The sequence below is a fragment of the Vibrio sp. ABG19 genome, from assembly GCF_029962385.1.
Taxonomy (GTDB): Bacteria; Pseudomonadota; Gammaproteobacteria; order Enterobacterales; family Vibrionaceae; genus Vibrio; species Vibrio ostreae.
Map to the genome: position 1 here is coordinate 979,167 of NZ_CP071707.1, position 57,671 is coordinate 1,036,837.

The 57,671-nt window shown below is 50.5% G+C and carries 50 protein-coding genes and 1 tRNA gene (2 of these 51 cut by a window edge); 29 read left to right on the forward strand and 22 right to left on the reverse strand.

Features of this window, described 5'->3' with window-relative positions; genetic code table 11:
* On the reverse strand, window positions 1–1,533 hold the 5' portion of the coding sequence (locus tag J0X00_RS04390) for a VRR-NUC domain-containing protein (protein ID WP_282476420.1). Its footprint begins 78 nt before the window's first position; only the first 1,533 of its 1,611 coding nucleotides appear in the window; the start codon lies at window positions 1,531–1,533; the stop codon falls past the left edge of the window.
* A 383-nt stretch (window positions 1,534–1,916) separates the two neighbouring features.
* Between J0X00_RS04390 and J0X00_RS04395 the strand changes: the two genes are divergently transcribed.
* The 4 genes from J0X00_RS04395 (at window position 1,917) to J0X00_RS04410 (ending at window position 6,353) form a co-directional block, all read left to right on the forward strand.
* Window positions 1,917–1,991, forward strand: a tRNA-Gly gene (locus tag J0X00_RS04395).
* Between the two features lie 759 nt (window positions 1,992–2,750).
* A complete protein-coding gene (locus tag J0X00_RS04400) occupies window positions 2,751–3,296 on the forward strand; it encodes a sugar dehydrogenase complex small subunit (RefSeq protein ID WP_282476421.1) in 546 nt (181 codons plus the stop codon).
* A gap of 19 nt (window positions 3,297–3,315) precedes the next feature.
* Window positions 3,316–4,944, forward strand: a complete 1,629-nt coding sequence (locus J0X00_RS04405) for a GMC family oxidoreductase (RefSeq protein WP_282476422.1) — start codon at window positions 3,316–3,318, stop codon at window positions 4,942–4,944.
* A 2-nt stretch (window positions 4,945–4,946) separates the two neighbouring features.
* Complete coding sequence (locus tag J0X00_RS04410) at window positions 4,947–6,353, forward strand: cytochrome c (protein WP_282476423.1); 1,407 nt, start codon at window positions 4,947–4,949, stop codon at window positions 6,351–6,353.
* 483 nt (window positions 6,354–6,836) lie between these two features.
* Here the strand turns inward: J0X00_RS04410 and J0X00_RS04415 are convergent, their stop codons facing one another.
* Window positions 6,837–7,703, reverse strand: a complete 867-nt coding sequence (locus J0X00_RS04415; RefSeq protein ID WP_282476424.1) for a GHMP kinase — start codon at window positions 7,701–7,703, stop codon at window positions 6,837–6,839.
* Window positions 7,696–8,775, reverse strand: coding sequence for a threonine-phosphate decarboxylase CobD (cobD, locus tag J0X00_RS04420; RefSeq protein WP_282476425.1), 1,080 nt, complete (start codon window positions 8,773–8,775; stop codon window positions 7,696–7,698). Before cobD ends, J0X00_RS04415 begins: the two co-directional genes overlap by 8 nt.
* Before the next feature lie 320 nt (window positions 8,776–9,095).
* Here cobD and J0X00_RS04425 point away from each other — a divergent pair, with 320 nt between their 5' ends.
* Window positions 9,096–10,478, forward strand: coding sequence for a cobyrinate a,c-diamide synthase (locus J0X00_RS04425; protein WP_282476426.1), 1,383 nt, complete (start codon window positions 9,096–9,098; stop codon window positions 10,476–10,478).
* Complete coding sequence (gene cbiB, locus J0X00_RS04430) at window positions 10,475–11,425, forward strand: adenosylcobinamide-phosphate synthase CbiB (protein ID WP_282476427.1); 951 nt, start codon at window positions 10,475–10,477, stop codon at window positions 11,423–11,425. The genes J0X00_RS04425 and cbiB overlap by 4 nt, the downstream gene beginning before the upstream one ends.
* A gap of 238 nt (window positions 11,426–11,663) precedes the next feature.
* On the opposite strand, the gene J0X00_RS04435 is transcribed toward cbiB, so the two are convergent.
* The 7 genes from J0X00_RS04435 to J0X00_RS04465 all read right to left on the reverse strand — a co-directional run bounded on the left by J0X00_RS04435 (window position 11,664) and on the right by J0X00_RS04465 (window position 20,453).
* The gene (locus J0X00_RS04435) at window positions 11,664–12,143 is read right to left on the reverse strand and encodes a peptide-methionine (S)-S-oxide reductase (protein WP_282476428.1); all 480 of its coding nucleotides are present in this window, start codon (window positions 12,141–12,143) and stop codon (window positions 11,664–11,666) included.
* Between the two features lie 228 nt (window positions 12,144–12,371).
* Window positions 12,372–14,168 (reverse strand): ATP-binding cassette domain-containing protein, encoded by a 1,797-nt coding sequence (locus J0X00_RS04440; protein WP_282476429.1) that lies wholly within the window; start codon window positions 14,166–14,168, stop codon window positions 12,372–12,374.
* Entirely contained in the window at window positions 14,165–15,904 is a 1,740-nt protein-coding gene (locus tag J0X00_RS04445) for an ABC transporter transmembrane domain-containing protein (RefSeq protein WP_282476430.1), read from the reverse strand. Before J0X00_RS04445 ends, J0X00_RS04440 begins: the two co-directional genes overlap by 4 nt.
* Before the next feature lie 343 nt (window positions 15,905–16,247).
* Window positions 16,248–17,654, reverse strand: coding sequence for a nucleobase:cation symporter-2 family protein (locus J0X00_RS04450; protein WP_136485845.1), 1,407 nt, complete (start codon window positions 17,652–17,654; stop codon window positions 16,248–16,250).
* A gap of 441 nt (window positions 17,655–18,095) precedes the next feature.
* Entirely contained in the window at window positions 18,096–19,025 is a 930-nt protein-coding gene (puuE, locus tag J0X00_RS04455; protein WP_282476431.1) for an allantoinase PuuE, read from the reverse strand.
* Between the two features lie 21 nt (window positions 19,026–19,046).
* Window positions 19,047–19,778: an aspartate/glutamate racemase family protein gene (locus J0X00_RS04460; protein ID WP_282476432.1), complete on the reverse strand. Its 732-nt coding sequence runs from the start codon at window positions 19,776–19,778 to the stop codon at window positions 19,047–19,049.
* Between the two features lie 3 nt (window positions 19,779–19,781).
* Window positions 19,782–20,453 carry a GntR family transcriptional regulator gene (locus J0X00_RS04465; protein ID WP_282476433.1) on the reverse strand — a complete coding sequence of 224 codons (672 nt, stop codon included), beginning with the start codon at window positions 20,451–20,453 and terminating at the stop codon, window positions 19,782–19,784.
* Between the two features lie 279 nt (window positions 20,454–20,732).
* Here J0X00_RS04465 and J0X00_RS04470 point away from each other — a divergent pair, with 279 nt between their 5' ends.
* The 11 genes from J0X00_RS04470 (at window position 20,733) to J0X00_RS04520 (ending at window position 32,520) form a co-directional block, all read left to right on the forward strand.
* Window positions 20,733–22,172: an NCS1 family nucleobase:cation symporter-1 gene (locus J0X00_RS04470; RefSeq protein ID WP_136485837.1), complete on the forward strand. Its 1,440-nt coding sequence runs from the start codon at window positions 20,733–20,735 to the stop codon at window positions 22,170–22,172.
* 272 nt (window positions 22,173–22,444) lie between these two features.
* Window positions 22,445–23,236 carry a transporter substrate-binding domain-containing protein gene (locus tag J0X00_RS04475; RefSeq protein WP_136485834.1) on the forward strand — a complete coding sequence of 264 codons (792 nt, stop codon included), beginning with the start codon at window positions 22,445–22,447 and terminating at the stop codon, window positions 23,234–23,236.
* Window positions 23,237–23,269: 33 nt separating this feature from the next.
* Window positions 23,270–23,938 (forward strand): amino acid ABC transporter permease, encoded by a 669-nt coding sequence (locus J0X00_RS04480; RefSeq protein ID WP_282476434.1) that lies wholly within the window; start codon window positions 23,270–23,272, stop codon window positions 23,936–23,938.
* A gap of 12 nt (window positions 23,939–23,950) precedes the next feature.
* Window positions 23,951–24,601, forward strand: a complete 651-nt coding sequence (locus tag J0X00_RS04485) for an amino acid ABC transporter permease (protein WP_136485830.1) — start codon at window positions 23,951–23,953, stop codon at window positions 24,599–24,601.
* Window positions 24,588–25,316 carry an amino acid ABC transporter ATP-binding protein gene (locus J0X00_RS04490; protein ID WP_136485828.1) on the forward strand — a complete coding sequence of 243 codons (729 nt, stop codon included), beginning with the start codon at window positions 24,588–24,590 and terminating at the stop codon, window positions 25,314–25,316. The genes J0X00_RS04485 and J0X00_RS04490 overlap by 14 nt, the downstream gene beginning before the upstream one ends.
* A gap of 29 nt (window positions 25,317–25,345) precedes the next feature.
* Window positions 25,346–26,161: a MurR/RpiR family transcriptional regulator gene (locus J0X00_RS04495; protein ID WP_282476435.1), complete on the forward strand. Its 816-nt coding sequence runs from the start codon at window positions 25,346–25,348 to the stop codon at window positions 26,159–26,161.
* A 52-nt stretch (window positions 26,162–26,213) separates the two neighbouring features.
* Window positions 26,214–27,212: a bile acid:sodium symporter family protein gene (locus J0X00_RS04500; RefSeq protein WP_136485824.1), complete on the forward strand. Its 999-nt coding sequence runs from the start codon at window positions 26,214–26,216 to the stop codon at window positions 27,210–27,212.
* 67 nt (window positions 27,213–27,279) lie between these two features.
* The gene (locus J0X00_RS04505) at window positions 27,280–28,464 is read left to right on the forward strand and encodes an amidase (protein ID WP_282476436.1); all 1,185 of its coding nucleotides are present in this window, start codon (window positions 27,280–27,282) and stop codon (window positions 28,462–28,464) included.
* Window positions 28,461–30,026 (forward strand): gamma-glutamyltransferase family protein, encoded by a 1,566-nt coding sequence (locus J0X00_RS04510; RefSeq protein WP_282476437.1) that lies wholly within the window; start codon window positions 28,461–28,463, stop codon window positions 30,024–30,026. Before J0X00_RS04505 ends, J0X00_RS04510 begins: the two co-directional genes overlap by 4 nt.
* Window position 30,027: 1 nt before the next feature.
* A complete protein-coding gene (locus J0X00_RS04515; protein ID WP_282476438.1) occupies window positions 30,028–31,260 on the forward strand; it encodes an alanine--glyoxylate aminotransferase family protein in 1,233 nt (410 codons plus the stop codon).
* Window positions 31,261–31,305: 45 nt separating this feature from the next.
* Window positions 31,306–32,520 (forward strand): allantoate amidohydrolase, encoded by a 1,215-nt coding sequence (locus tag J0X00_RS04520; RefSeq protein ID WP_282476439.1) that lies wholly within the window; start codon window positions 31,306–31,308, stop codon window positions 32,518–32,520.
* 142 nt (window positions 32,521–32,662) lie between these two features.
* Here J0X00_RS04520 and J0X00_RS04525 read toward each other — a convergent pair whose 3' ends face one another.
* The 9 genes from J0X00_RS04525 to J0X00_RS04565 form a co-directional block, all read right to left on the reverse strand.
* The gene (locus tag J0X00_RS04525; protein ID WP_282476440.1) at window positions 32,663–32,941 is read right to left on the reverse strand and encodes an EF-hand domain-containing protein; all 279 of its coding nucleotides are present in this window, start codon (window positions 32,939–32,941) and stop codon (window positions 32,663–32,665) included.
* Between the two features lie 208 nt (window positions 32,942–33,149).
* Window positions 33,150–34,400, reverse strand: coding sequence for a urate hydroxylase PuuD (locus tag J0X00_RS04530; RefSeq protein ID WP_282476441.1), 1,251 nt, complete (start codon window positions 34,398–34,400; stop codon window positions 33,150–33,152).
* A 3-nt stretch (window positions 34,401–34,403) separates the two neighbouring features.
* On the reverse strand, window positions 34,404–35,714 hold the full coding sequence (gene guaD / locus J0X00_RS04535; protein WP_282476442.1) for a guanine deaminase: 1,311 nt from the start codon (window positions 35,712–35,714) through the stop codon (window positions 34,404–34,406).
* 1 nt (window position 35,715) lies between these two features.
* A complete protein-coding gene (gene uraH, locus J0X00_RS04540; protein ID WP_282476443.1) occupies window positions 35,716–36,063 on the reverse strand; it encodes a hydroxyisourate hydrolase in 348 nt (115 codons plus the stop codon).
* Window positions 36,060–36,569, reverse strand: a complete 510-nt coding sequence (locus tag J0X00_RS04545; RefSeq protein WP_136485806.1) for a 2-oxo-4-hydroxy-4-carboxy-5-ureidoimidazoline decarboxylase — start codon at window positions 36,567–36,569, stop codon at window positions 36,060–36,062. Before J0X00_RS04545 ends, uraH begins: the two co-directional genes overlap by 4 nt.
* A 13-nt stretch (window positions 36,570–36,582) precedes the next feature.
* Complete coding sequence (gene xdhC, locus J0X00_RS04550; protein WP_282476444.1) at window positions 36,583–37,446, reverse strand: xanthine dehydrogenase accessory protein XdhC; 864 nt, start codon at window positions 37,444–37,446, stop codon at window positions 36,583–36,585.
* Window positions 37,430–39,913 carry a xanthine dehydrogenase molybdopterin binding subunit gene (xdhB, locus tag J0X00_RS04555; RefSeq protein WP_282476445.1) on the reverse strand — a complete coding sequence of 828 codons (2,484 nt, stop codon included), beginning with the start codon at window positions 39,911–39,913 and terminating at the stop codon, window positions 37,430–37,432. Before xdhB ends, xdhC begins: the two co-directional genes overlap by 17 nt.
* Window positions 39,906–41,339, reverse strand: coding sequence for a xanthine dehydrogenase small subunit (gene xdhA, locus J0X00_RS04560; protein WP_282476446.1), 1,434 nt, complete (start codon window positions 41,337–41,339; stop codon window positions 39,906–39,908). Before xdhA ends, xdhB begins: the two co-directional genes overlap by 8 nt.
* Window positions 41,340–41,439: 100 nt before the next feature.
* Entirely contained in the window at window positions 41,440–41,661 is a 222-nt protein-coding gene (locus J0X00_RS04565) for a hypothetical protein (protein WP_240798184.1), read from the reverse strand.
* Between the two features lie 533 nt (window positions 41,662–42,194).
* Here J0X00_RS04565 and J0X00_RS04570 point away from each other — a divergent pair.
* A complete protein-coding gene (locus J0X00_RS04570; RefSeq protein ID WP_136485798.1) occupies window positions 42,195–42,836 on the forward strand; it encodes a TetR/AcrR family transcriptional regulator in 642 nt (213 codons plus the stop codon).
* 32 nt (window positions 42,837–42,868) lie between these two features.
* On the forward strand, window positions 42,869–43,720 hold the full coding sequence (locus J0X00_RS04575) for a DUF5718 family protein (RefSeq protein ID WP_136485796.1): 852 nt from the start codon (window positions 42,869–42,871) through the stop codon (window positions 43,718–43,720).
* Between the two features lie 127 nt (window positions 43,721–43,847).
* Here J0X00_RS04575 and J0X00_RS04580 read toward each other — a convergent pair whose 3' ends face one another.
* Complete coding sequence (locus J0X00_RS04580) at window positions 43,848–45,296, reverse strand: diguanylate cyclase (protein ID WP_282476447.1); 1,449 nt, start codon at window positions 45,294–45,296, stop codon at window positions 43,848–43,850.
* A 320-nt stretch (window positions 45,297–45,616) separates the two neighbouring features.
* Here J0X00_RS04580 and J0X00_RS04585 point away from each other — a divergent pair, with 320 nt between their 5' ends.
* Complete coding sequence (locus J0X00_RS04585; RefSeq protein ID WP_346762937.1) at window positions 45,617–46,504, forward strand: Solitary outer membrane autotransporter beta-barrel domain; 888 nt, start codon at window positions 45,617–45,619, stop codon at window positions 46,502–46,504.
* Here J0X00_RS04585 and J0X00_RS04590 read toward each other — a convergent pair.
* The gene (locus J0X00_RS04590; protein ID WP_282476449.1) at window positions 46,495–47,751 is read right to left on the reverse strand and encodes a GGDEF domain-containing protein; all 1,257 of its coding nucleotides are present in this window, start codon (window positions 47,749–47,751) and stop codon (window positions 46,495–46,497) included. The two genes, J0X00_RS04585 and J0X00_RS04590, sit on opposite strands and share 10 nt — an antisense overlap.
* Before the next feature lie 226 nt (window positions 47,752–47,977).
* Here J0X00_RS04590 and J0X00_RS04595 point away from each other — a divergent pair, with 226 nt between their 5' ends.
* The 9 genes from J0X00_RS04595 to J0X00_RS04635 all read left to right on the forward strand — a co-directional run bounded on the left by J0X00_RS04595 (window position 47,978) and on the right by J0X00_RS04635 (window position 56,577).
* A complete protein-coding gene (locus J0X00_RS04595; RefSeq protein ID WP_136485789.1) occupies window positions 47,978–48,349 on the forward strand; it encodes a late competence development ComFB family protein in 372 nt (123 codons plus the stop codon).
* 144 nt (window positions 48,350–48,493) lie between these two features.
* Window positions 48,494–48,772, forward strand: coding sequence for an HlyU family transcriptional regulator (locus J0X00_RS04600; protein ID WP_136485787.1), 279 nt, complete (start codon window positions 48,494–48,496; stop codon window positions 48,770–48,772).
* Between the two features lie 294 nt (window positions 48,773–49,066).
* Window positions 49,067–50,614, forward strand: a complete 1,548-nt coding sequence (locus tag J0X00_RS04605) for a Re/Si-specific NAD(P)(+) transhydrogenase subunit alpha (protein ID WP_136485785.1) — start codon at window positions 49,067–49,069, stop codon at window positions 50,612–50,614.
* A gap of 11 nt (window positions 50,615–50,625) precedes the next feature.
* Window positions 50,626–52,002 carry a Re/Si-specific NAD(P)(+) transhydrogenase subunit beta gene (pntB, locus tag J0X00_RS04610; RefSeq protein WP_218561927.1) on the forward strand — a complete coding sequence of 459 codons (1,377 nt, stop codon included), beginning with the start codon at window positions 50,626–50,628 and terminating at the stop codon, window positions 52,000–52,002.
* A 148-nt stretch (window positions 52,003–52,150) separates the two neighbouring features.
* The gene (gene vxrA, locus J0X00_RS04615) at window positions 52,151–53,626 is read left to right on the forward strand and encodes a sensor histidine kinase VxrA (protein ID WP_282476450.1); all 1,476 of its coding nucleotides are present in this window, start codon (window positions 52,151–52,153) and stop codon (window positions 53,624–53,626) included.
* Complete coding sequence (vxrB, locus tag J0X00_RS04620) at window positions 53,601–54,260, forward strand: response regulator transcription factor VxrB (RefSeq protein ID WP_136485779.1); 660 nt, start codon at window positions 53,601–53,603, stop codon at window positions 54,258–54,260. Before vxrA ends, vxrB begins: the two co-directional genes overlap by 26 nt.
* Window positions 54,261–54,262: 2 nt before the next feature.
* Window positions 54,263–55,141 carry a DUF2861 family protein gene (locus J0X00_RS04625; RefSeq protein WP_282476451.1) on the forward strand — a complete coding sequence of 293 codons (879 nt, stop codon included), beginning with the start codon at window positions 54,263–54,265 and terminating at the stop codon, window positions 55,139–55,141.
* Between the two features lie 61 nt (window positions 55,142–55,202).
* Window positions 55,203–56,372, forward strand: coding sequence for a conjugal transfer protein TraF (locus J0X00_RS04630; protein WP_282476452.1), 1,170 nt, complete (start codon window positions 55,203–55,205; stop codon window positions 56,370–56,372).
* Between the two features lie 43 nt (window positions 56,373–56,415).
* Entirely contained in the window at window positions 56,416–56,577 is a 162-nt protein-coding gene (locus tag J0X00_RS04635) for a YoaH family protein (RefSeq protein WP_282476453.1), read from the forward strand.
* Window positions 56,578–57,088: 511 nt separating this feature from the next.
* Here J0X00_RS04635 and J0X00_RS04640 read toward each other — a convergent pair.
* Window positions 57,089–57,671, reverse strand: the 3' portion of a protein-coding gene (locus J0X00_RS04640) for a hypothetical protein (protein ID WP_282476454.1). The gene runs 143 nt beyond the window's last position; 583 of the gene's 726 nt are visible here — the last part of the coding sequence; the start codon falls outside the window, past its right edge — the gene reads right to left on this strand; it ends in the stop codon at window positions 57,089–57,091.

Sequence of the window (57,671 nt, forward strand, 5' to 3'; positions counted from 1 at the left end):
CAATTTGTCGCCCGGGCCTTTCACTTCAATCCATTCAAACTGACCTTCTTTAAAGGCAATCAAGTCGGGCATGCCATTGCGATAGAGTTTTAAATCACTGAGCATTATCTCGAATAATCCGGCCAGGATGTCAGGTTCAATACACTGATCAGTAAGTTCAAACAAGGTCTTATCCCATCCGGCCCAAAACACAAATGGGTTAGCCAGCGAGAATTTAGTTTGCCAAAGCGCCCACAATGGCATGACGCCTTCATTACGCAGGCGGGTGATGGCCTGTTCTATCCAGAATTTACGTTTGCTGACAAAATCGCTGTGATAGAGATCGAGCGGGCGATATTGATAACGGTTGATGAAAGCGCCCTCTACAGGAGCAAATATCGCGTCCCAGAACGTGAGGCCAAACAGCGTATTCAGAAACTGGTTCTCCAGATAATAAACCTGATAACCTTCACTCTCTAATTGTTGCTTGACCGCTAATTCGACCCGTTGCTGTGTCAGGTCGAGTTGTAACTGGCGGGTAGGGTAGACAGGTTTACTTTCCCGCGCCACTTTATGGCCTTCGAGGCGCAGCAGGCGTTTGTGCAGTTTTAGAGCGATTTCGTATTCAGAGTAATTGAGCGGTTGTGCAAACATGGTTTCAACAACGTCGCGCATTGGCTGCGTTTGCTCAAGTTTTTCATAGATACGAGCCTGACGCTCACGTGATGGAATCACTTCGGTTTGCTGGTAAATGGCGAGTGCTTTATCCAGACATTGCTGACGTTCATAGTCGCGTGCGATCTGGTTTAACTGGTGCTGTCTGCGCCGCTCGATATAAGCATGTATACCAGGTTGAGGAAGTTGCGATAACAGCTTGTCTAACATCGTTTCATCGGGCTTGGGGTGTGCATCGTAATGTGCCTGGATACGGCGCAATACGAACAGGTGGTCTACCTGCTGACGGGTTTGAAAGAAGCAACGTTCTTTACTCAGCGGATAACTCTCAAAGTTGTTTAAACCCAGGTCATCGAGGACAAATTGCGCGAAGGTTTGTCGTGTATTGGCGAAAAACAAGATCAACAACAGCTCAATAATGTCACTCTGATTGAGATGGATAATGTCAAAGTTCAGTTCTGGTACATTTTCGATCGGCGCTACCTTCAAGGCTTCGATAAGCTGCGGCTTGCGTAATGATCTGCCCAGCTGTGGATAGAGCGTCACAATGTCCGCTTTAGTGAGGAGCTCCCGGGCGACCACCACGGCATCTAGCTCAGGATTGAGGCTGATAAAACCTGCCCGGGCAAGTTCATTCAGTGCATTTGCCTGGTGACTTATTTCTGCATAGTTGAGCTTATCGCTGCGAAACCACTGCCCCTTTCGAGATAGCAGGCGAACCAGCATGCACTGTGCGTCGTGGCTCAGACGGTGAAAGTCGTGACACCATTCAAGCTCTGCCGGTCGCAGTAAGTCCGCATACCACTCCAGCGCATGTGAGAGCAGCTTATGGAAGTTAGTCAGATAGTAATCGTCAGGCAGAACAGGTAAAGGTTGCATAATCAGTCAGGCAGTCAATGGGTAAATCTAGAGTAGCCCTATTTGTTAGCGATGAAAATATCTGGGGAAGCAGGAAGCAGGAAGCCGGAAGGGTATGCAGATGAAATATTAGGGTGACGATGAGCGAACACGTTTGTCTTCAGCGTTACGGAACCGCTCTCTGGAGTGGCAAAGAAAAGTGGCGACTCATCTGTATAGCGGTGATTAAGTTCTAAACCGGTAACTAAGCTTTAAATCAGTAATCTTAGAAAAACTGTGCGGTACGTCTAAAAGCTAACCAATTGATGTTTAATTGATTATTAACTATGCAAACAGTCTGGATTTGATAAAAAACGGTTTTCTTTTTCCATGGTTGTGGCATAGTAACTCCATCACTTCGATGCGCGGGCATCGTATAATGGCTATTACCTCAGCCTTCCAAGCTGATGATGCGGGTTCGATTCCCGCTGCCCGCTCCAAGCTTTTCCTTCTGTAATAAATTCCTGACTATTTTAAATAAAGCGCTTAATGGCGTGTTTTTGCGTTTGTCTTCCCCCGACTGACAAGTGGTCAAGCATCGTATAATCATATTATGCGCAGTAACAGGTTTAGATATCGCTATCCATCGGTAAGTTTGCCATCCAATTCCGCTGCACGTCATCTGTTTGATAAATTTATTGAAATAATGGGTATAAATCCATATGTTATATTTATATAAAATCTTCTTGCATCAAAATTTTACTCTGATTTTTAGAATGAAATATATGGATATTTTAGATAATTCTATTATTCTGTGTTTTTTTAGTATAATTAAAATAATTTTAATTTATTAATAGAATATACACCGCTATTTGGCTGCCTTATCTAAAGTAGCGAATATCCGTCAGTATTGCATAGTAAGTGGATGTCTCTTTAAGTCTATGCAGCCTTATAGGCAAGGAGTGACACTGATTGAACCCACGCTACTCTGCTTGTGATTCAAATAGCGATTTTATATTTTAATAATATCGTCATGGAATATACTTATTGCTATTAATCTATAATTTATTTGTATATGTTGTTGTGGTGTTTGCTTACGTAAATTTCAATAGTTACTATTAATAAATATCTCTATTGATTTTGATGTCTCACCAGATAGAATACGCCCCTGATATTCATTATTATTGACAGGATAATAATGAATGCTTTTCTCGCATCCTATTTTTATATCGTGCCAAGTAAACATTCAGGGAAATAACATGTTTCACTCCGACGATCTTTCCAAAGGGAAGGTCCAGTTCTCACGCCGGAAAGTCTTGCTTTCTGGTGCGGTGATTATTGCTGGTGGTGTTGTCACCTCCGCACTACCATCATTTGTGATGGCAGAGTCTAAGCCATCCAAAAGTTTTTCTCCTTTTATGCAGATTTCTCGCTTGTTGGTGAATCATCAACTTGATGAAGCTGTAGGGCAGCGTATGCTGGCTGTCCTGGAAAGCGAAGAGCAGGGGATATTGGAGAATATCTATCAGTTAATCGCAATTGCCCGCTCACGTAATGCTTCAATCGTAGAAGACTTCTTCCCTGCGATCCCGCAAGGCGAGTTACAGGATCTGGCTTACAAAATCATTTTTGGTTGGTATACCGGTAGCCTCACTCCGACGCGCACTGCCAAAACCTTCGCTTTCGAGCAGGCGCTCACCTGGCAAACCACGCTGGATGTGATCACGATTCCGTCTTACGGTATCAGTGGTCCGAACAACTGGCAGCGTGTAAACACTCCAATCCTTCCCGTACCTCAATTCTGAATCTGACAAGAAGAAATTTATGACAGCCCCAAATCAGTCTCCTGTAGTGATCGTCGGTACCGGCGTCGTCGGCGTGGTGATCGCAGAGCAACTGCTGGATGCCGGTGTACCAGTCCTTATGATTGAAGCCGGTCCGCGTGTGTCGCGCGCGGAGATCGTAGAGAACTATCGCAACCTGCCGCTGGCCTCCAAAGGTACGGCGATTGAATGTTATCCCTCGCGTGAGTGGGCGCCTCACCCGGAGCCAACTGGCCCTGGGCAGGACTACCTGCAACTGAGTGGTAAAGATGCCTATGCGCAAAGTTACGTGCGTTATGCCGGTGGTTCGACCTGGCACTGGGCCGGCACATGCTGGCGTATGACGCCGGATGATTTGCGCCTGCACAGCCTGTATGGCGTCGGCCGCGACTGGGCGTTCGATTACGACACGCTCGAACCTTACTATGTGCGCGCTGAGTATAAACTGGGGATCTGTGGACCGGATGATCCGGCGCTGCAATGGCCAGCGAAGCGCTCCAAGCCTTACCCGATGCCAGCGCTGCCATTTGGTCCCGGTGAAGAGCGTTTTACGTCAGTCGTGCGTGAAAAGCTCGGTCTGCATAACATCCCGACAGCTCAGGCGCGTAACAGCGGCACTTCTTATGATGACCGTCCGGCATGTTGTGCCAACAACAACTGCGTACCGGTCTGTCCGGTAGGTGCTAAATATGATGGTGCGACTGCGTTATCCCGTCTCGAAGCGAAAGGTGCGACGATTCTGTACAACTCGGTGGTGTGGCGCATTGAAACCAATGCCAAAAACAACATCGAAGCGGTGCATTACTATGACCAGCATAAGCAAACTCATCGGGTAAACGGTAATCTGTTTATCATTGCCTGTAACGGGCTGGAAACACCGAAGCTGCTGTTGATGTCGACCGATGCCCGTAACCCGAACGGCATTGCTAACAGCTCGGATCAGGTTGGCCGCAATATGATGGACCACCCGCAAATCACCATGACGGTGACACTTGACGAGCCTTACTGGGCAGGTGTCGGCCCTGTGGTTAACAGCGGCATCATGGAAACCTCGCAAGGGGACTTCCGATCGCAACACGCCGGTGCTTACTTCCGCTTTAATAACTTTGCCCGCAACCGTTTTGTCACCTTCGGTGCGTTGCAGAAAGGCTTAGTCGGTAAAGCGCTGGATGAAGAAATTCGTCGTATGACCGCCTGTACCGCCAATATCGTTATGGCGCATGAGATGTTGCCTGAAGCCAACAACCGCCTGACGCTATCGGATAAAAAAGACTGGCTTGGCCTGCCGAAACCGTCGGTAAATTACGATGTGGGTGACTATGTACGTCGTTCGTTCAACGAGTACTCGAAGCCGATTGCGGACAATATTGCAGAAGCGATGGGTGCCATTGATAAAACTTTCTCCAAGCAGTTTAATCCGAGTAAACACATTATGGGTGGCACGATTATGGGCCGTGATCCTGCGGCTTCGGTGGTGGATGAGGTCTGCCGTTCTCACGATCACCGCAACCTGTTCCTGCCTGGCGGTGGCGCGATGCCAAGCACCGCCTGTGGTAACAGTACCATTACCATGGTTGCGCTGGCATTCAAAGCCGCTGAAGCCATCGTCAAACAGGCGCAGGAGGCGTAATCATGCTCAAACTCAAATCAGGCGTTTTAGCACTTATGCTGGCGTTGGGCTGCGGCTCGGTTTATGCCGCTACTGATGTTGCTGCTCATGGTGCCGCTGACGATGCTCTGATCCAAAAAGGTCAGTATCTGGCGGTTGCGTCCGACTGCACCGCTTGTCACACGGCACATGGCGGACAGCCTTTTGCCGGTGGCAAAGTGATTTCATCGCCAGTGGGCGACATCATCGCGACGAATATCACGCCGTCGAACAAGGATGGGATTGGCAGCTACAGTGAACAGCAGTTTGCTGATGCTTTGCGTAAAGGCGTACGTGCCGACGGTGCCCAGTTGTATCCGGCAATGCCTTACACCGCTTATGCTACGTTGACTGACGAGGATATCCACGCCTTGTATACGTACTTTATGTCGGGTGTGCAAGCAGTGGATGAGCCGACGGCTGAAACCGAGTTGCCATTCCCGCTAAATATCCGCACGTCAATGATGGTCTGGAATGCATTGTTCCTTAAAGAGCCAGGCTATGAGGCGGATGCTTCACAAAGTGCGAGCTGGAACCGTGGCCGTTACCTGGTCGAAGGCGCTGCACACTGCAGTACCTGTCATACACCCCGCGGTTTCCTGATGCAGGAACAAACCGATGCCGCTATGACCGGAGCTCAGGTCGGCCCTTGGTTTGCACCGAATATCACCGCCGATCCGGTCAGCGGAATTGGTGAGTGGTCTCAGCAGGAACTGAAGACGTATCTGCGTACAGGTCGTTTAGAAGGTAAAGCGCAGGCAGCAGGCAGCATGGCTGAAGCGATTACCCATAGCTTCCGCTACTTGTCTGATGAGGATTTAAGTGCGATCGCTGAGTATATGGGCAGCATAGCGGATAATACTCAGGTGCCCTCTGGACCTTCGCGTTTTAATCATGGTAAACAGGGTCACAACCTGACTGCTATCCGTGGTGTTGGTTTTGAAGAGCCAGTCAGTGATGAAGGAGCAAGGTTGTATTCAGGCAACTGTTCTTCTTGCCATGGCAGCAGCGCGCAAGGGACTAAAGATGGTTTCTACCCAAGCCTGTTCCATAACAGCGCCACCGCAGAGCATAACCCATCTAATCTGATCGCCACGATTTTATATGGTGTTGAACGTGAAACTGCCGAGGGCGATGTGTTTATGCCACCTTTCGGCGCACAGCCAAACGCGCTTAATCATCTTGATGATCAGCAGGTTGCCAAATTATCAAACTGGATCCTGCAGCAGTACGGCAATCAAGAAGTGACCGTGTCACCAGAGCGGGTCGCTGAAATCCGCCGTGGCGGCCCGACGTCTCCGCTGGTATTACTGGCGCAACTCGGTGTGGCGGCTGGTGTGCTGGTGCTGCTGGCTCTGGTCGGCTGGTTGATCTGGCGGCGCAAGCGCTAAGCACTGAACCGGACATGATAAATCGGTAGCATTAAGCCTGCTGTGTTTAATAAAAAAGGCCAGATTGGTTATGACCAGTCTGGCCTTTTTACTTTCATTTATGCTCTCAAAAGCAGAACGTTTGCTGGGTTGTGCGATTTATATATACGAACAATAAGATATTTGTTCGAAAAAATGTCTGTTTGATAACTAACTTAATCGATGCAAAGCAAGTTTTAATTTTATTTGAAGCCCAAAATGGGCTATGTGCGTGTTTTGGGCAAGATAAGTAGACGCTAATTCAGAGGCAAACTTTGAAATTTAGTAATGATCTAACAGTGTTAGGTTGGTCAACGTTATTGAAATAAACACATCAGTCTAGAACAGGCCACTTTCTAAAGCGTCTCAGGAACTGGTTAATGTCATTTTGCAGATCGTCGGAGAAAATCGCAGTTTACTGCCGCGATCAGACTAAAATTTGCGAAGAAAATACAGGTTAGGCTGTTATCCGCCAATTCCCCCGGCGATCACCTGGCAAAGGTAATTGCAGGTGTAGGTCTGGCTGATTTGAGTCGCGTTGATGTCTGCTGTTACGGCTTTGATATCGTGTTTTGTACGGTCAAACAGCAAACCGGCCACTGTGCCGCTGTGGGCGAGATTGATGCCGTATAAACCGTGTTTTTCAACTAACTGCAGAAGCTGATTGAAATGGGGCTTCATCACAATATGTTGGCTTTCTATCGCGCTGGTGGTCGCGGCGTGGCCAAGCTGATAGAGATCCTGCGAGTGCAGTGCTTGTGCAAACTGCACGACGGAGTGTTGTAGCTGAGCGCCGGAGCGTTGCAGCTGGTTCTGGCGCGCGATTCGGTGATAGCTGGCGGTACACAACTGATGTGTGCTTTCCAGCACCAGAACATCAAGATTGTTTACCGTATCGAACTGTTCAGTCACGGCTCCGCGGTGATGATCAAACAGGGTGAAGCGGCTGAACATGGTGCTGTCGCTGGGCTCGATTTGCACGCACAGCGCGGCCAGTTCGGATTCGGATATGGCTTGGCGATAATGACGATAGGTGGCGGCGATGGTGGCGGCAATATCCGCCGTACTGCTTGCCATGCCTTTAGCGACAGGAATGGTGGAGTCGAATTCGATTTTAAGGCCATCACTCTCACTGGCCGGAATATCAAGAGATTGCAGGGCGAGCTCAAGCGCTTGTCTCATCCGCGGGCGCTGACGGCTGCTGGCGGCATTGCCTTGAGTGACGCTCACGGTACTAAACCAGTCAATTGGGCAGGAAATCAGTTTTTCGCTGCCACCAATCCAGCCTTGAATAAATTCACCGCACGACGCCGGGCAACGGGCTTCAGCCATGGGATAATACCTTCTGCAGCGCGTGAATCAGACGCTGGTTATCCGCATGGGATTTAATTGCAACGCGATAAAAAGCATCACTCAGGCCAATATAGTTGGCGCAACTGCGAATCAGAATGCCGTGGCGCATCAGGTCGTGCTGCAGTGACGAAGTAGGGTTTAGATGTTTGAAAAACAGGTAGTTGGCACTGGGCGCAAACAGTTGCAGCGGCTTAAACCGGGCCAGTTCCGTTTGCAGGTATTTCTGCTCTTGTGCCAGCCATTGATAGGTAGCCTGGCAATAGGTGTCATCTTCAAACAAGATCTCGCCAGCCAGAGCAGCCAAAGCGTTTATGGTCCACGGTTCACGTTCGTCCCTGATTTCAGCCAGCAAAGTTTGATCGGCAGAAAGCAGATAGCCAAGCCGCAGGCCTGGCAGCGCATAAAATTTGGTTAGCGAGCGCAGCACGTACAGGTGCGGATTATCTGCCAGACACTGGCTCAGGCTTGGTTGATTTGGCATGAAATCAATAAACGACTCGTCAACGAACAGGCGTATATTGAGCTGCCGGCAGCGGTCAACAATCGCGCTTAATAACTCACGATCGGGCATCAGCCCGGTCGGATTATTCGGCGTGCAAATGAACAGGCAGTCCAGTTCGCCGTGCAGCGCATCCAGCACGCGCTCAGTGACGGCAAAACCGTCCTCTTCACGTAAGACATAATTGTCGATCGCACAGCCAACCCGGCTCAGGGCGCGGCGATATTCGGCGAAGCTGGGTTCAATCAGCAGCGCTGTTTTAGGCTTGACGTATTGGGCCCAGAGAAAGATCAGTTCGGTCGCACCGTTACCGGGTAGCACCCAGGGAGCAGGGCAGTCATGGTGGGTTGCGAGTGACTGGTGTAGCTTGAGGTATTCGATGTCCGGATAATGCTGCAGGCAATCCAACTGGCTGACAATCGCGTCACGAACCTGCGGCGGTATACCGAGCGGATTGATATTTGCGCTAAAATCAATCACCTTCGTCGGGTCGAGATCAAATTGTTCTGCCATTTGCAGTACGTTACCACCATGTTGTCCACTTTTCGCCATACTTACCTTCAATCTTTATCTTATCCGTTGTCATGGATGTGGAGCTGTACCGGATAGCACAACCGGGATTCCACCAACGGCTCAATCCTGAGCGGCGTAGCGTACAACTGCCACTGGCGGAAGAAAAGAATTTATCGGCTTAAAGCGTGATATAGCGGACCAGAGATGAACAATGGTATTGATGTGATGCAGTTTCGCCCGCGGTACAGTATTTAAGATTGAACTCGTTACCTGAACTCTGTAGTTTAGCCACTTTCTGATGGCTTTATCGCTGATACGACAAGGCGTTAGCGGACAAGTAATGATCCTGGAACATAATTATGACAGCAATTTTAATTGCCGGAACCAACAGCGGCAGCGGCAAAACAACCACCACACTCGGTATCCTCAAAGCGTTATGTCTGCGCGGACTGAAAGTCCAGCCGTTTAAGGTCGGACCCGATTACATTGATACTGCGTGGCACAGTAAAGTGGTGGGAACGCAATCTCACAACCTGGATGAATTTATGCTGCCGCCGCGCGAATTGCGGGCTCTGTATCAGCAGCAAACGGTGGATAAAGACATTGCTGTTATCGAAGGTGTTATGGGCTTTTATGATGGCTTTGGCACTGATCCTTATTACTGCAGCAGTGCCGGTATGGCGCGTACTCTGGGCTGTCCGGTAATCCTGGTGCTGGACGGCAAAGCTATGTCGACTTCGGCTGCGGCGATTGTCAAAGGCTTTGAGTCGTTTGCTGAGGACATCAATATTGCTGGCGTCATCTTTAACCAGGTCAATACCGAAAACCACTACCAATTGCTGAAAAATGCGGTGGAGACTTATTGTAATGTGCGTGTATTGGGCCGTTTGCCGAAACTGGCGGAAGTCGAACTGCCTTCACGTCACCTTGGCCTGGTCACGGTACACGAATCACCGGACATGACGGAGATGTGGCACCGGCTGGCAGCGGCGGTGGAAGAGTACATCGACATGGATGCGTTGCTGGAAGTGGCGCAAACCGCGGCCACAGCGCAGTCGGATGAGGCGGGCACAGAGCCCGGTGTGCTGGCTAGTGTGGCAGGGATTGGTACGGGGCTGACTATCGCTATTGCGCGCGATCAGGCGTTCAACTTCTATTATCAATCCAATTTGGATCTGCTGGCACAAACCGGGGCCACGCTGTGTTATTTCAGCCCGATGCATGATGCGCAATTGCCTGAGTGCGACATGGTTTATCTGGGCGGCGGGTATCCGGAGTTGTATGCCGAAACGCTGGCTGCCAACGTGTCGATGCGTGAATCTATTTTACGTGCCCATCAGGCCAACGTGGCCATTTATGCCGAATGTGGCGGCCTGATGTATCTGGGCAGCAGCTTACGTGACAAAGAAGACAACGTGCACGCGATGGCTGGCGTACTGGATGGTCACAGCCATATGACGGCGAGGTTGCAGCGCTTCGGGTACTGCTGCGCTGCGGCGAAAACGGATACTTTACTATGTAAAGCCGGGCAGGAGTTACGCGGTCACGAGTTTCATTACTCCGACTTTGAATCGGACTTGCCAACAGCGTTTGTACTGAGTAAACGTCGCGAGGGTGAAATCTTATCTGAATGGCATGGCGGCTATCAGCAAGGCAATACATTAGCCATGTATTTGCATCTGCATTTTGCCCAGTCGCCCGATATTCTCAAACAGTGGATCGCGCGGGGTCGCAAGCAATGATTTCGCTGGCGGTCTGTATTGGCGCCTTTGTTCTGGATGTGCTGCTGGGCGATCCTGTCAACTGGCCGCATCCCATCCGCTGGATTGGCAACACCATCAGTCGCAGTGAGAAAATGCTGCGGCGTTGGTTTACCAGCCCGGCGCAACTCTATATAGCGGGTGGACTGCTGTGGATTATGGTGGTCGGAGCCAGTGCTGCGGTCACCTGGTTCGCCATCTGGGCAGCGTTTCAAATTCACTGGTTAGCGGGCAGCGCGCTGCAATTGTGGCTGGCGTTTACGGTATTAGCTGGCAAGTGTTTGCAGGACTGCGCACTGGATGTGCTCGAACCGTTACGGCGCGGTGATATCGCTGAAGCAAGAATAAAGCTTTCTTATATTGTGGGGCGTGATACGCGTTCGCTGGATAACGAACAAATGACCCGGGCCACAGTAGAAACCGTCGCGGAAAATACGGTAGACGGTATTATCGCACCGCTGTTTTACCTGTTTATCGGCGGCGTACCGCTGGCAATGGCTTACAAAGCAGTGAATACGCTGGATTCCATGGTCGGGTATAGAAATGAGCGTTATCGTGAATTGGGCTGCGTGTCGGCCCGGATTGACGATGTGGCCAATTTCATTCCGGCCCGACTAACCTGGCTGTTGTTCAGCGCTGCGGCCTGGTTACAGAAACAGGATTATAAAGCGGCGTTTGTCATTGGCTGGCGTGACCGTTATCAACATAAAAGCCCGAACTGCGCCTGGTCGGAAGCAACGGTTGCCGGTGCGCTCGGTATTCGTCTTGGTGGCCCGAATCAATATTTTGGTGAATGGGTCACTAAACCTTGGATAGGTGATGCCAAACGGGCCATTGAAGCTGAGGATATTGTACGGTCAATTCGTTTGATGAAAGCAGCGGCCTGGATTGCTTTGGTGCTGTTCAGCGCGTGTTATCTGCTGTGGTGATTTTTGCCAGTCAATAGACCTTTCATACGCTCGGTATGTGTGCAGAGAGGACTGTTTTCCGCGAACAGAAAACGGCAAAAAAAACGCCAGTGAAAACTGGCGTGTACCGAATATAGTGGTGTGGAAAAGGACATGGACCTTTAATGGAGTATGCGTAAACAAGACGAATGCTTAAGCGGTTTCCAATTTATCCTTGCTCTCTTACACAAATGTTACTGATTTAATAAGCTTTTATTGCTTAATCCGCTTTTCGGTATTTATGCAGCAGATCGAGCGGAATATGGCAGTAGTCACCAGGATGCAAGGTGAGACGATCCTGATGTTCCTCATCGCTCTTGACGAAGTTGGTCAGTGGCAGAATTTCAACCATAATCTTATCGGCATCCTCCCGTGCGGCGATGAACTCTGCCGCCTGCTCTAAATGCTGCGGATTGACACTGTATACGCCGGTACGATACTTTTCACCGACATCGATACCTTGTTTATTGACACTATAAGGGTCAATGATTTCAAAGAAATAGCCCATCAGCTGCGTGACTGATACTTGGGACGGGTCGAATTGGGTGCGCACGCACTCTGAATAACCGTCATACTCGCCGGCAGTATCGCTGGCGGCGCCGTTCGCACGACCGGCTTCGGTATGAATGACGCCCGGCAGGTGACGAATAAATTCCTGCACGCCCCACAGACAGCCGCCTGCGAAATAAATTTCTTCCATTGTTTAGATACACTGAGTCATGGATTTGGTCGACAGACTGTATCAAAAACTGGCACGGCCGCAATGGGGACAGCCCTTGAATGCGGTATTATTGTACAGGCAAGGGCTTGCTGAGGGAGTTGCGGCTGACCGAGCCTCTGAGGGTTGCGAGTGACTTGCTTTTACAGTGTAAAGCCGGGACATTTGTTCGTTGCCGCTGTTCGGTTTTGCCGGTCATCCATACATCATTCAGCCAGGGCAAGTCGCTTGTTCGGCCTGTGCCACACGCTGTTCCTGTTGCTGTAACTGGTACATCGCACGGTAACGGCCGTGTTCAATCTGCATCAGTTGCTGATGATTACCTTGCTCTATCAGGTGACCTTTATCCAGCACCATGATGCTGTCGGCGTGATGAATGGTAGACAGACGGTGCGCGACCACAATCATGCTGACCTGTCCGCGCAGTTCATTGAGCGCTCTTTGTACTACTTGCTCGGTTTCACTGTCGATGTTGGCTGTCGCTTCATCCAGCAGCAGGATTTTCGGCGAGCCGGCCAGAGCGCGGGCGATGATCAGCTGCTGACGCTGACCGGTGGAGAGTCTTAATCCGCCCTCACCGAGCTGAGTTTGGTAACCATCCTGCATTTCAATGATTACATCATGTAAGTGAGCTTGTTGTGCCGCGCGCTCGACGGCCTGCTGAGACAGACCGCGACCCATATCAATGTTATCGAACATAGTCGTCGCCAGCACGAACGGTTCTTGCGGAATGAAGCCGATACCCTGGCGCAACGCGTGCTGGTGATACTCTTCCAGCTCGTGGCCGTCAATCCGAATCGAACCTGATTGTGGCTGATAAAAGCTGAGCAGCAAATTGAGCAATGTCGATTTACCGCTGCCGGTATGGCCGACAATGGCATAAAACTCGCCCGATTTAATCGTGAAGTTTACATCATGCAGCACAGGTTTATCCTGCTGATAACTGAACACCAGTTGGTCTACACTCAGGTCACCTTTTGGTATTGCATCAAGATGGGCCTGTTGATGAGCGTGTGGCGGTTGCTGCAGCAATTCATAGACCCGATCACCTGCGACAATGGCTTGCTGATAGAGGCTGAAACGTTGGGTAATTTCCACCAGTGGTTCGGTAAAACGGCCAAGATAGTTGAGATAGGCGTACAGGACGCCGACTTCAGCCACACCTTCTACGACTTTGAGCCCAAAGAACCACACCACGCCGCCGAGGATCAGAATGCTCAGCAGGTTGATCGCCGGACGCAACAGCAGTGAGCCGACGGTGACCGTTTTCAGACGAGTGGTGTAATACGCATTATTGATGGCATGAAACTGCTGATATTTCGCCCCTTGCTGGTTGGTGGACTGAATCACCGCCATACCGCTGATGGACTCGTTCATATTGGCGTTGATGTCCGAGCGCAGCTGACGGCTGTCGGTCACCGCTTTCACACTAAACTTCTGATACAAGTAAATTAGAGTCACAACGGCCGGTATCAGCGTCAGGGCGACCAGCATCAGGTCAACGTCCAGAATCGCCATCGCGGTCAGGATGCCGAGCAGCATGATTAAGTTACCGAGAATGCTCGACAGAAACTGCACATAGATATCTTTGATCGATTCGGTGTCATTGGTGATCCGGCTGACCAGTTGGCCGGTGCGGGCATAGTCAAAAAACGCTACCGGCAGGGTCAGCACATGTTTGAACAGACGTTTGCGAATATCGAGTACCGCATTGAGGGCAATATCGAGAAAACGCAGCGTCTGTTTGTATTTCAGATAGGTGCTGGCCAGAACCGAGAAAATAAACAGGGCAATGACGCCAGCCACAGGTCCGGTAGGATAGTGGTTAGGCATAACAAATTCATCGATGAAGACTTTACTCAGCATCGGGCCGAGTACGTCGAAAGCCGTAGCGAGTACCACCAGAAGTAAAGTTTTGATAAACAGTGTTTTTTCTGCAAAAACATAACTCATCAGCATACGCAGAGAGCCGGAACTGGTGACGGATTTTTTATGGTCTGTGCTCATTTCAGATCATTCTCCAGCGCTTGTTCCATCTGTTGATAGGCCGCCATCCGAGCGTACCAGCCATCCTGTTCAAGCAGGCTGTGATGATTGCCGTGTTCGACAATTTCGCCATGCGCCATAACGACAATTTGGTCAGCTTGCTCGATAGCAGAAAGGCGATGGCTGACGATGATTAACGTCTGCTCACGGCGCTGCTGCAAGTGCTCAATAATGACCTTTTCAGTCTTGATATCGACGGCTGACAGTGCATCATCCAGTACCAGAATCGGCGCGTTGCTGATCAGCGCGCGTGCGATGGACAAACGCTGACGCTGACCACCGGAAAGGGTGACACCGCGTTCGCCGACCAGAGTCTGGTAGCCGTCGGGAAATTGCAGAATATCATCGTGAATGGCGGCCAGGCGCGCGGCCTGATACACGTCTTCATCGCTGGCGTCAGAGCGGCCAATACGAATATTCTCCAGGATGCTCATACTGAACAGGAAAGCATCCTGAGGGACGTAAGCATAGAGGCTGCGCAATTGGGTGAGGGGAATTGAATGAATCGCTGTGTGTCCGACTGCCAGTCTTCCCTCACCTGCTTCCCAGTAGCGCATCAGCAACTGTAACAGGGTTGATTTGCCTGACCCGGTCGAACCGGCAATGCCCAGTACCTGATTCTCCTTCACTTGCAGACAGATATTGTGCAGTGCAGGCTGAGTCGTATCCGGATATTGAAAGGTCATCTGATCGACGTGAATATCATATCCTGCGGCATCCTGCTTGCCCTGATCGCTGATGGAATCAGGCAGATTAAGTAACGCTTCCAGTCGGCCGACGGCGGCGTAACCACGTTGTAGAATATTCATCAGCCATCCAAAGGCGTACATCGGCCAAATCAGCTCGGACAGATAAAGGGTAAAGCTGGTCAACTGACCCACGCTGAGACGTTCCTGACTGATTTGCCAGCCGCCGACCAACAGCGCAATTAACAGTGCAGAGCCGAGGCTGAGCTGAATAATCGGATCAAACAGGGCTTCAGAGCGCTGCACTTTATAGGTCGTTTGTGCGGCCTGCTCGGCAATACTGGCGAATTTATCGTTCTCGATAGATTCGCGTCCCATGGATTTGATCATCCGGATGCCGGAAACCGACTGCTGTGCCTGATCGTTCAGGGTTGAGAATGAATCGAGAGTCTGCTTGAACTGATGGTGGATCCGATTCGACAAGCGGTAAAAACCGTAACCCATAAAGGGAAACGGAATAATGGCCAGGATAGCCAGTTGCCAGTCAATGAAGACAAACATCATGATTAGCACCAGGATGAAAGTCATCAGACCGTCGAACCCTGAAAGTATCCCTTCACCGGCGGCCATTTCAACCGCATCAATATCATTGGTAGCTCTTGCCATCAGATCGCCGGTGGAATGCAGGTTGTAAAAAGCTTGTCCCTGGCGCAGTAAACGCTGGTAAAAACGCTCGCGCAAAATATTACCAAGCTGATAAGACGTACCAAACAGCATACGACGCCAGCCATAGCGCAGCAGGTAGACCAGGATACTGACGCCAAGCAAAGCGAACAGGTAGAATTCTGTTTGTGAAAAATCTCTGGTTGCCAATAGTTTGTCTATTGCGTTGCCGATAAACCATGGAATGGCCATATTGAGAACGGCCACGATAAAGAGCATCAGCAAGGCAATAGAGTAAGTAAACTTATGCTGGCGGAAAAACCAGCTTAACTGTCTGAATAACTTCATGAAATACTGACCGGATAAGACATAGAAACGGATTAAATATGGCGGTCACCGAGTGATAACCAGCCGCAAAAGCGCAACAGGGCTGAGCGGTACTCAGACAGGGCTCAATGGGAGTGTGGCCGACCTGGCGGTTTATCCTGAACCCTGCTGATGATAATGCATCAAAGCGAATAATAGCAAAAAAGGCACACCCTGGTTGTGACGGAATCTGAAGAAGGAAAATGTTCGGTTACAAGCGAAGTGAGCGCTGATATCAAATCAGCGCAGATAGGAAACAAAGGATGCCCGAGGTCATCCTTTGTTTGTTGCGGCAGGGGAAGCATAAGCACGAGTCTTACTGTGTTTATGCAATGCTTTGTTTTTCCCGATGAGGCGTGCTGACTGTCGCCGCTGGATGTTGATTGGCGGTTGTCTGATCTTTGCCCTCCGGCAGCACCAGTGTCATGATGATGGCTGCAATACCACTGGTCGTGACGGGTGAACCAAACACGCTTTGCAGTAGTTTTGGCATCTCTTGCATCACTTCCGGAACCAGCATAACGCCGAGGCCAATACCAAAAGAGACGGCCAGAATCATCAGGTTACGACGATCCAGATGCTCGTTGGCAATGATTTTGATACCAGCTGCGGCCACAGTACCAAACATCACCAGAGTCGCACCGCCAATCACAGGTTTAGGAATGGTGGTCAGGATCCCGCCGATGATAGGAAACAATCCCAGCACGCACAGAATCAGCGCCACAAAGTAGCCGACATGTCGGCTGGCAATGCCCGTCAGGTGAATCACACTGTTGTTCTGGCTGAAAGTGGTATTAGGAAAAGTGTTGAACACGGCAGCAATCATAGAGTTCACTCCATCACCAAGGATCCCGGATTTAATCCGGTTCAGATACTTAGGCCCGGAAAGAGGCAGCTTGGTAATGATGCAGTTTGCGGTGATGTCTCCGGTTGATTCAATCGCGGTAATAGCGTAAATCACCGCGATTGGCAAAAAGGCGTACCAGTCAAAGTCAAACCCATATTTGAATGGCACCGGAATGCTCACCAGTGGTTGGTTAAACGCATTCTCTATATGCACCATACCCATACCGGCCGCGACGATGTAGCCCACTACCATACCAATCAGAATTGATGACAGACGTACCATCAGGTTGCGGGAGCGGTTCAGGGCAATAATGGTCACGAGGACGACAGCGCCCAACGCCAGGTTGTGCCACTGAGCAAAGTCGGGAGCTTTAACGCCACCGGCTAAGTCCGTCATACCGACTTTAATCAATGAGATACCAATCGTTGTGACGACAATACCGGTGACGATTGGGGTGATGATTTTGCCTAGTTTGCCAATAAACTGCGAGAGAATAATTTCGATGAAGGCACCAACAAAACAGACCCCAAAAATCATGGCAAGAATATCTTCAGGACCGCCGCCATTAGACTTGGCGATGAATCCGGCAGCCAGTACTGAGCTGAGAAACGCAAAGCTGGTTCCCTGCACACACACCATACCGGCACCGATAGGCCCGATGCGACGTGCCTGAATAAAGGTACCGATACCGGATACAATCAATGCCATGCTGATCAGATAAGGCACATGGTCTCCTAATCCGAGCACACCGCCAATGATCAGCGTTGGCGTGATGATGCCAACGAAACTGGCGAGCACGTGTTGCAGTCCCGCATAGAACGCAGCCCCCGGTGCTGGCTTGTCGTCCAAGCCATAAACGAGGTCATGGTTGTGTGGTTGAGACATACTGACTTCCTTGTATACATTATTGTTAACATTCTGATACAGACAATAGAGCAAACAGTGTGCCACTAATTTCCTGACTAAATAGTCAAGTTATTTCATTGGGTTATGAAACTACGCCTGAAAAATTAAAGCGTACGCTGTCCCCTGATGGTGCAAAAAGGTTAACTTTGGTGCATAGGCAAACCAGGACATATCGGCGTGCGAAAACGGATGTTGGCTTGAGAGACGGTGTTTTTTGTTAGGAAAGGCGCTTTTTTCTGAGGTGTTGTGTCTGACAATGCAGCGAGGCAACTTTGCTTGTTGCGCGGCGAACCATAAAAAAAGCCGCCGGGCTAGAAGGAATCCCGACGGCTTGTAACTAGTCAGTTCAATCAGTGGCAAATATGCTGTTAATCAGTCACTGTTTTGCGGCGTTGCTGCTGGCTTAATTGTGCCAGCCGCCTATTTTGGTGGATGATGTTCAATCCAGTGGCGGGCAATCTGCTCGCGAGTTGTGATCCAGACGCCTTCGTGCGATTGCACGTAATCAAGGAACTTTTTCAGTGCCATAAAGCGGCTTGGTTTACCTATGATGCGACAGTGCAGGCCGATATTCATCATTTTCGGCTTGTCCTGACCTTCTTCATACAGGCAGTCAAAGTTCTCTTTCAGGTACTGGAAGAATTCTTCACCGTGGCTGAAGCCGTAAGGTGAGGCAAAACGCATGTCATTGGTATCCAGTGTGTATGGGATCACCAGATGAGGGCGCTGTTGCCCCGGATTTTTCACATCGTTAACCGGCATCCAGAAAGGCAGGTCGTCACCGTAGTAATCGGAGTCGTACAGCAGACCGTCTTGCTCGGCAACCAGCTCACGGGTATTGGGAGAATCGCGGCCGGTATACCAGCCAATCGGGCGTTTACCGGTTAAGTTCTCGATAATATCCAGTGCTTCTACCATATGGGCACGCTCTTGCTCTGGTGACATATCCTGATAATGGATCCATTTCAGGCCGTGACAGGCAATTTCATGACCTTGTTCGATGATCGCTTTGGTGACTTCATGGTTACGCTGTAACGCGGTCGCAACGCCAAATACGGTGAGCGGTAGGTCACGTTTGTTAAATTCGTTCAGAATACGCCAGACACCCACTCGTGAACCATATTCATACAGGGATTCCATACTCATATGACGGGTCGGATACGGTGCAGCGCCGGCAATTTCCGACAAAAAGGTTTCAGCGTGCTCATCGCCGTGCAGAACACAGTTTTCACCGCCTTCTTCATAGTTCATCACAAATTGCAGGGCGATTTTCGCGCCGCCCGGCCATTTTGCATCCGGAACGTTGTGACGTCCGTAGCCAATGTAATCGCGTGGATTTGAGACTTCCATATCGGGTTCCTTAAAACAGAATTAACGGCTCCAGTGTTGATAACGGCCGTGGAATGCTTTACCAAACGGGGTCGCGTACTGGCCGCTTTTGGATGTAGTCAGGTTCAGGGCGTGCAGAGATTCAGCCAGTTTAACCGCCGCCACAACGCCATCAATGACCGGCACCTGCAGCTCGAAAGAAATTTCATTGGCCAGATCCGACATACCGGCACAACCGAGCACAATCGCTTCAGCGCCATCTTGTTCGATAGCGGCGCGGCATTCATCAACCAGTTGTTTGTATACGTCGGCTTGAATGTGTTCCAGATCCAGTACTGCAATATCGGTTGCACGTACGCCGGTGCACAGATGGTGGTAGCCGTAACGGTGTAACAGGTGATGAGCGGCAGGCAGGGTGCGGGACATAGTTGTTACCACGCCAAATTTATGCGAAACCAGGCTGGCCAGCTGGAATGCTGCACCCGCAATACCAATCACAGGCGCTTTGGCCAGTTCGCGCGCCGCATCGATGGCCGGATCACCAAAACAAGCCACGATATGCGCATTAACACCTTCCGCTTCACCTTGGGCAATCACATCCAGCATGGCGGCTGCTGCGATGGTTTCATCCACCGCACACTCAATACTTTCCGGGCCATGAGCAGGCGATCGGGCAATAATCTCTGTATCAGGTAAGCAGATAGTTTGGGCTGACACGGCAATTTTGTCAGTCATACCCTGGCAGGTATTTGGGTTTATTAACTGAATTTTCATCCATTAATCCATTTGGGCAAAAAGTGAATTGAAATCGATTTGCGCTTCTTGTTTTCCTGTCAGTGAAATCGACTGCTTAATATGTTGCAGGTGATGGCGCATCCATTGCTGGGCTTGCGCGACTTTGCGTTGATCGAGCAGATCAATCAGTTCGATGTGATCACCACAGTCACAGCTCACACTCTCCCGGGTACCGTAGGCAGCGATAACTAAAGAGGAGCGGTAGCAGAGTTGTTCTATAAATTCTGCCAGCACCCGATTGTTACCGATTCGGGCCAGTTCATAGTGGAATTGGGCGGTCAACTGAATGGAACGGGTCAGGTTATTGTCGCGTTCAGCCTGCTTTTCCTGAGCAACGATGTCACGAAAACGCTTAGACACTTTAAGGTTCCAGTTTTCGCTGACGTCTTGCATTAATAATGGTTCAAGGAGAATACGGCTATCGAGTACTTCCTCTGCTTCCTGGCGGCTGGGACGATTCACTTGCGCGCCTTTATTGGGCTGAATCACCACGAAACGTTCCAGTGCGAGGCGCTGAAGTACTTTACGAATGCCGGTGCGGCTGACGCCAAACACTTCTGAAAGTTTATCTTCAGGTAACCTTTCACCAGGCGGAAGTTGATGTTCAACGATGGCTTTAAGCATCTTTTGATAAATTTTTTCGTCGTTAGACATGAGCATTCTCTAAATAGTTGTATACAACTTACGGCTGCAATATGTATACCATGTTAATCGAATGAAGCAAGTTATAAACCGCGGGGCTTGGTGATTTTATTCACCAAAATCACCGCAAACTGTGCACTATCTTGTTGCGCCATGAACTATGATGGTGCGCCACCTAGTAAGTTCTCACCGGCTTAATGAGGCTGAAGTCAATAAAAACGGGGTTTTAACAAATTGGCACGCTACTTGTATTTGTGATTGTATACAATATAAGTGCAAGGAAGTTATACTATGAAAAAGGAATTGCCAATTAGCGACAAATTAGCCAATGCTGATTTGCTCCCTGAGAAAGAACAGAAGTGGGGTTGGTACAGCATTTTCGCGTTCTGGATGTCAGACGTACACAGCGTCGGTGGTTACGTCTTTGCGGCCAGTCTGTTTGCGTTAGGCCTGAACGGTATCCAGGTTTTCATCAGTTTGTTAGTGGGGATTTCCATTGTGCTGGTGTTTGCCAACCTGATGGGTAAACCGGGTCAGCAAGCTGGTGCACCATTCCCGGTTATCGCGCGTATGTCTTTTGGTGTCTTTGGTGCCAATATTCCAGCTGTGATCCGCGGTCTGATTGCGGTGGTTTGGTACGGTATTCAAACTTACCTGGCTTCCAGCTCATTTATTATTTTGCTGCTGTACTTTTTTCCGGGCATGGAAAGTCTGGCGGATGCAAGCTTCCTGGGCCTGTCTTACCTGGGTTGGGTTGGTTTTGTCTCAATGTGGATCCTGCAGGGTATCGTGTTCATGTTCGGCATGGATATGATTCGTAAGGTCATTGACTGGTCTGGTCCGGCCATTTACGTGGCGATGTTCGCGCTGTGTGTCTACATGGTTGATCTGGCGGGCTGGGATAACATCAGCTTTAATCTGAGCTCACAAAACCTGCAGGGCTGGGAAGTCGTAACGCAAATGGTGATCGCGATTGCTCTGGTTGCGGGTTACTTTGCTGGTCCGACGCTGAACTTTAGTGACTTCTCACGTTACTGTGGCAGTTACCAGAAACTGAAACTGGGTAACCTGCTGGGTCTGCCGCTGAATTTCCTGCTGTTCTCTGTGTTCAGCGTAGTGATTGTATCAGCTTCAATTCCGGTATTTGGTGAAATGATTACTGACCCGGTTGAAACGGTAAAACGTCTTGATTCCGGCATGATTACCGTGCTTGGTGCGATGACGTTTATCTTCGCGACCGTTGGTATCAACATTGTTGCGAACTTTGTGGCGCCTGCGTTTGACTTCTCTAACGTATCACCACAAAAAATCAGCTTCAAAATGGGTGGTTTTATCGCGGCGTTCGGTTCAGTGCTGCTGACACCTTGGAACCTGTTCAACAACCCGGAAGTCATTCATTACACGGTGGATGTACTGGCAGCGATGATTGGTCCTCTGTACGGCATTATTATCGTCGATTACTACATCATTAAGAAAGGTCATATCGATGTACCGTCACTGTACACCGAGTCAAAAGAGGGTCTGTACTGGTACCGTAATGGTTTCAACATGAACAGTATTTATGCCCTGGTTTTTGCCAGCCTGATTGCGATTGTGGCAACGTTCGTCGTGGCTGAACTCGCCAACTATGCACTTTTCATTGGTGGTCTGGTATCGGCGTTTGCTTACCGTTACATGATGGACAACTCATCATCGGTTGCAGCGTTGCGCCTGCGTGATGAAAAGGCATAAGCAAATCGTGGTTAGACGGGTCATCAGGATGGTGACCCGAATTTACCCGGTGTTTTTTAACCGTAGGCAGTAAAGGCTGAAACGATTGCACCACAAGTGATCGGTTGTGCACCAAAAGTTCCACTAGTTTCAGTATGAAGTCAGTTGTAAAAATCGCATTGATATCTAACTTGTTGTTATTAATGCGATTATATTTTTAATTAAAGTTGGCGCGATCGTTGCAAAGTGTAAGTCATATGTTTCAAGCGTTTCATTTTAAAAGGAGATTAACGATGAAATTATTTGGCCTTATGGCGAGTGTACTCGCATCTGCCAGCTTACTGGTTGGCGCAACGGCAGCGAAGGCTGACCAACTGGATTCGGTTCATCAGAAAGGTGTACTTAAAGTGGCGGTTCCTCAGGATTTCCCTCCGTTTGGTTCAATTGGTATCGACCTGAAACCGCAAGGTTACGACATTGATATGGCGGGTTATCTGGCGGACAAACTGGACGTGAAACTGGAGTTGGTGCCGGTAACCAGTGCTAACCGTATTCCTTACTTACAAACCGGTAAGGTGGATCTGGTGATTTCCAGCATGGGTAAAAACCCGGAACGTGCCAAAGTGATCGATTTCAGTGAAGCGTATGCACCTTTCTATCTGGGTGTATTCGGCTCTGAAGATGAAGCGGTCGGTGATGCGAAGGATCTGAGCGGTAAAACGATTGGTGTGACACGCGGCTCGGTTGAGGATCTTGAGCTGAGCAAGATTGCGCCGGCTGATACTGTGATTAAACGTTTTGAAGACAACAACGCAACCTTGTCGTCGTTCTTGTCGGGTCAGGTTAGCCTGATCGCAACCGGCAACCTGGTGGTGACTGAAATTGCAACCCGCTATCCGGCCAAAGCACCAAAGACCAAGTTCTTGCTGAAAAACTCGCCATGTTTTGTCGGCGTGATGAAAGGTGAAGAATCTCTGCTGAAAGAAGTCAATCGTCTGATTTCACAAGCAAAAGAAGAGGGTGTCCTGGAAGGTTTCTCGCAAAAATGGCTCAAAGCACCATTTCCTGCGGACCTGGGCGCATAAGCGGTTTCGAACCAAGAACTTTAAGGACGAAGCATGAGTTATCAGTTGGATTTTAGCGGTTTGACTCCTTACCTGCCACAGTTTGTGGCAGGGCTTGGAACGACCGTTGAACTGACGGTCATCTCAACCCTTGGCGGGTTACTGCTTGGCACTGTTTGCGCCGGTGCCAAAACCAGCCAGGTGAAATGGCTTAAGTTTGTCTGCACGTGTTATATCGAGGTGATTCGCAACACCCCGTTTATTGTGCAACTGTTTTTTATCTTTTTCGGCCTGCCTGCGCTGGGCATCAAGCTCAGTGCCTGGCAAGCCGGTTTGATTGCCATGGTCATCAACCTGGGGGCGTATTCAGCGGAGATCATTCGTGCCGGTATTGATGCCACACCGAAAGGACAGTGGGAAGCCGGCAAAACACTGGGCCTGACCCGAATGCAGATCTTTACCCGTATCGTGCTTCCACCGGCGTATCAGCGCGTTTACCCGGCGATTGTCAGCCAGTGCATTATTGTGATGCTCGGCTCCGCGGTGGTCTCGCAAATTTCGGTCGAAGATTTAACCTTTGCCGCTAACTTTGTGCAATCACGCAGTTTCCTGAGTTTTGAATCGTACATGCTGACCGCGGCGATTTATCTGGTACTGGCGATTGTGATGCGACAGATGTTTGCGTTAGTCAAACGCAAAACGTTCAAGAACCCATCGTTGTAGGAGAGCCGGAATATGATGCAATTTACCGATTGGGATATTTTTCGCAGCCTGCTGATGGCCGCGCGCTGGACGGTTGCTTTATCCCTGATTGCTTTTGTCGGTGGCGGACTGCTGGGTCTTATCATTACTTTATTACGCAGTACCCGCAGTCCGGTGATGACAGCTATCGTCAAACTGTATGTGGAACTGTTTCAGGGCACACCGCTGCTGATGCAGTTATTTCTGGCCTTCTTTGGTTTATCGCTGGTTGGCATTGAAGTCAGCCCGTGGACGGCGGCGATTTTGTCTCTGACACTATTTAGTAGTGCATTTTTCCATGATATCTGGCGCGGTTGTATTGAGTCGTTGCCAAAAGGGCAGTGGGAAGCGTGTCGCACGCTGGGGATGACCTATCTTCAGACCATGCGTCATGTTATTGCCCCGCAAGCGGCCCGTATGGCCATTGCACCAACAGTGGGCTTTTCCGTGCAGATTGTTAAAGGCACGGCACTGGCGTCCATCATTGGGTTTGTCGAGCTGACTAAAGCCGGCACCATGTTAAACAACGCGACCTTCCAGCCGTTCAAGGTGTTTGCGCTGGTTGCTGTACTGTACTTTGCTATTTGCTTTCCGCTTTCTGTGTTAGCCCGATACCTGGAGACTCGCAATCATGTCACTCGTTAGTGTTGAACAAGTTCATAAATATTATGGTGAAAACCACGTCCTGAAAGGCGTCGACCTGAAAATCAAACGTGGTGAAGTGGTCTCGATCATCGGTCGCAGTGGTTCAGGGAAAAGTACCTTACTGCGTTGTATGAATGGCCTGGAAGATTATCAGGAAGGTGCCATCATCGTTGACAGTCAGGCGGTGGAAAACGATGAATACAAACTGCGTCTGCTGAGCCGCAGCGTTGGTATGGTGTTTCAGAGCTTTAACCTGTTCCCGCACATGACCGTAGGCGAGAATGTGATGCTGGCACCCAAACTGGTGCTGAAAAAAGACAGCAAAGAGTGTGAAGCCCAGGCGCGTGAACTACTGGCTAAAGTCGGACTGGCAGATAAGTTTGAGGCGTATCCGAGCAATCTGTCCGGTGGTCAGCAGCAGCGCGTCGCGATTGCCCGCTCACTGGCGATGAATCCGAAAGTCCTGCTGTGTGATGAAATCACCTCGGCGCTGGATCCGGAACTGGTGGGTGAAGTGCTTAAAGTGCTGGAGCAGTTAAAAGCGGAAGGCATGACACTGATTCTGGTTACCCATGAGATGAACTTTGCCCGCGATGTGGGCGACCGCGTGGTGTTTATGAACCAGGGTAAAGTGTGGGAAACCGGTCCCAGCGAAGAAGTGTTTGCTGCGCCACAGACGCCAGAGCTGCAAAGCTTTTTGTCGGCAGTTCGCTAACAACAGCTAATCGAAACTAGGGAGTGCGAATGACCAATCACAACTCACTGAGCGAACGTATTACGCAGCAGTATTCGCGTTTAACGGAGAGCAGCCGCAGGGTGGCAGACTATCTGCAGCTCAATCCGGAGAAGATCCTCATGCTGTCGACCGCTGAAATTGCCGAGTCCTGTTCGGTGTCTAAAACCAGCGTGAGTCGTTTTATCAGACAGTTAGGTTATGACGATCATCTCGCGCTCCGTCAGGAGATGATGCAGGAACGCGATAAAGGTATCCCGGTTCTGACCTCTAACATCGATGATCCGGGCATTCAGAATGATATGCGTGCCCTGGAGCAGCTCTGGGCCCAGTTGGCAGCGATTGATGTGACTGGTTTGATTGATGCAATAGCGCGGGCAAAACGCGTTAAGATCATCGGCTATCGCAACAGTTATCCGTTAGCGATGCATTTTCGCCAGCAACTGATGCAGTGCCGCAGTGACGTCGAACTGCTGCCGCTGCCGGGACAAACGCTGGGCGAAGATCTGGTTTCGATAGGTGACGATGATTTTGTGATTGTGATTGGTATTCGCCGCCGTATCAGCCAGTTTGAAAAGATAATTCAGCATTTGAATGGCAAACCCTGTTTATTGATCACCGATCAATCGGGTCAGAAATACGCGTCTGAAGTAACGCATTTTCTGCTGTGTTATATGAATAATCAGGCACCTTTAGATAGCTATGCGGTGCCTATGAGCTTAATATCATACCTGGTCAACAAGGTGTACCGACACCTTGGTCAGAATGCGGCTCAATTAAGCCGGAATATTTCTCACAGCTATTCGCTGCTTAGTGAAGTGGAATAGTTGCGAGTTGGTCTTCGATATTAATAAAGCAACCAAGAGCAAAACTTACGATATGAATGTATTAGCAAAACTTAAAAAAGAGTGGTTTTTGGTCGGCATGGTCGCCGCCATCGTGCTGGCTTCCATGACGTCTGAAATCGGTCGTTCCGGTGGTGTGATTCATCTGGATCAAATCACGGGTATTGGTGTCGCCATTGTCTTCTTCCTGCACGGTCTGGGCCTGTCACCAAAAGCGATTAAAGCGGGTGTGACTAACTGGCGCCTGCATATTTATATTCAAATGGCCACGTTTGTGATTTACCCGCTGCTGTGGGTGATTTTTGGCGAAGCGTTCCTGGCTTACATGCCATCGGCTCTGGCGTTTGGTTTCTGTTACCTGCTGGTGCTGCCAAGTACGATTTCTTCTTCGGTTGCAATGACCAGTGTGGGCAAAGGTAACGTTCCGGGGGCGATTTTTAACGCTTCTCTGTCAAGCGTGCTGGGTGTATTTATTACGCCGCTGTTGATCCAACTGTTTATGGGCTTTGAAGGAGTACAACTGGATCTGATGGATTCGGTCACTTCGATTGCTAAGCTGCTACTGGTTCCGATGATAGTCGGTCAGTTGCTGCGTCCTTACCTGGTTTCTTTCGTGGACCGTCACAAGTCAGTGGTTAACAAAGTAGACAAATACGTCATCCTGCTGATCGTTTACAACGCGTTCTGTGATTCAGTGGTTAACGGTGTGTGGAGCGAATTCTCCGTTGGTCTGCTGGCGACGTCTATCGCGATTTGTGTGGTCACTCTGGTCATCATGGTGCACCTGATTCAGTGGGGCGCACGCCGGGTTAAATTTGCACTGCCGGATGAAGTGGCGGCGGTGTTCTGTGGCACCAAGAAAACACTGGCGGCGGGTATCCCGATGGCAAAAGTTATTTTCGGTGCCGATCCGACCCTGGGTATGATTCTGTTGCCAATCATGCTGTATCACCCGATTCAGATCTTCTACTGTGCCGTGCTGGCTAACCGTTATGCGCGCCAGAATGAAACCTTAAAAGCGGCAACCAACTGATAAAAGCCGCCACACTCTGAAAGCGTGGCGCTGAACGAACTAAAACGAATGCGACAAAGGAAATGCTATGAGTAGGGATGCTCGAGTTTACTGCCAACAAGGCCCGCAATTTTTGCCTGCCACTGCGCAGGGTGTACTGTCAGGTACACATTTTGTGTTCAAAGATCTGTTCGATGTAGCAGGTTTCGTGACCGGAGCGGGCAACCCGACCTGGCTGACCACCCATGAGAAAGCCACTCATACTTCACCTCTGATTAGTGCGTTGCTCGAAGCGGGTGCCGAGTGCAGCGGACGCGTGCAAACTGACGAACTGGCTTATAGCCTCAACGGCCAGAACGTCCATTACGGTACACCGGTTAACCCGGCGGCTGCGGATTGCATTCCGGGTGGATCTTCGAGCGGCAGTGCCGTGGCGGTAGCCAACGGTGACTGTGAGTTTTCTATCGGCACGGATACCGGTGGTTCGGTTCGCGTACCGGCCAGTTACTGTGGTCTGTACGGTCTGCGTCCGACCCTGGGCAGCCTGGATCTGTCGCATGCGTTTGAACTGGCAAAAAGTTTTGATACAGCGGGTATTTTTACCCGTGATCTCGGGCTGATGCGTCAGGTTTGGTCGATACTTTCCGGTCGCGACAAGTCGGGCGTAGAGTGCAAAACCCTTTATCTGGATGGTCAGTGTAAGGCGATCATGTCTGAGCCGCGTCTGGTACGTTTGCAACAGTGGTGTGAGCAAAATGGTTTCACGCTGTTGGAAGGCGATTTCCTTGCCGATCTGGGCTGGAGTCTGCCCGAACTGAGCCTTTTGTTCCGCACGATTCAGGGCTTCGACATTATCCGTGAACACGATGTATGGCTGAGTGAACACGTTAACAGTATCGATCCTGCGATTGGCGAGCGCGTGGCGTGGGCCCGCACCATTACTCGTGAGCAATATCATCACGCCAGAGAAGAACAAACCGGACTGATGCAAAAATTAGTCTGCCATCTGCAGCAAAATCAGTGTCTGTGGGCGATTCCGACCACGCCATCCGGTCCGCCGTCTCTGACCATGCCGGCCGATGAACTGGCGGTCTACCGTAGTCAGTTAATGGGGCTGACCAGTATTGCCGGTTTATCCGGTCTGCCTCAGCTTCATCTGCCGATGAACGAATTATTAGAAGGCCCGTGCGGCGTTTCCCTGATGGGACAGCCTGATCAGGAAGAAGATCTGCTGGCAACGGGTGATAAACTGAGCCAAGGAGAACGTGAATGAAGCATCAAACGGCGTTTACTGCCCCTCACTATAAGGCCGCCCAGGTAGGCCAGCAAATTCTCGATGCAGGCGGTACCGCCAGTGAAGCCATGGTGGCTGCGGCAGCGATGATTTCTGTGCAGTACCCGCATATGAATGGGATTGGCGGCGACAGCTTCTGGCTGATTGCCAAGAAAGGCCAGACTCCGGTTGCCATCGACGGCTGCGGCGCTGCGGCGCTCAATATCGACGTGGACGCATTCCGTGCCAAAGGCAGTGAGCTGCCGGAAGCGGGGGCTGATGCCTCAATTACCATGGCCGGTACGGTTGCAGCCTGGCAAAAAGCGCTGGAAATGGATGCCACCAATCTGCCGCTGATCCAACTGTTACAACCTGCGATTGACGCTGCGCGCTCGGGCATTGAAGTGACACAAAGTCTGGTCAATGCCAGTGAAAAAACTTACCAGCGGCTGGCTTCTTTACCAGCGTTTGCTGAGCGTTTCCTTAAACAGGGCAAAACACTGCAGGTGGGCGATACGCTGATTAACGAAGCGCTGGCCAACACCCTGACCCGTCTTGCCGAGTCTGGCCTGGATGATTTCTACCGTGGTGAGATTGCCGAATTGGCAGCGAAAGAGCTGCAACAGGCCGGCAGCCCGCTGGGCCTGAAAGATTTTCATGCCCATCAGGCTCGCGTGTTGGCACCGCTCAGCGTACAAACATCTAAAGGGCGTTTGTATAACTTTGGTGCGCCGACTCAGGGCGTGGCATCACTGCTGATCCTGGCGATTTATGATCGTCTGGCAGCGCAGGCGGAAAGTGAAATTGACCACATCCATCTGCTGGTTGAAGCCACCAAACAGGCCTTCATCATCCGTGACCGTGAAGTGTGCGACGAAGAGAATCTTACTCAGCCGCTGCAGGAGTGGCTGACTGAATCTGTGATTGATGAATGTGTTAGCAATGTGTCGTTGCAAAAAGCGCTGCCCTGGCCACACCAGGCGAAACCGGGTGACACCATCTGGATGGGCGCCTCGGATCAGTACGGCACCATGGTGAGCTTTATCCAGAGTGTGTACTGGGAGTTTGGCTCCGGTTTGTTCTTGCCTGAGACCGGTATTTTGTGGAATTGTCGCGGCAAGAGTTTCTCGCTCGATGCCAGCCATCACAACGTACTGGCTGCGGGCAAAAAACCGTTCCATACCCTTAACCCGGCCTATGCCGAGCTTAATGATGGCAGCCGCATGAGTTACGGCACCATGGGCGGAGAAGGCCAGCCACAGACTCAGGCTTGTCTGTTCAGCCGTTACCATTATCAGGGTGACACGCTGGCTGATGCGGTGGCGAAACCGCGCTGGCTGCTGGGGCGTACCTGGGGAAACAGTACCAACAACTTACGACTTGAACGTTCGCTGTATGACGCATACGGCGAGCAACTGATGCAACGCGGTCACGATGTGACTTACGTTGCCGATGTGAACGAATTAATGGGACATGCTGGCGCTATCGTATTGAATAGCGAAGGAAAAGCGTGCGCAACCAGCGATCCTCGTAGTGATGGACGCAGTATACTTGGAGAATGAGATGAAAGCCCAAAACGAACTATTTGAAACCCTGAACCCGCCACAACGTCTGTTGATGGGCCCGGGTCCGATCAATGCTTATCCACGTGTTCATCAGGCTATCTCTCAGTCACTGATTGGTCAGTACGATCCGGTGATGACTGGTTACATGAACCAGGTACAGTCACTGTACCGTGGTGTATTCCAGACTGACAATAAGCAAACCATGCTGGTGGATGGCACGGCGCGTTCCGGTATTGAAGCGGTACTGGTTTCTGTTCTGCAACCTGGTGACAAAGTCCTGATCCCTGTGATTGGCCGTTTTGGCCACCTGTTGTGTGAAATCGCGCAGCGTGTCGGTGCTGTGGTAAAAACCATCGATATCGAATGGGGTGAAGTGTGCCCGGCGGATAAAGTGGAAGCCGCGATCAAATCCTTCCAGCCTAAAATGCTGGCAACCGTACAGGGTGATACCTCAACCACAATGAATCAGCCTCTGGCTGAGATGGGCGACATCTGTCAGCGTTATGGGGTGTTGTTTTATTGTGACGCTACAGCGTCAATCGCAGGTAACGATCTGAAAGTTGATGAGTGGCATCTGGATGCGGTTTCTGCCGGTCTGCAGAAATGTCTGGGCGGCCCTTCAGGTTCGGCACCCATCACGCTGAGCGATCGCTGTGCAGAAGTGATCAACCGTCGCAAACACGTAGAGGCCGGTATCCGCGCCGATCACCACACGCAGGGTGAAGATGCGATGATCCAGTCGAATTACTTTGATCTGGCGATGATCATGGATTACTGGGGACCGGAACGGCTTAACCACCACACCGAAGCGACCAGCATGCTGTATGCAGCACGTGAATGCGCGCGCATCTTCCTGGAAGAAGGGGTTGATAATGTTGTCGCTCGTCATAAGCAAGCCGGTAATGCACTGGCGGTTGGTCTGCGTGCGATGGGTCTGGAACTGTTTGGTAACCAGGCTTACAAGATGAATAACGTCGTTGGTGTCTATATCCCGGCCAGCGTCAACGGCGATGCCATCCGTATGGAACTACTGAACCGTTTTGGTATCGAGATCGGTACCTCGTTTGGTCCGCTGCACGGTAAGATCTGGCGTATCGGTACCATGGGTTACAACGCGCGTCAGGAATGTGTGTTGTCTACTCTGGCTGCTCTGGAAGCGGTTCTTATCAAGCACAAGGCAGCAATCGTGCCTGGACAGGCAGTGGTGGCAGCAATGGAATACTTTGGTTAAGCAAACGGTTAAGGAGCGCCAATGGCTACGATGAATGGAATCACAATGGAAGATCGTGCAAAGCGCTTGATGGAACAAGCCGACGTGCTTGGCTCGTTTACCGAAACGCCCGGGCAAGTGACCCGGGCTTACCTCACGCCTGAGCACCGTCTGGCCCATGATCAACTGGCTGTGTGGATGCAGCAAGCCGGTCTCGAAACCTGGCAAGACAGTGTCGGTAACCAGTGGGGACGTAAGGTGTCGTTGAACCCGACTCAGCCAACCCTGATTCTGGGTTCGCACAGTGATACGGTGCGTAATGCCGGTAAGTATGATGGCAATCTGGGTGTGATCATGGCAATTGAAGCCCTGGCGGCTTTGTCTGAGCAGGAGTTTCCGTTTCATATTGATGTGGTCGCTTTTGCTGACGAAGAAGGCACCCGTTTTAATACCACGCTGATTGGTTCAAGTGGTGTAGCGGGCTGTTTTAATCCGGCCTGGCTGGATGTGAAAGATGCTGACGGCATCAGTATGGCGGAGGCGATGCGTACATTTGGTCTGGATCCGGAACAAGCGGGTCGCGATGCGCGCCGCGCTGAAGAGACGCTGGCTTACCTGGAAGCGCATATTGAGCAGGGTCCGGTGCTGGAAGCCGAAGATCTCGCGGTCGGTGTTGTTACCGGTATTGCCGGGGCAAAACGTTTTCAGTGTGGTGTTAAAGGGATGGCCGGTCATGCCGGTACGGTTCCGGTCAATCTGCGCAATGATGCCCTGTGCGGGACCGCTGAGATGATCACTTACATCGAGAAATTCGCCGCCGATAAAGGCATTGTAGCGACGGTCGGTAAGTGTGAAGTACTGCCAGGCGCAGTCAATGTGATTCCGGGTGAAACCCGCTTTACCATTGATATTCGCAGCTTATCGCAGGACACGCTGGAAGCGTGTACCACCCAGCTTCTGGCTCTGCTGAATAAGATCGCCGATAAACGCGGCCTGAAATTCAGTTCGCAGAACATCTATCAAGCGGCAGCCGTGCCGTGTCATGAATCACTGCAGCAAAAGTGGGCCTCAGTGGTGGAAACGGTCACTCAGACGAAACCGCGTTTTTTGCCCAGTGGCGCCGGTCATGATGCACTGGCAATGGCCACCATGACCGATGTCGGCATGCTGTTTATCCGCTGCGAGAAGGGCATCAGCCACAACCCGCGCGAGCAGGTGACCCCGTCAGATGTCGCAGTGGGCTTACACTGTTTTATCGAGATGCTGAAAAGCTTTGCCTGATAGTGTTTCGGTTTGTCCTGACTCAATTTTGTAATTCAAGCCCGGCCCGTTGAGCCGGGCTTTTTACTGTCCCCTTAAATTAGGCCGTAAGGTGTGGTGATTTGAGGCTCCTGAGAATCAATACCTCAGAGCCGATATTAAATCAGTCCTGTGGTTTTTGCGGTGGCTTGTGGCTGCGCATAAAGCTGTCAAGTTCCGGTTCAGTCACTTCGCCATCGCCATTACTGTCCATTTGTGAGAAATCACGCTGCATCGGCCCTTGCAGTTCATCCTGGGTCAGTATGCCATCACCATTGTTGTCTAGTTCTGCAAAGGAAGGTGGTCGCCCCATATCGTGATCGCCGGATGGCCCTGGCTGGGCGAACGAGTAAGAAGTAAGCAGTGCGCAGCTTACTGCCAGCGAGAGTGATATGTATTTCATTGGTAACCTCTTGGTGATTGAATTGACGCAGCATTGGAGCGTCTAATCATGAAGTGGTTCGGGCTTTTACATTACTTTACAAAGGGTTAAGAAACCGTGCCGCAATGGGCGACTGAAGATAAAAAAGCCACCAGCGGAGCCACTGGTGGCTTGAGTGCGTTGGGGGGAACGCAACTTTTATTATAAGCTCAGATTTAATTAACCGCGGTTAATGGGTTTGAGTTAATGCCTGCTTTAACAACTGACGTTCGGTGTCTGTCATGTCTGTTTTGTTCAGGAACGGCATGTCGGCACTTTCCACCGCGCGGGCCAGAATGCGTGCTTTCCAACGTTCAATATCCTGCCAGTTATCGAACACCGCTCCGCTTGGTGCAACCTTGAACACGTCGTCGGTCGGCGCGGAACTATGACACTGGCTACAACGATCTTTGATGATCTGCTGCGCGATATGCTGATCTTCATTCAGACCGACTAACTGAGCTGTTGGTTGGGCGGCGGCAGGCTGGGCGGCATTGTGCTGCGCCAGCTCTTTCTTGGCTTGCATCTGCGCTGTCGTTTGCCAGCTGATCGCCACAGCCAGCAGGAACATGGCAGCGGCGCCGATAAACATGACCGCTGGCTTTTGCTGGCCGGTATGTTTCAGGTTAAAGTAGTGACGAATGTAGGCACTGATCACCATGATCAGCAGACCGATCAGCCAGCTGTTGGCGTGCTGGTAAATCATCGGGTAGTGATTACTGATCATCAGAAAGATCACCGGCAGGGTGAAGTAGTTGTTGTGAATCGAGCGGCGCTTGCCTTCCAGGCCCGGCGCCGGATCGACCGGCTCACCGGCAGCCACCTGGGCCACCATTTTACGCTGACCAGGAATGATCTTATGGAACACATTGTTGACCATGATCGAGCCAATTAGCGCGCCCATATGAATAAAGGCACCGCGGCCGCTGAACAGATGAGTAAAGCCATAGAAGAACAGGGCGCCGAATAGCACAACTGCGCCACTAAACAAGACGGTGTTGCGGCTCAGTGGTGAGCGCATCAGAATTTCATACACCACCACACCAAGCACAACGCCGCCGACACCCAGACCGACCGCCTGCAGCGAGGTCAGCTCCATCACACGCGGGTCAATCAGATAGGCCTGGGCGTTGAAGTAATACATCCAGATAAGCAGGGCTGAGCCGGTCAGCCAGGTGGTATAGGCTTCCCATTTAAACCAGTGCAGTTTTTCCGGCATTTTTTCCGGGCCGACCTGGTACTTAGCTACTTCATAAAAGCCGCCGCCGTGTACGGCCCAAAGGTCACCTTTGATGCCTTTGTCTTTTTTCCATTTGGGTGGGGTTTCCAGGCTGTTATCCAGCCAGGTGAAATAAAAGCTGGCGCCAATCCATGCGATACCGCAGATGACATGAAACCATTTGATAAACAGTGCTAACCATTCGTACAGTTGAGGCCACATAAGTTATATATCCTTTTGATAGACTAATTTTCCATGAACATAAGTTCGCTCGATCGTACGCTCGTCGCCCAGGGTCATCAGGGCGAAAAGCTGCTCGGCTAAATCATTGCAACGCAGAAAACGCTGCTTGAGCATCGGGAATGCAGCAAGATCGAGTTCGACAAAATCGGCTTCAGTGCCGATATTAAAGTTGCCAATCAGGTGTTCGAGCCCCATGGCCGCGGCGGCTCCCTGTGTACAGAGGTATAAAGATTCAAACGCATCCAGGCTATAGCCTTGCAGCTGACAAATCTTGTAAGCATCACTCTGGTTTTTCAGCAGACTCAGGCTGGTGCCTGCGCCGACATCACTGGCGATGGCAACCGGAATATGCGCCTGTTTGAGCTGCTCATAAGGCAGTAACCCGCTGCCGAGAAACAGATTTGATGACGGGCAGAACGCTACCGCTGCGCCGCTTTTGGCCAGAGCTTGTTGCTCGCGCGCACTAAGATGGATTGCATGACCGAACAAAGCCCGTTCCCGCACCAAGTTATTGCGCTGATAGACATCGAGATAATCGTCACTGTTCGGGTAAAGATCTTTGACCCAGGCGACCTCATTGAGATTCTCACTCAGGTGCGTCTGAATAAAGGTGTCCGGGTGCTCTTTGGCCAGCTGACCTGCTTTGGCGAGTTGTTCCGGGCTGCTGGTCGGTGCAAAACGTGGTGTAATCGCATATAAAGCGCGGCCTTGTTTGTGCCAGCGTTCAATCAGAGCCTTGCTGTCGCGGTAGCCTGAGTCCGGCGTGTCCTGCAGTTCGTCCGGGCTGAAGCGATCCATCAGAACCTTGCCGCACACCATGCGCGCATCATATTTCTGTGCCGCATCAAAAAAGGCATCCACTGACTGTGGGTGCACGGTGGCAAATACGCTGGCTGTGGTGGTGCCGTGCGCAAACAGCTGCTGCAAAAAAAAGTCAGCCTGCACTGTGGCATAGAGCGCGTCACTGTAGCGCAGCTCTGCCGGGAAAGTGTAGCTGTTGAGCCAGTCCAGCAGTTGCTTGCCATAACTGGCAATCATTTCGACCTGCGGGTAATGCACGTGCGCATCGATCATGCCCGGAATTAACAGGCCGCGATGCTCAGTCACGTTGCCCTGAATCAACAAGGCTTTATTGGCGGAAACAGAGAAAAACTGCGCCGCGTCACCGACATGTCGAATCCGGCCGTTTTCTACCACCAGAACGCCATCTTCCCAGTAATGGTAATGATCTTTTGGTGACAATGTCACCTCTGGAAAGTGCAGCAAACGGCCGCGATGTACCGCAATCGACATATTAGCTTCCTCGATAGCTGGAATAAGAGAAGGGTGACAGCAGCAGAGGAATATGGTGGTTGCGTTCATCACTGACCGTGAAATTGACGTCGATGAACGGGAAGAAAGCCTGACCGAATTGTTCTTGGCAGTAAGGCGCAACCATAAAACGCAGGGTGTAATTTTGTGCTATCAGGCTGACATCACCGAATCTGGCGCGACCATCCTGGTCGGTGACACCTTCAGCAAGACACTCCAGGTGGAATGAATCGTTGCCTGATGAGCTCTGCAAAGTAAAAAGTTTGACGGCAATACCGGCAGCTGGCCTGCCGTTAGCGGTATCAAGCACATGACAACTGAGTTGCTTCATAAATATACTTCCATTCTGATATGACTGATTTTTTGTTGTTCTGTGGCTGCCTGTTGCAACTCTTGCGCGCGCGAACGGTCAATGCGTGCTTTGAGCAGGCCCAGCATCTCGTCGGCGCTCTTGTTGCTGGCACACACGATGAAGATAAAGCCAAACTTGTCGCGATAGTGCTGATTGAGCGTCAGCAGTTCCTGCAATACCTCGGCTGAGGCTTGTTTGACCTGACCTTGCTCCTGTTCGCTCAGTGCTTTGCCCTGTGCGTATTTCTTCTCCAGGCTGGCGAGATCGCCGATCATCGGGTGGCCGGCAAACGCTTCCAGCCAGTCTGCTTCTTCCAGTTGCCCGAAGGCGTGTTCTGCTGCCCGGAGTAAATCCTGGCCACCGGCCACCGGCATCGCTTGTTTCATATACTGCTGCCAGCGTTGGCTGGTACAAATCCTGGCCAGTTGCTGGTCGTCCAGATCGATAGGTCCGTTTAAACCGATAGACGGCACTTCTGAACTCATTCATGCTTCTCCTTTAGTTGCTACGGGCGTTATTGACTTGCTTCCACTGCGCTTCGCCCGCTGGCTCAGTGGCGGTGTGTTGTGCAAATTTCTGTATCAGCTGCGCCGCCACCGAGACCGCGACCTGCATCGGCAGTTTGCCCTGCACATCCGGAACACCAATCGGGCAGGTAAGCTGCTCAATCAGCTGCGGGTGACTGAGATTCTCTTTGAGGCGAAATTCAAAGCGCTGACGTTTGCCCAGCGATCCAATCAGGCCGACATAGGCAAAGCGCTGCTGCTCGAGCGCGCGCAGCGTCAGGTCATAATCCAGTGCGTGATCCTGAGTCATGATCAGCACATAAGCGTTGTCGCGCAGGGTCGCGATACATTCAATCGGAGCCGGTGCAAGTTCAGTTTCAATACCTTTGTTTTGCAGTGGTTCAAGCCACTCGCTGCGGCTGTCGATCACTTTTACGTGACACGGTAACTCTGCCAGTACGCTGGTCAGCGCCTGGCACACATGGCCAGCACCAAAAATCACCACTTGCGGTGTGCAGGTGTGGAAGAACTCAAACATCACCTGCACCGCACCGCCGCAGCACTGACTAAGGTCCGCGGCAAGGCTAAAGCGCTCGATCATCAGTTCGCTGCGATGCGTGCTCAGGCTGTCACGCGCTTTCGCAATCACCTGATATTCCAGATTACCGCCACCTAAAGTGTCAAACTGGCTGTGGCGGGTAATCACCATTTTGGCACCGCTGGCTCTTGGTACTGAACCGACATAGGCGACTACGGTCGCGATGCAATACGCTTCGCCCTGCTGTTCAAGTTGCTGACAGGCACTCAGCCAGTTGAGGTCTGGGCTGGATAAGAACGTGTTATTCGTTGGCGACATCGGCACTGTCCTCCGCTGCGCTGTGTTCATTCAGCCACTGCAGTTGATGCTCACAGGCAGTGAGAATCGCTTCACCGGTTGCCGGAGCGTGCAGCAGTGGCGCACAGCGATAGCCGCTCAGTGACGCAACCGCATCGTAAACCGCGCACCACACACTGATGGCATGCATAAACGGCGGTTCGCCCACAGCCTTGGAGCGATAAATACTGTGCTCCGGGTTCGCTTTGTCATACAGATCGATGTGCATCTGTTTCGGGTAATCACCGATGGTCGGGATCTTGTAATTCATCGGACTGTTGCTGAGCAGACGGCCGTCTTCACCCCAGACCAGCTCTTCGGTGGTCAGCCATCCGAGGCCCTGAATAAACGCGCCTTCAATCTGGCCACGATCGATAGCCGGGTTAAGGCTGTTGCCGACATCGTGCAGGATATCGACGCGATCAACGCGCATTTCACCGGTTAAGGTATCGATAGTTACTTCAGAGCAGGCGGCGCCGAGCGCGAAATAGAAAAATGGTCGGCCGGAGGCAGTTTTGCGGTCATAGCCGATTTTCGGGGTCTGATAGAATCCGGTCGCAGATAGCGACACGCGGTTCAGGTACGCCATCTGAATCAGCTCTGCCCAGGCAATCGGGTGCGCATATAATGGTGACGATTCGATACCGATCAGTTTGCCTTGGATGATGTCGGCATGTTCGACCTGAAAATGCTGACAGGCAAACTCGAGCAGACGCTGTTTAATGATCATGGCGGCATTGTGCGCGGCCATGCCGTTCAGGTCGGCTCCTGATGAAGCGGCGGTTGGTGAAGTATTCGGTACTTTATCGGTCCGGGTCGATGTCACCAGTACGTTGTCTATCTCAATTCCGAAGGTCTGCGCCACAATTTGTTGGACTTTGGTATGCAGACCCTGACCCATTTCGGTACCGCCGTGAGAAACCTGCAGCGTGCCGTCGGTGTAAACATGGATCAGCGCACCGGCCTGGTTAAGGTGCGTTGCGGTAAACGAGATACCAAACTTGACCGGCGTCAGTGCCAGGCCTTTTTTCAGCACCGGATGGGTCTGGTTCCACTGTGTAATCGCCGCACGGCGTTTGCGGTAGTCACTGCTGCTTTCCAGCTGCTGCATGATGTCACGCATCTCGGCATGCTGCTCAACGTCCATACCGTAAGGTGTGGTGTGCTGAGCGGCACTGTAAAGGTTGGTATAGCGCACATCGAGTGCATCTTTGCCGACTCTGAGCGCCAGCGCCTGCAATGCTTTTTCTACTACCATCATACCTTGCGGGCCGCCAAAGCCACGAAAGGCCGTATGCGAGACCATGTCAGTTTGCAGGCGGTGACCAATGACACAAGCCTTACCAAGGGCGTAGGCGTTATCGGCGTGAAACATCGCCCGGTCGACAATCGCATCCGAGAGATCGGCGGAGTGGCCGCACAGACCATTCACTTCCATATTAGCTGCGATGAGTCTGCCTTCGGCATCCGCTGCTAACTGGTAGCGGTTATAAAACGGATGGCGTTTTCCGGTTGAGGTCATATCAATGCTGCGCGGCAGACGAATTTTCACTGCTCGTTTGGTGTGATGGGCGCCAAGCGCCGCCAGACAAGCCCATTGCGCCGCCTGGCTCTCTTTACCGCCAAAACCGCCGCCCATACGGCGCATATCGATCGTAACGCGGTTAAAATCGATGGCGAGTACTTCGGCGATCAGTTTCTGCACTTCGGTGGGATTTTGGGTAGAAGTGCGCAGGAAAATCCCGCCATCTTCGGTCAGTTCAGCCAGACTGACTTGACCTTCGAGATAGAAGTGTTCCTGGCCGCCAACGTGAATATCGCCACTGAGATGCACTGGCGCCTGATTAAACACATCCTGGGCGACCACCTGACCCATCTGGTGGGTTGGTAACAGCGGTGGGTTTTGGCATGCCTGAGCATGGGTTAGGGTGACGGTGTCACCTTCTTCGTACTCTATTTGCGCTAAACGCGCCGCCCGCCACGCCAGTTCATGACTGGTGGCCAGTACCAAGGCCAGCGGCTGACCAAAATAACGCACTTCGTTATGAATGGTCAGCAGCGGATCGCCTTTTAAAATCGTGCCGATGTCTTTCTCACCGGGAATACTCTCATCGGTCAAGACCTTAACCACACCCGGTGCGGCTGAGACGGCTGAGAGATCCAACTGTTTCACTTTACCCTTGGCAATGGTACTGGTCACCACGGCAGCATGCAGACAGCCACGCGGTATGACGTAGTCATCGACGAACAGGGCTTCACCAGCCACCTGTTTTTTCGCGCTTTCATGTTTGTATGAGTGACCGACCACCGAATGGCTGGCAGTTGTATCCTGGCTGACCGGTTTTACCGGTTGACTAACCGTCGCCGTTGGACTGACTTTCGCTGACGGATCGGCTTTCACGGACGGACTGGCCGTGTGGTTGGTGGTAACAGAAGTTAATTTACGCATCTTGCACCAGCCTTGTTTCGATATGTCGGGACTCGAGATAAAAACGTTGCAGCAGGTTTTGTACCAGTTTTACCCGGTAAGCCGCGCTGCCGCGCACGTCGCTGAGTGGTTGAATCACCTCAGGCACTTTGTCCTGGGCTTTCTTTACCACTGACTGGGAAAGCGGGTGACCAATAAACAGCGCTTCCAGCTCACTCAGGCGTACCGATTTGGCGGCAACGCCGCCGGCGGAAATGATGCAGCGGGTCACGGTTTGTTGCTCATCAAACGTCATGTTAAGACCGAGCGTGACGGTGGCGATATCGTCTTCATAGCGTTTGCTGATTTTGTAGATCGCATGACGCTCGTTGTCGGCCATATGGGGCAGGTGAATGGCGCTGATCCATTGGTTGGCTTTCAATGCGGTCTGACGATAGCCGGTGATGCACGCCTCCGGTGCAAAGCGGGTTTGGTGCTTGCCGTCATCGACTTCAATCTCGCCATGCAGGCTGATCAGCAGCGGGGCGATATCACCAATCGGGGACGCGTGGCCCAGGCTGCCACCCAAAGTGGCACGGTTACGTATCGTCAGGCTGCCGAGACGTTCAATCACCTCATCGGCACTCGGGTAGTGCTGCTTGAAAAAGGCATGTACTTGGTTCATCGGTACAGCGGCACCGATACGCCAGCCGGTGTCAGTCGGGGTGATGGTCAGCAGGTCATCAACCTGTGACAGATCGATCAGTTGCTTGAGCTGATGGTGTTGCTGGGTGACTTCCAGTGCCAGGTCGGTGCCACCGGCAATCAGTTTGGCGTCCGGCATGGCAGCGATAGCCGCGGCCAGCTCGGTCCGGTTTTTCGGACGGGCGTAACCCGTTTCACTGGCCAGTTTTAACGCTTCGCTACCGGATTCGACTGAATGGAGCCAGGTTCTTACCGCAGCATCGTTATGACTGAGCGGATCGTCAATGTGAGACTCGGCAATGGCGTTGGCGGCATCAATCAGCGGGCCGTAGCCGGTGCAGCGGCACAGGTTACCGGCGAGAAAATCACTCGGATTGTGCGGCGGCTGCTCCTGTTTAGAGAGCGCATACAGCGACATCACGATACCAGGCGTGCAAAAACCGCATTGTGAGCCGTGACGATCGACCACCATTTGCTGAACCGGATGCAGTTGGTCGTGTTGTTTCAGGTGCTCCACGGTGATGATTTGTTTACCGTGCAGTGCATGAATGGGGGTAATACAGGCGTTGATCTGGCGATAGCGCATTCTCTGATTGTCATCGAGATCCACCATCACCACGGTGCAAGCGCCGCAATCGCCGCTGGCACAACCCTCTTTAGAGCCTGTCATTTGCTTTTCTTCGCGCAGGTAATTCAGCAGCATGGTATCGGCTTGTACCGACGCTACTTTGACGACTTCGCTGTTAATCATGAGCTCTAACATAACTTCCTCTGTGTTGCTAAAACTTGTCCAAATGGTCAACTTAATAACCAAAAAACAGCTCGCGAACCGAATCCCACCGGAAACGCGAGCCTGAGTTGAATTAATTTGGAATCTTGGCGTCGATACCTTCAACGTACCAGTTGACTGCGGCCAGTTCTTGGTCAGTCAACCAATGACCCGCTGCGATTACCTCTTTGCCCTGTTTGTCCTTTATTGGGCCGGTAAACGGAACGATTTCTCCGGATTTGATCTTCTGTTCGGTGCTCTCAATCACTTTATTGCTCTCTTCTGGAAGATTAGGATTGATAGAGACGATCTGCAATAAATCCTCTTTTGGTTTTAGTATGGGTGCAGACGCGCAGTGTCACGAGCGAGATTGCTCTATGTGCACCTCATCCAAGTTGAGATAAAGCAAAAACCTGACCAAGTGGTTGGATTTTGAAAAATTATTTTTCGTTTCCAGTTCATCCCTTTAATGATAAGGGATAACGGCAAGTTCTGGATGTTGATACTGTGCGCGGTTTTACCGGACGCTGAACTGTTTTGATCCAAATGAGTGCTGTCCGGTATGCAAGTGCACCATGTCGGTGCGTTTTCTAGAGCAGAACAGAATCATGCTGGACAGACAAGTGATACCAGATATGACGGGCAGTCCGACTGTACTAATGCAGTGCATTTGTTCTAAAACAGGGATATAGGGCGGGATTGGCGCGCAGCACTTGACAAGTGGTAGCCAAGCGTTACTTAATTTAGCTATTCAGGCATACGCTGTTTGAGGCAACTGAAGTCGTTGTCTTTGGCCAGCGCCGTTGTCACATAGCATTACACCAAAAGGCACATGAATAAGGAGCCGGTTTGGATACGGAACAGGGACAGAAAAAACGATCTATTTCAGGCGAGATCCGACGTCGTAATCAGGAAATGATCTTGCAGGCTGCGGCCGATGAATTCGTAAAACATGGTTATAAAGGGACCTCGGTACAAGCGATTGCCGACCGGGTGAATTTACCCAAAGCGAATATCCTGTATTATTTCAAATCCAAAACAGGGCTGTATAAGGCTCTGCTGCAAGAAATTCTCACCATGTGGAACGATGGGTTTTCAGCCGAGGCGGCCAGCTTGCCTCCGGAAACGGTTTTGCGAAATTATATTGTCGGGAAAATGCAATACAGCCGCACGCATCCGCAGGAATCGAAAATTTTTGCCCAGGAGATCATTCAGGGCGCACCGGTGATTGCTGATGCGATTCAATTCCCGATGGTCAACTGGGCAGCCGGTAAGGCGACCATCATTGAAGCATGGATAAAACAGGGATTAATTCGTCCGATTCAGCCGCTGCACCTGCTGTTTCTGATTTGGGGCGCAACCCAGTTTTATGCCGATTTTGATACGGAAATTCAGTTGATTAAAGGCGCACCTATGACTGAGCAAGAGTTTGAGCAGGCGCAGGAGTTTTTGGTCGGCATGGTATTACGCGGGTTGCAAGTGACAGTGTAACTCATTAACACATCAGGTTCATGGAGGACAGATTGAGCCCGAAAAATAATAAGAAAGTCCCGTTATTTGGGGTCGGTATCGCAGGAAATTTTGCCGGCCACCTGCAGCAAACGGGTGAAGCCAATGGTTTACAAGGCCAGATCGACGCAAGCAGCCCTCAGGCTATTTTCCCATTTTATGTCTCCGGCGCTTCCGAAGCCTACCTGACGGTCAATCCGTATTCATTTGATACGGTGCGTCTGCCACAAGAACCGTCTGCCAAAGTGCAGATGGAACCGGAAATTGCTTTGGTGGCCCGGATCAAATATCTGGGTGATTCGGTGATAGGTATCGAGCCGGAGTCGATGACTCTGCTCAATGACGTTACGTACCGCAACGCCAAAGTGACAAAGCTGGCTGAGAAAAAGAACTGGGGCCAGGCCTCGAAAGGGATTGCGAAAAAAGTGTGGCCGCTTGAGCGTTTTGGCGCACTCGACAATCTCGATAAATATCGCTTCTGCAGTTTCCACCATCGTGATGGTCAATGGGCATCCTGCTGTAAAGACGTTTCGTTGTCAGACTACAGCTACAGTTATGAAAAGCTGATTACCTGGGTAATGAGTCAGTTTAATACCCAGCGAGATCAAGGTGCACTGCATGACCTGCGTCAACTGGTTGCTGAAGCTGGTTATCCAGAACGTATGATCATTTCATTGGGCTCGTCACGTTACACTGAATATGGCGAGCAGCATCAGTTGCTGGATGGCGATGAGTTGTGTGCAGTGCTTTACGATGCAACCCGCATCGATGCAGAGCAGATTGCAGATCTGATTGAGAGCGGGCAGTTTGAAGAGCTGGCGCAAAATCAAATCGTCTTGCGTCAGACTTGTCAGGCATGGAGCTGATGATGATTGGCAGGTAAAGCCAACGACAGGTAACAAGGGGCCATCGAGGCTCCTTGTTTGTTTTCAGGGGACAGGTCGTGAGTGCTCAGAATATTTGTACGGTTCCGGTTGAAGCTTAACTTGTGACTCAGGCATTAACCTGGTTGCGTCCGGCACGTTTGGCTTCCAGCAAACAGTTATCCGCCTGCTCAAATGCGCTGCTGAACGTATCGTTCTCGTGCACTTCGGCGATACCAAAACTGCAGGTGACAGGGTAATCAAGCTCATCGAAATCTGCGCAGGCAACAGCGTGGCGCAGGCGTTCTGCCAGCAGCAAAGCTTGCTGTTCTTCATCACCCGGTAGTAACACCATAAATTCATCGCCGCCAAAGCGGCCGACTTTATCGGATGCCCGGATGGTTTCATCCACTAAGCGTGCGATATGGGTTAACACCTTGTCACCGACGCTGTGGCCATAGGTATCATTGATCGCTTTGAAATTATCGACATCAAACAGCAGCAAAGAAATGGGTTGGTTATAGCGTTTGGCGCGTACGATTTCCTCTTTAGCGTTACGAATGAAATAGCCGCGGCTTTCCACTTCTGTCAACATGTCCTGCTCGGATAAACGGCGCAGTTTCTGATTATCGACCAGAATATGCGGTACCCATAAGCCAAAGTAGGTGTTTGCCGCCAGCAGATAGATAGTGAATTGGTAGACCATGGCTTTCTCGGATAATCCCAGCCAGGCGATCAATAGTGCAGTCAGGGTGCTGAGCAGAGCGAGACTAAGAAAAGAGCGCGTGGCCGTTTCGGTAAAGACAATCCACATCTGGGCGATACCGAGGAAGAAAACCGTAAACACAATATGCGAGGACGGATAGTAGGCAACCAGCAGGCTAATCACAGTTAACATGACCATGGAAGTTGCGAGCTTAAGCAGAAACTGTCCTAGCGGTGCATTGGTGATCAGCGGTTTAAAATACTGAGTCAGCCAGCGACCTTCTTCCGGATAAATGCCGCCAAGCAGTGTCACGATAATCGGTGTCACGACCACAACACCAATTAAATCGCCAATCCACCAGGGTACCCACAACGACGCAATTTCGTTGTTTGAGATAATGCCGGTCAGTGCGAGCGCAGCGGAACCGCCAAGCGCAGCCAATACTGATGATAATACGGCGACCAGAAGGAAAATCAGGATCAGGTGCGGAACCTTCAGATAGCCGCTGCGCTCACTGGACCGTTTCAGTATGGTGGCTCCGACCCAATAGGAACAGCTGTGAATGGCGGCAAACAACAAGCCAGTCGAGATAAGGGTCGACGCTGACTGCTGTGCCTGGTAAAGACTGTTTTCCCAAAATGTGGAGCCAATACAACAGACGATCAATACCGGTAGGTAAGACCAGCCCAACACCAGGAAAATAGCGAAAGTGACACCGGCCGGTGGAAACCAGATGCTGGCATGCGGTTCATATTCCATCAGTGAAGCGGCTCTCCACAATAACAGCCAGATCAGTGCCACGATTAAAGGACGAATCCAACCGGTACGAACCAGAGGGCCAAACTTGGCCAGTGCCTCTTGATTAACAGCCAAATATCCTCCTGGGCTTCATCGTAATCTGTTGCTCTTGTTATTTGTTTTCATAATTAATCTTATTGTGTATTTCCACAATTAACATTACACCATTGTGAGCTGATGGTACTGCGAAATAAGTGACCACATCCCGGTTTCAGTGTCATTTGTTGGGTACTACTATTCAATTCACCACGTGTGGTGTAGTTTATCCATATCCCGTTAAAAAAGAGGCATGCATGTCCGAGCCGCGCGTTGTCGCATTACGTTACCTACTATATGGTACTTTTTTTACCAATGTTGTTACCGCCTATGCCGGTTATCCCGAATTGGAAAAATTTCTGGAGAATAACTTTGCTGCCAGTATTGTACTCAGCGACAGTGACGTATTCAGCGTTGGTATCAGCGATTTTAACCCAAATGAAATTCTCAATACTGAGAATGAGAACTGGGGAACCGAGGGATCGTTAGATAACCGCAAGACCTATGCCATTGCTGCGCTGCCGTATAGGATTGAGTTGAGTGACGAAGATGCGGTTGATCAACATAGTGTCATGCTGCGCTTATCCGGTATGATCAGTGATGAAACCCTGCGCTTTAATCAGGACGAGCCTGCTGATGATTTTCATCAGACAGTGATTGATTTTTATGCCGCTTACCGGATTAAGCACCGGTTTGATCAACACTGGTCGCTGGAACCCGGTCTTGGACATCATCTGATGCATTACGAAAACCATGTCGATTACCACAGTCCGACCGGACGGATGTTGCAACCTTATCTGGATGATTTACTGTTTAACACCAGCGCTTGGGCATCGGTTTTAGAGCCTCAGGTGAGAGTGAAATATGAATCGCGGCAAAGTTGGGGCCACTGGTATATCAGCTCTGCCTGGCATTATTTTTACGGTTTTGGATGGGGGCAGGCCAACCAGGGAGATGTCGGTAATCCGGAAGGATGGTACGGTGCCAACAGCATCACCGGGGTGTATGACTTTTCGCAACTGGGACCCTCGGTGCAATCCGTCTATGCCAGCTTGCGGCGTGTGGATGTCGGCGGAGACATCAGGCATCCACTGGGGACACCGGTTTATTACGAAACAACCTTCGGTTGGCTGATGACACCGCCTTTTGACACTGACTGGATAGACAATGTCGGCGTTGGTCTTTCGCTTAATTACGGCAGTGCGTTTAAAGGCGGCAGTATTGTTCTGTTCTTTAATCAGGAGTGATGCACTTTTGGCTCGGCGCTTTTAACGCAATTACGCCCCGATTGTTTGGCTTTATACAGAGCGTTGTCGGCCAGCTTTAATGCTGCAAACGGGTCGGATTGCTGTGCACTGTGACACACGCCAATACTCACTGTGACATTGACGGATTGACTCTTTGCGCCTTTGCGGTGTTTTGCGCCGTCTTTATCATCTTTCGGGCGAGCAGTCAGATTTCGCACTACTAAATCATACTGGGCAATATCGGAGCGCAATAATTCCAGATACTCCATCGCATCGCGGGCTCTTTTGCCTTTGAACACCACGGTAAACTCCTCGCCGCCGTAACGATATACTCGTGCTTTGTTCTGAATTAAACTCAGGCGACTGGCAACCAGTTTCAGCACATCATCGCCAGTATCGTGCCCATAGGTGTCATTGAACTTTTTGAAGTGGTCCACATCGATCATCGCGACAGCAAAATTGCCGCGCAGATGCCGAATATCGAGATCAAGCGCCTGACGACCGGGAAGTTGAGTCAGACGATCAATAAACGCCATCTCATGACTAGCGGACAGCAGATGCAGGATCAGCAGAATTCCTGCCAGAGAAAACATGGTGCAGGAGACAAATTGAACCTGGAAAAAGATAAAGGTATTGCTGGCGAGTAGGATCGAGCTATAGATAACCACGTCCATCAGGTGGTTACGGGTCAGCACGAAGATTCCGGTCAGGCCGGTCAGTGCCAAAAGATAGAGAACGACAATAAACGGCAGCTTTGAAATGCTCGGCAAGGCAAACAAGATGCCATCACCACCGCCCAGACTAAATTCTCCAGCTTGATACTGGGTTATGATCAGGCTGCTCCAGCCTAAAAACATGACTAATATCGCCAGATAAAGCGTAAAGCCACGACTGACTAATCCGGTATTCTTGAAGGTATACGCCAGCAGGCACGCAACAGGCAGCAGGGTGGCCAGCAAGGAGAGTTCCAGTAGCGCAGAACCGTGATCGAGAGAGGTTTGCAAACGAGTCTGGATGATCCAATAACCAAGCATCATCGCACTGGCGATCATGCCGATCCGGCTTTGTTTGAATAGCTGCGCAATAGCGATGGCGGTGATGAATAACACGTAGGGCAAGCTGCCCGCGATACCAAAGTTGGCGCGGGTGAGCAAAATAACGTTGTTCATTCCCAGCCACAGGGCGCACAGCAATGCGATTGGAAAGAAAAAGCGAAACCAATAAGAGTTAACTAAACTCGATGTCATGCTACAAGGTGACTATTGATAGTTTAAAAATTATTATGATCGTTAGCATACTTCTATTTAATGATTTTCCAAGCTTTTTGCTAAACTTATCTCGTAAACCGAGCGTAAGGCATAGATTAAAGGCGAAATTATCAGCAGTGCTTGTGTGTTTTAACAAGGCGCGTTAAGTTGAAAATCATTAATCAGGACGTTTTGGCGACGATTGTTCATGATCAGGAGTGGAAACATGCAAATCAGTGTTGATGTGCACAACTATATGGAAGTGCTGGTGGGCCATGTTTTGGCAGAAGAGCATTACATACGGCAATATTCTCAAGAACAACTGGCTGACCTTGCCTGCCTGGCTTTGAGCCAAATCAGGCCGATTTATATCCGCCACGATATTGACTTTCTCGCTGCGTTGCCGGAAACCCGTTTGCTGACGCTGAAAAAACGGGCCGAGACCGCTGTCGAAGCTGCTGAATCAATGATCCTTGATGATCGCCGTAAAAACCGTGATGATGTACCGGTAGTGATGACGCAGACCCATTTTGACGAAGACGCAGAACTGGAATGGTATGAAAAGCCGATTCTGCGTCATCCGAAACCGGATGTTTAAGCCGGGTGCCAGGTAATTAAGGCTAGTCGGTAATTAAGACTGGTCGGCCATTACCGCTATGAGCCGCAAAGCTGTGTTGCGTCTGAGCTTGTGTTTCATTCGCCCCGATATCAATCACAAAATACATGAGCCAAAGGAGTCATTGTGGGATTGTTTTCTCGTTTGTTTGGCGGTAAGTCAGAGAACCAAATTGAAGTTGTCCAGCCTGTCGAATACAAAGGCTTTCTTATTTATCAGGAGCCACAGGCGGAAGGCGGCCAGTATCGTATTGCCGGTCGGATTACCAAAGAAATAGACGGTGAACTGAAAACCCATCGCTTCATTCGTTCCGATGTTCTGCCAAGTAAAGAAGATGCGAAAGAACTGATGCTGAAAAAAGCGCAGATGTTCATCGATCAAATGAGCGGTAATATCTTCTCCTAACCCTCAAGTCATTGACAAAAATCATAAATAAAAGAGCCATTAGTCGATATGCTGGTGGCTCTTTTGTTTTTTGAGCACATTGCAAATTCCAGTTTACAGATGGATATGCTTATACTGGTTGCGCCTCTGCCATGTTGTCGGTGAAGTTGCTATCGGTGTAGAGTTAATCACATCTTTTTAATACCTGACGTTATATGAAATAACACTTTGTATTTATATAACAAATAGCTTGAAGTTAGGTCAGTCGTTAGATAAAAAAAGAATATTCATTGTGCCAATAGTCAAGGATAAGCTATGCAAATTGGTGTACCAAAGGAAATACTCGCAGGGGAAACGCGAGTTGCTGCTTCACCTTCGTCGGTTGAACAGTTAATCAAGCTAGGTTTTGAGGTTGTCGTTGAATCTCACGCAGGGGAATTGGCAAGTTTTGAAGATGCTGCATTCGAAGCTGCCGGTGCAAAAGTAGTGACTAAAGATGAAGCCTGGCAATCGGACATCATCCTTAAAGTCAATGCACCGCTTAGCGACGACAGTGTCGATGAAATTGCTTTGCTTAAGGAAGGCGCTACACTGGTCAGCTTTATCTGGCCTGCACAAAATGCAGAGCTGATGGAAAAACTGACCGTGAAAAGCATCAATGTTATGGCGATGGATTGCGTACCGCGTATTTCTCGCGCTCAAGCATTAGACGCTCTCTCTTCAATGGCCAATATCGCCGGTTATCGTGCGGTGGTAGAAGCGGCGCATGAATTCGGCCGTTTCTTTACCGGTCAGATCACTGCGGCGGGTAAAGTGCCGCCAGCGAAAGTATTCGTCGCCGGTGCCGGTGTGGCGGGCTTGGCAGCCATCGGTGCGGCAGGTAGCCTGGGCGCTATCGTGCGCGCCTTCGACGTGCGACCTGAAGTAAAAGAGCAGGTTCAGTCAATGGGTGCTGAGTTCCTGGAAGTCGATTATCAGGAAAACTCAGGCTCAGGTGACGGTTACGCCAAAGAGATGTCGGATGATTTCAACCGTAAAGCGGCTGAACTGTATGCGGCTCAGGCGAAAGATGTCGACATCATTATTACCACTGCGCTGATCCCGGGCAAACCTGCGCCAAAACTGGTCACCAAAGAGATGGTCGACAGCATGAAACCGGGCAGTGTGATTGTCGATCTGGCGGCCGCAAACGGCGGTAACTGTGAATATACGGTCAAAGATCAGGTGTTTGTTACTCCGAATGGCGTCAAAGTGATTGGCTACACCGATATGGTCGGTCGTCTGCCTACTCAATCTTCCCAACTGTTTGCGACCAACCTGGTTAACTTGCTGAAGCTGTTGTGTAAAGAAAAAGACGGCAACATCAATATCGATTTTGAAGATGTGGTCGTGCGTGGCGTGACCGTGGTCAAAGACGGTGAAATCACCTGGCCGGCCCCGCCAATTCAAGTCTCAGCACAACCACAACAAAAACCGAAAGCGCAGCCTAAGGCTGAGAAAAAAGCGCCCGAGCCAGTCTCTCCGGTGAAAAAGCTGGCTGGTCTGGTGATTGGCGTGGGAGTATTTGCCTGGATTGCTTCTGTTGCTCCGGCTGCTTTCCTGGGTCACTTTACGGTCTTCGTTCTGGCATGTGTGGTGGGTTACTACGTGGTATGGAACGTGACCCATGCTTTGCATACCCCGCTGATGTCGGTCACTAACGCGATTTCAGGCATCATCGTGGTGGGTGCACTGCTGCAAATCGGCCAGGGTAACGGAGTCGTTACCTTCCTCGCGTTTATCGCGGTATTAATTGCCAGCATCAACATCTTTGGTGGCTTTACCGTGACCAAACGTATGCTTGAAATGTTTCGTAAAAACTAAGGGAGTACACAATGTCTGCAGGATTAGTACAGGCGGCCTACATTGTTGCTGCTCTGTTTTTCATTTTAAGTCTGGCCGGGCTGTCTAAACAGGAATCGGCCAAAAACGGTAACTATTATGGTATCGCGGGGATGACGATAGCGCTGTTGGCGACTATTTTCAGCCCGGGTTCAGAAGGTTTCGTCTGGATCATCATAGCGATGCTGATTGGTGGGGCGATCGGTATCCACTTTGCGAAAAAAGTGGAAATGACCGAAATGCCGGAGTTGGTTGCGATTCTGCACAGCTTCGTAGGTTTGGCGGCAGTACTGGTTGGCTATAACAGCTACCTGGATGCGCCTGAAGCGGCAACGCACGCCGAGCATGTGATTCACCTGGTTGAAGTGTTCCTTGGTGTATTCATCGGTGCAGTGACGTTTACCGGTTCTATCGTTGCATTTGGTAAACTGCGTGGCCTGATCAAGTCATCTCCGCTCAACCTGCCGCACAAACATAAGCTTAACCTGGCGGCGGTGGTTATCTCCGCGCTGCTGATGGTTCAGTTTGTTAATGCTGATGGCAGTATGTTTGCGCTGATCGTGATGACACTGATCGCGTTTGCATTTGGTTACCATCTGGTGGCGTCGATCGGTGGTGCGGATATGCCGGTTGTGGTTTCTATGCTGAACTCCTACTCGGGTTGGGCGGCAGCCGCGGCAGGTTTCATGCTGGCCAACGACCTGTTGATCGTGACCGGTGCCCTGGTTGGCTCTTCCGGTGCGATTCTGTCTTACATCATGTGTAAAGCGATGAACCGCTCTTTCATCAGCGTCATTGCCGGAGGCTTTGGTCAGGATGTGGTGATCAGCAGTGATGAAGAGCAGGGTGAGCACCGGGAAATCAACGCTGAAGATGTGGCGGATATGTTGAAAAACTCAACCTCAGTCATCATCACACCGGGGTACGGTATGGCGGTGGCTCAGGCTCAGTATCCGGTGCATGAGATTACCGAAAAACTGCGCGCACTGGGTGTTGAAGTTCGCTTTGGTATTCACCCGGTTGCCGGTCGTCTGCCTGGTCATATGAACGTACTGCTGGCAGAAGCCAAAGTACCGTATGACATCGTGTTGGAAATGGATGAAATCAACGATGATTTCAGCGACACCGACACCGTACTGGTGATCGGTGCTAACGATACAGTTAACCCGGCGGCCCAAGAAGATCCGAACAGTCCGATTGCCGGCATGCCGGTACTGGAAGTCTGGAATGCGAAAAACGTCATTGTATTCAAACGCTCAATGAACACAGGTTACGCCGGTGTGCAAAATCCGCTGTTCTTCAAAGACAACACACATATGTTGTTTGGTGACGCAAAAGAGAGCGTTGACGCGATTTCCCGCGCACTGTAAACCGTTCAGCATACGGGGAAAAATCCCGCATTTAATTGAGAAGCCAGCATTTAGCTGGCTTCTTTGTTTGTGATCTATGCATTATTGACAACAATATAACACGGTAAATGTATCTTTTTCGGATAATACGATATAGTTTTGTAAACCTATGATCTACCGAAGATTCAAATTGATTAAAGCGATACTAAATACCATAGCGTTACTGGGGATTTCTTTCTCCTCAGCGACTTATGCAGATTCGTTACCTGAGCGTATCGATCTGTTTATATCGCTGTTTGACTATAAATCCGCGGTGGTATCTTACGATATACGTGCAATACAGAATGACTATCCAACCCGGTTACTGACACCGGATACGATGCTGCCGCAAACATCATCGTATCCAATACGGGACATCCAGCAGCTGTATCAGCTAGCTAGAACGTGCTCAGGTAAACTGCCACTCAACCCTTTAGTGACGGAACCTTTGGTCTTTACCCGGGCACTGTGTAAAGGCACCCAATTACCATTGCGCTGGTTCGGGCGCAGTGCATTGATTCATCCTGGTGGCGGTACTTATGCGTCACGGTATGCAGAAGTGCATCCTGAACTGATGAACAAGCTGACTCAATACATGCATATCCAGGAGCGCCCGAAAGCGGCAGCTGGTACGTTACTGGGCCGTTTGCAGAGTATGAGCGAAGACACCATCTCGGCATTGATTGCCGGCGCCGTTATGTTTGGTGATGACGGGGAACTTTGGCTGCGTAAAGGTGACGAATACTATGTCTTTGATGACGATACCTGGAACGAAAACGCCGACAAGGCCGGACTCTCTTTCAGCATAGCGTCACCGGCAAACACCTGTTTTGTGCAGCGTGGTAATATCTGTTGGAATATTGAGGACCATTCTGACCTGTTACGTATAAGTATGGTGGTGTTGGTCATAGCCAACATCCTGCTGGTGATGGGTTGGTCGGTTTACCGATGGAATTCAAAGCGTCAGGATATGAAGAGCCGTATGTTGATTCTGCAAATCCTGACTCACGAACTGCGTACCCCAATCGCCAGTTTGTCCTTGACGGTGGAAGGCTTCCGACGTGAATTCGAACATTTACCGGAGTCTGTATACGATGAGTTTCGTCGCCTGTGTGAAGATTCACGTCGTTTACGCCAACTCGCTGAAGCAAGTAAAGATTATCTGCAATCGGATAATAAACCGCTAGCGACAGACTGGGTTCCATCCGTAGAAGAATGGTTAAGATTTAAGGTTGAGGAAGAGTTCGCCGAACCGGTAGAACTGATCATCAACCAGGACATTGCTGCTAAGCTGAATGTGTACTGGCTTGGTACATGTGTCGACAATTTAATACGCAACGCGGTAAAGTACGGCGTTGCACCGGTGACGCTGGAAGTCATCACCCGAGCGGATGCTGTGACCATTAAGGTTAAGGACCAGGGAACGCTCACCAATAAGGATTGGCGTCATTTACGCAAGCCTTTCGTCAGTAAAAGTGGCTTAGGACTTGGTTTAACTATAGTAGAATCGATGGTCGGAAGAATGGGGGGAACAATGAACCTCGTTGGACCACCGACCACATTTATATTGGAGATACCCTGTGAAACAGACATTGCTTCTTGTTGAAGATGACAAAAACCTCGCTGACGGCCTGTTGGTCAGTCTGGAGCAAGCAGGATATGACTGTTTACATGCAGAAACGATCGCTGCGGTAAAGCAGTATTGGGATCAAGCCGATTTGGTTATTCTCGATCGACAGCTTCCGGATGGTGACTCAGTTCAGCATCTTGCCGGCTGGAAAGAAATTAAAGATATTCCTGTTATTCTTCTGACCGCGCTGGTCACAGTGAAAGACAAAGTAACCGGTCTGGATGCAGGTGCGAATGACTACCTGACTAAACCGTTTGCTGAAGCAGAACTGTTTGCCCGCGTTCGTGCGCAGCTTCGCCTGCCGGATAACGATGAGATGGATGACAGCAAAGTTGTCACTGACAATCTGATCATCGATAAAGCAACGCGTGAAGTGTTTTTTAACGGTGAGTCGGTGACTCTGACACGTACTGAGTTTGATCTGCTGCTGTTTTTGGCCAGCAACCTGGGCCGGGTGTTCACTCGTGATGAACTGCTTGACCACGTTTGGGGCTACAACCATTTTCCAACGACTCGTACCGTGGATACACACGTACTGCAGCTGCGTCAGAAACTACCTGGCCTGGATATCGAGACGCTACGCGGCGTCGGATATAAAATGAAAGCATAACAATGCGATCATCGGCTTTACTGATTGGCACGCTGCTCAGCGTGCCTTTATCTGCCCAGGCAGTGGATTGGTTTCAAAAAAGCACTCCGCTGACTCAGGCGCATCAAAACCTGCTCAACAACGACCTGGCAAGCATGTTCGCTTCTCTGGTTGAAGTCTGGCAGCTCGATCATAACAAAAACATTCGTTCACACCTGGATGAACTATTGCTGCAATCACTGACTGTCGATTGCGGGAAAGGGTTAGATAACAAAGCATTTCCGGACTGGATTTCGGGAGTAACTCTGCGCAGAATTGATATTCAAAGCCCGGGGCGTGATGCGTACCAGGTTCTGATTGATGCCAAAGTGACCAAGGCGATCAGCGACATCAAGCTGACGCAGTGGGTCGATAAACCACTTTCCAGTGACAGTACCTTTACCCGAACCGATCGTGACAGTGTCACATCAAGCACGCAATCGTATTTGAAACGTTACAATCTCAACACCAAACTCAACATGGGCCTTTACCGTCTGGATATCACCGCTGCGGATAAAGAAACCTGGAGCTCGTGGATTATTTTCGGTCACCCGCAAGCAAAACAGACTGTGCGCTGGGCTTCGAAAGACCAATGGGTAGTCGAGAAAAATGCGCTGCTGAATCGCTATTGCCCGCTACCTAAACTGGGTGTCTCCCTGTTTGATTACGAAGATGGTAAGTACAAAGAGATCTGGAAACAGACCTATGAGTCGGACTATCCGACCAAACTGGAGCAGGAAGACTTGCCCAATGATCGCTATGTGTTAGCGGTTTCGATGACCCATCATCGCTGGCAAGGTCCAATAGTTATTGAGCAATCTCAAGTTATCAGCAAAACATATGACGTTTCGCTAGATGAATAACTAAAGTTCATGGAAAATACGCCGTTATATAACCGAATGGATACAATGGTTGGGTAACGGCATGAATACTAAATTAAAGTTTCTCGCGCTGGCTGTCTCTGTGACAGCTCCGGGCGTATTCGCAGCCAACTACGCGATTGAAGCGCGTGGTGATGCGATGGGTGGTGTCGGAGTAGTGGCGGCAAACTACCTGACAGCTCCTTTCTATAATCCGGCGATTGTGGCGATTTATCGTCGCAACGATGATGCCGGTATGATTCTTCCCAGCGTTGGTATCAACTACAACGACCCGGACAATCTGGTCGATAATATGGATGCCATTTCTGATCTGATCGACAGCGGTGATGTTTCCCGCTCTGCCGAGCTGCAGGCTAAAATGGATGAAGTGAACGGCGATGTAGTCAATGCCAACGTTGGCGGTGTCGTCGCCTTTGGTATTCCGAACCAGTACCTGTCTATGAACCTGTTCGGCAAGGCCTATGCTGAAACTTTTGCCACGCCGCACATTGCTGACAACTGCAGCACACCGGCAAACACCGACTTGTGTACCCTTGAGAATGCTCAGAACAGTACCGTTAATGCGGTATCGGTTGCAGTGACGGAAGTCGGTATTTCACTGGCCAAGTATCAAACCTTCCTTGGCCAACACATGTCGTTTGGTATCAGCCCGAAATTACAACGTATCTACACTTATGTGTATGAAGCGGGCATCGACAACTACGATATTTCTGACTTCCGTGAAAACAGCCGTGGCGAAACTACGTTTAACATCGATGCTGGTGCTCTGTGGTTTTATGGTCCGTTCCGTATTGGTCTGGCTGCCAGCAATCTGATCAGCCGTGATATCGAAACGCGGAGCGTGGTTTCGCAGGTAGCCGGTAATCCAAACCTACAGTACTCGTATCAGATTCGTCCGCAATACACCGTAGGGGCGGGCATCGTTGCTGACTACGTTACTCTGAGTGTTGATTACGATCTGAATGAAGACAAACGCTTTGATGACTTTGCCGATAACACCCAGATGATTCGCGTCGGTGGTGAAATCGATTTGATGCGTCAGCTAAAATTGCGCGCCGGTTATAACAAGAACCTGGCATACAGTGGCAGTGAAGGGACGGTGACCGCGGGTATTGGTTTATCGCCACTTAATTTATTCCAGCTTGATATCGGTGCCAGCTACACCAATGAAAATGCCATGGGCGGATACGTAAACTTCCTTGCGAGTTACTAAACGAACCTCTATAGTTGGGCTCCTTAATTAAGGAGCCTTTTTTATGTTTGATGATTTACCTACCTTAAGCCACGCCGAGCAACAGGCGGCGGTCGAAAAAATTCAGCAGTTGATGGCGCAGGGCATCAGTACTGCAGAAGCAATTAAAATCGTAGCGCAGCAAATCCGCCAGGAGCAGCAGCAACAAGCAGACAACCAAGAATAGGGCACGTAACGTGCTCTTTTTTTTGTCTTTCAAAACTCCCCATCACTGTGTTTTATCCGCCATATTTCAGATCTAGCCCAGCATAACCCTTAATAAACATAAAGTTACCGCAGAGTAAAATGCTACCAGTTTCTTCGTCTGAAAGTTTCCTGTAATTTTATTACAACCTGGATTCAGGTTGAAAAATAAGCCAGTATTTTATGCTGATACGTGACGGTGTGATTGCTTACTCTTGTCAGATGCAAAGTCGCAGCGGGGTTGAGAGGGTTTAGGCAGGTGTTGTGCTTAATCTGAACCCTGGCGTGCGGCAGAGGTCGCCCCGCAAGCCAGATTCAACGTAAAATAAGAACCAGTGTGTGTAAGAACCGAATAATCTTCCAACGGGTTTATAGACGCGGTACGGGTAGTGAATCCGGGATGTTGAGCCTGCCTGAATGTGTTCAGTACACAGGCTCCTGATATGGCATTGGATGTTTTCAGGTGCGACAAGACGCTATGGCGCTGCTGACGACTAATTAAGGTCGATGCAAGCAAGAAAGCGCGCCAACAGCACCAACTGTTTAGACAGTCGATTGGGCTTGAACAGCAAGACAGTATGAGCAAGCCAGATATAACGATTCAATTTTCTGCTGACACGTTTGAACTCAGCGCGAACCGACTCATTACTTCCGGCAATCCAGGCTTCTACGGCGCGCATACGCGTTTGCTGACTCACGCTGTGTAGACGGTATGAGTCGAGCAGAAACAGTACGACATCTCGAACTTTTCGCGCCGGGTCACTACTGATCTGGGCTTCTTCCAGGTCGACAAACGTGACTTTACCATTTTGATTGACCAGAATGTCACGCATCGCCGGCCTGCCGTGGATAAAGTTCTTTTGATGCATTTCATTTAATGCCCACATCGCCCGGCGGAAGAGTAACTTAGGCGAATTGGCGTCGGTTTTATTGATTGGGGAGCCACCATCTTCGGTAATAAACCAGGATTTATTGACATAGCGAAGCCTGGCGACCGGTAGTTGGTGCGCCATGGCATATTGATACGCTTTCACTTCATGTAAGAATCGCTGCTCCGGCGTATCGGCACTATGTAAT

Bases quoted from the DNA above. Each gene is read 5' to 3' on its own strand.
- J0X00_RS04400 (WP_282476421.1), top strand. From the start codon at position 2,751: ATGTTTCACTCCGACGATCTTTCCAAAGGGAAGGTCCAGTTCTCACGC.
- J0X00_RS04405 (WP_282476422.1), top strand. From the start codon at position 3,316: ATGACAGCCCCAAATCAGTCTCCTGTAGTGATCGTCGGTACCGGCGTC.
- J0X00_RS04410 (WP_282476423.1), top strand. From the start codon at position 4,947: ATGCTCAAACTCAAATCAGGCGTTTTAGCACTTATGCTGGCGTTGGGC.
- J0X00_RS04415 (WP_282476424.1), bottom strand. From the start codon at position 7,703: ATGGCTGAAGCCCGTTGCCCGGCGTCGTGCGGTGAATTTATTCAAGGC.
- cobD (WP_282476425.1), bottom strand. From the start codon at position 8,775: ATGGCGAAAAGTGGACAACATGGTGGTAACGTACTGCAAATGGCAGAA.
- J0X00_RS04425 (WP_282476426.1), top strand. From the start codon at position 9,096: ATGACAGCAATTTTAATTGCCGGAACCAACAGCGGCAGCGGCAAAACA.
- cbiB (WP_282476427.1), top strand. From the start codon at position 10,475: ATGATTTCGCTGGCGGTCTGTATTGGCGCCTTTGTTCTGGATGTGCTG.
- J0X00_RS04435 (WP_282476428.1), bottom strand. From the start codon at position 12,143: ATGGAAGAAATTTATTTCGCAGGCGGCTGTCTGTGGGGCGTGCAGGAA.
- J0X00_RS04440 (WP_282476429.1), bottom strand. From the start codon at position 14,168: ATGAGCACAGACCATAAAAAATCCGTCACCAGTTCCGGCTCTCTGCGT.
- J0X00_RS04445 (WP_282476430.1), bottom strand. From the start codon at position 15,904: ATGAAGTTATTCAGACAGTTAAGCTGGTTTTTCCGCCAGCATAAGTTT.
- J0X00_RS04450 (WP_136485845.1), bottom strand. From the start codon at position 17,654: ATGTCTCAACCACACAACCATGACCTCGTTTATGGCTTGGACGACAAG.
- puuE (WP_282476431.1), bottom strand. From the start codon at position 19,025: ATGGAAGTCTCAAATCCACGCGATTACATTGGCTACGGACGTCACAAC.
- J0X00_RS04460 (WP_282476432.1), bottom strand. From the start codon at position 19,778: ATGAAAATTCAGTTAATAAACCCAAATACCTGCCAGGGTATGACTGAC.
- J0X00_RS04465 (WP_282476433.1), bottom strand. From the start codon at position 20,453: ATGTCTAACGACGAAAAAATTTATCAAAAGATGCTTAAAGCCATCGTT.
- J0X00_RS04470 (WP_136485837.1), top strand. From the start codon at position 20,733: ATGAAAAAGGAATTGCCAATTAGCGACAAATTAGCCAATGCTGATTTG.
- J0X00_RS04475 (WP_136485834.1), top strand. From the start codon at position 22,445: ATGAAATTATTTGGCCTTATGGCGAGTGTACTCGCATCTGCCAGCTTA.
- J0X00_RS04480 (WP_282476434.1), top strand. From the start codon at position 23,270: ATGAGTTATCAGTTGGATTTTAGCGGTTTGACTCCTTACCTGCCACAG.
- J0X00_RS04485 (WP_136485830.1), top strand. From the start codon at position 23,951: ATGATGCAATTTACCGATTGGGATATTTTTCGCAGCCTGCTGATGGCC.
- J0X00_RS04490 (WP_136485828.1), top strand. From the start codon at position 24,588: ATGTCACTCGTTAGTGTTGAACAAGTTCATAAATATTATGGTGAAAAC.
- J0X00_RS04495 (WP_282476435.1), top strand. From the start codon at position 25,346: ATGACCAATCACAACTCACTGAGCGAACGTATTACGCAGCAGTATTCG.
- J0X00_RS04500 (WP_136485824.1), top strand. From the start codon at position 26,214: ATGAATGTATTAGCAAAACTTAAAAAAGAGTGGTTTTTGGTCGGCATG.
- J0X00_RS04505 (WP_282476436.1), top strand. From the start codon at position 27,280: ATGAGTAGGGATGCTCGAGTTTACTGCCAACAAGGCCCGCAATTTTTG.
- J0X00_RS04510 (WP_282476437.1), top strand. From the start codon at position 28,461: ATGAAGCATCAAACGGCGTTTACTGCCCCTCACTATAAGGCCGCCCAG.
- J0X00_RS04515 (WP_282476438.1), top strand. From the start codon at position 30,028: ATGAAAGCCCAAAACGAACTATTTGAAACCCTGAACCCGCCACAACGT.
- J0X00_RS04520 (WP_282476439.1), top strand. From the start codon at position 31,306: ATGGAAGATCGTGCAAAGCGCTTGATGGAACAAGCCGACGTGCTTGGC.
- J0X00_RS04525 (WP_282476440.1), bottom strand. From the start codon at position 32,941: ATGAAATACATATCACTCTCGCTGGCAGTAAGCTGCGCACTGCTTACT.
- J0X00_RS04530 (WP_282476441.1), bottom strand. From the start codon at position 34,400: ATGTGGCCTCAACTGTACGAATGGTTAGCACTGTTTATCAAATGGTTT.
- guaD (WP_282476442.1), bottom strand. From the start codon at position 35,714: ATGTCGATTGCGGTACATCGCGGCCGTTTGCTGCACTTTCCAGAGGTG.
- uraH (WP_282476443.1), bottom strand. From the start codon at position 36,063: ATGAAGCAACTCAGTTGTCATGTGCTTGATACCGCTAACGGCAGGCCA.
- J0X00_RS04545 (WP_136485806.1), bottom strand. From the start codon at position 36,569: ATGAGTTCAGAAGTGCCGTCTATCGGTTTAAACGGACCTATCGATCTG.
- xdhC (WP_282476444.1), bottom strand. From the start codon at position 37,446: ATGTCGCCAACGAATAACACGTTCTTATCCAGCCCAGACCTCAACTGG.
- xdhB (WP_282476445.1), bottom strand. From the start codon at position 39,913: ATGCGTAAATTAACTTCTGTTACCACCAACCACACGGCCAGTCCGTCC.
- xdhA (WP_282476446.1), bottom strand. From the start codon at position 41,339: ATGTTAGAGCTCATGATTAACAGCGAAGTCGTCAAAGTAGCGTCGGTA.
- J0X00_RS04590 (WP_282476449.1), bottom strand. From the start codon at position 47,751: ATGACATCGAGTTTAGTTAACTCTTATTGGTTTCGCTTTTTCTTTCCA.
- J0X00_RS04595 (WP_136485789.1), top strand. From the start codon at position 47,978: ATGCAAATCAGTGTTGATGTGCACAACTATATGGAAGTGCTGGTGGGC.
- J0X00_RS04605 (WP_136485785.1), top strand. From the start codon at position 49,067: ATGCAAATTGGTGTACCAAAGGAAATACTCGCAGGGGAAACGCGAGTT.
- pntB (WP_218561927.1), top strand. From the start codon at position 50,626: ATGTCTGCAGGATTAGTACAGGCGGCCTACATTGTTGCTGCTCTGTTT.
- vxrA (WP_282476450.1), top strand. From the start codon at position 52,151: ATGATCTACCGAAGATTCAAATTGATTAAAGCGATACTAAATACCATA.
- J0X00_RS04625 (WP_282476451.1), top strand. From the start codon at position 54,263: ATGCGATCATCGGCTTTACTGATTGGCACGCTGCTCAGCGTGCCTTTA.
- J0X00_RS04630 (WP_282476452.1), top strand. From the start codon at position 55,203: ATGAATACTAAATTAAAGTTTCTCGCGCTGGCTGTCTCTGTGACAGCT.
- J0X00_RS04635 (WP_282476453.1), top strand. From the start codon at position 56,416: ATGTTTGATGATTTACCTACCTTAAGCCACGCCGAGCAACAGGCGGCG.